Annotated in this window: 56 protein-coding genes (1 of these 56 running past the window's edge); 26 read left to right on the top strand and 30 right to left on the bottom strand. The window is 58.5% G+C overall.

Going from position 1 to position 55679, the window contains the following annotated elements; translation table 11 throughout:
• Positions 1–2410, bottom strand: the 5' portion of a protein-coding gene (adhE, locus tag ACEQFP_RS13565) for a bifunctional acetaldehyde-CoA/alcohol dehydrogenase (RefSeq protein WP_005285165.1). It extends 260 nt beyond the left edge of the window; only the first 2410 of its 2670 coding nucleotides appear in the window; it begins with the start codon at positions 2408–2410; its stop codon lies off the left edge, out of view.
• A 492-nt stretch (positions 2411–2902) separates the two neighbouring features.
• Between adhE and ACEQFP_RS13560 the strand changes: the two genes are divergently transcribed.
• From ACEQFP_RS13560 to oppF, 6 genes are all read left to right on the top strand, one after another.
• Positions 2903–3547 carry a YchE family NAAT transporter gene (locus ACEQFP_RS13560; RefSeq protein WP_005293300.1) on the top strand — a complete coding sequence of 215 codons (645 nt, stop codon included), beginning with the start codon at positions 2903–2905 and terminating at the stop codon, positions 3545–3547.
• Positions 3548–4303: 756 nt separating this feature from the next.
• Positions 4304–5941: an oligopeptide ABC transporter substrate-binding protein OppA gene (oppA, locus tag ACEQFP_RS13555; protein WP_005293303.1), complete on the top strand. Its 1638-nt coding sequence runs from the start codon at positions 4304–4306 to the stop codon at positions 5939–5941.
• Between the two features lie 75 nt (positions 5942–6016).
• On the top strand, positions 6017–6937 hold the full coding sequence (oppB, locus tag ACEQFP_RS13550) for an oligopeptide ABC transporter permease OppB (protein WP_005285183.1): 921 nt from the start codon (positions 6017–6019) through the stop codon (positions 6935–6937).
• 12 nt (positions 6938–6949) lie between these two features.
• Positions 6950–7858, top strand: a complete 909-nt coding sequence (gene oppC / locus ACEQFP_RS13545; RefSeq protein WP_005285186.1) for an oligopeptide ABC transporter permease OppC — start codon at positions 6950–6952, stop codon at positions 7856–7858.
• 13 nt (positions 7859–7871) lie between these two features.
• On the top strand, positions 7872–8843 hold the full coding sequence (locus tag ACEQFP_RS13540; RefSeq protein WP_370546797.1) for an ABC transporter ATP-binding protein: 972 nt from the start codon (positions 7872–7874) through the stop codon (positions 8841–8843).
• Positions 8840–9844: a murein tripeptide/oligopeptide ABC transporter ATP binding protein OppF gene (gene oppF / locus ACEQFP_RS13535; protein ID WP_005285192.1), complete on the top strand. Its 1005-nt coding sequence runs from the start codon at positions 8840–8842 to the stop codon at positions 9842–9844. The genes ACEQFP_RS13540 and oppF overlap by 4 nt, the downstream gene beginning before the upstream one ends.
• Before the next feature lie 83 nt (positions 9845–9927).
• Here oppF and ACEQFP_RS13530 read toward each other — a convergent pair whose 3' ends face one another.
• Together ACEQFP_RS13530 and cls are read right to left on the bottom strand one after the other, a co-directional pair.
• A complete protein-coding gene (locus ACEQFP_RS13530; RefSeq protein ID WP_035594896.1) occupies positions 9928–10257 on the bottom strand; it encodes an HI1450 family dsDNA-mimic protein in 330 nt (109 codons plus the stop codon).
• A gap of 48 nt (positions 10258–10305) precedes the next feature.
• A complete protein-coding gene (gene cls, locus ACEQFP_RS13525; protein WP_005285197.1) occupies positions 10306–11766 on the bottom strand; it encodes a cardiolipin synthase in 1461 nt (486 codons plus the stop codon).
• Positions 11767–11974: 208 nt separating this feature from the next.
• Between cls and ACEQFP_RS13520 the strand changes: the two genes are divergently transcribed.
• The gene (locus ACEQFP_RS13520; protein WP_071523921.1) at positions 11975–12151 is read left to right on the top strand and encodes a YciY family protein; all 177 of its coding nucleotides are present in this window, start codon (positions 11975–11977) and stop codon (positions 12149–12151) included.
• 36 nt (positions 12152–12187) lie between these two features.
• Here ACEQFP_RS13520 and ACEQFP_RS13515 read toward each other — a convergent pair whose 3' ends face one another.
• Positions 12188–12676, bottom strand: a complete 489-nt coding sequence (locus ACEQFP_RS13515) for a Dps family protein (protein WP_035594460.1) — start codon at positions 12674–12676, stop codon at positions 12188–12190.
• A 631-nt stretch (positions 12677–13307) separates the two neighbouring features.
• Complete coding sequence (locus ACEQFP_RS13510; protein ID WP_005293314.1) at positions 13308–13604, bottom strand: YciI family protein; 297 nt, start codon at positions 13602–13604, stop codon at positions 13308–13310.
• 226 nt (positions 13605–13830) lie between these two features.
• On the opposite strand from ACEQFP_RS13510, the gene ACEQFP_RS13505 reads away from it, so the two are divergent.
• Positions 13831–14769 carry a TonB family protein gene (locus ACEQFP_RS13505; protein WP_370558285.1) on the top strand — a complete coding sequence of 313 codons (939 nt, stop codon included), beginning with the start codon at positions 13831–13833 and terminating at the stop codon, positions 14767–14769.
• 47 nt (positions 14770–14816) lie between these two features.
• Here the strand turns inward: ACEQFP_RS13505 and yciA are convergent, their stop codons facing one another.
• Both yciA and ACEQFP_RS13495 read right to left on the bottom strand, forming a co-directional pair.
• Positions 14817–15245 (bottom strand): acyl-CoA thioester hydrolase YciA, encoded by a 429-nt coding sequence (gene yciA, locus ACEQFP_RS13500; protein ID WP_005285216.1) that lies wholly within the window; start codon positions 15243–15245, stop codon positions 14817–14819.
• 74 nt (positions 15246–15319) lie between these two features.
• Positions 15320–15859: a septation protein A gene (locus ACEQFP_RS13495; protein ID WP_005285218.1), complete on the bottom strand. Its 540-nt coding sequence runs from the start codon at positions 15857–15859 to the stop codon at positions 15320–15322.
• Positions 15860–16104: 245 nt separating this feature from the next.
• On the opposite strand from ACEQFP_RS13495, the gene ACEQFP_RS13490 reads away from it, so the two are divergent.
• Both ACEQFP_RS13490 and ACEQFP_RS13485 read left to right on the top strand, forming a co-directional pair.
• Positions 16105–17865, top strand: coding sequence for a SulP family inorganic anion transporter (locus ACEQFP_RS13490; protein ID WP_370546794.1), 1761 nt, complete (start codon positions 16105–16107; stop codon positions 17863–17865).
• Positions 17866–18226: 361 nt separating this feature from the next.
• Entirely contained in the window at positions 18227–19000 is a 774-nt protein-coding gene (locus ACEQFP_RS13485) for a hypothetical protein (protein ID WP_068871369.1), read from the top strand.
• A 66-nt stretch (positions 19001–19066) separates the two neighbouring features.
• Here ACEQFP_RS13485 and ACEQFP_RS13480 read toward each other — a convergent pair whose 3' ends face one another.
• Positions 19067–19816 carry a YciC family protein gene (locus ACEQFP_RS13480; RefSeq protein WP_005285232.1) on the bottom strand — a complete coding sequence of 250 codons (750 nt, stop codon included), beginning with the start codon at positions 19814–19816 and terminating at the stop codon, positions 19067–19069.
• A 106-nt stretch (positions 19817–19922) separates the two neighbouring features.
• Complete coding sequence (locus ACEQFP_RS13475; RefSeq protein WP_005285236.1) at positions 19923–20327, bottom strand: YkgJ family cysteine cluster protein; 405 nt, start codon at positions 20325–20327, stop codon at positions 19923–19925.
• A 282-nt stretch (positions 20328–20609) separates the two neighbouring features.
• Between ACEQFP_RS13475 and ompW the strand changes: the two genes are divergently transcribed.
• Positions 20610–21248, top strand: a complete 639-nt coding sequence (gene ompW, locus ACEQFP_RS13470) for an outer membrane protein OmpW (RefSeq protein WP_005293331.1) — start codon at positions 20610–20612, stop codon at positions 21246–21248.
• Positions 21249–21338: 90 nt separating this feature from the next.
• On the opposite strand, the gene ACEQFP_RS13465 is transcribed toward ompW, so the two are convergent.
• The 7 genes from ACEQFP_RS13465 to ACEQFP_RS13435 form a co-directional block, all read right to left on the bottom strand.
• Entirely contained in the window at positions 21339–21653 is a 315-nt protein-coding gene (locus tag ACEQFP_RS13465) for a BON domain-containing protein (protein ID WP_005293334.1), read from the bottom strand.
• 139 nt (positions 21654–21792) lie between these two features.
• The gene (gene trpA, locus ACEQFP_RS13460; protein ID WP_005285244.1) at positions 21793–22599 is read right to left on the bottom strand and encodes a tryptophan synthase subunit alpha; all 807 of its coding nucleotides are present in this window, start codon (positions 22597–22599) and stop codon (positions 21793–21795) included.
• The gene (gene trpB, locus ACEQFP_RS13455) at positions 22596–23789 is read right to left on the bottom strand and encodes a tryptophan synthase subunit beta (protein WP_005293338.1); all 1194 of its coding nucleotides are present in this window, start codon (positions 23787–23789) and stop codon (positions 22596–22598) included. The genes trpA and trpB overlap by 4 nt, the downstream gene beginning before the upstream one ends.
• A 44-nt stretch (positions 23790–23833) precedes the next feature.
• Complete coding sequence (gene trpCF / locus ACEQFP_RS13450) at positions 23834–25210, bottom strand: bifunctional indole-3-glycerol-phosphate synthase TrpC/phosphoribosylanthranilate isomerase TrpF (RefSeq protein ID WP_370546793.1); 1377 nt, start codon at positions 25208–25210, stop codon at positions 23834–23836.
• A 20-nt stretch (positions 25211–25230) separates the two neighbouring features.
• Positions 25231–26247 (bottom strand): anthranilate phosphoribosyltransferase, encoded by a 1017-nt coding sequence (gene trpD / locus ACEQFP_RS13445; RefSeq protein ID WP_005285255.1) that lies wholly within the window; start codon positions 26245–26247, stop codon positions 25231–25233.
• On the bottom strand, positions 26238–26870 hold the full coding sequence (locus ACEQFP_RS13440) for a gamma-glutamyl-gamma-aminobutyrate hydrolase family protein (RefSeq protein ID WP_005293342.1): 633 nt from the start codon (positions 26868–26870) through the stop codon (positions 26238–26240). The genes trpD and ACEQFP_RS13440 overlap by 10 nt, the downstream gene beginning before the upstream one ends.
• A 2-nt stretch (positions 26871–26872) precedes the next feature.
• Positions 26873–28444 carry an anthranilate synthase component 1 gene (locus ACEQFP_RS13435; protein ID WP_370546792.1) on the bottom strand — a complete coding sequence of 524 codons (1572 nt, stop codon included), beginning with the start codon at positions 28442–28444 and terminating at the stop codon, positions 26873–26875.
• A gap of 346 nt (positions 28445–28790) precedes the next feature.
• On the opposite strand from ACEQFP_RS13435, the gene ACEQFP_RS13430 reads away from it, so the two are divergent.
• Genes ACEQFP_RS13430 through ACEQFP_RS13420 form a run of 3 tightly spaced genes read left to right on the top strand, consistent with a single transcriptional unit; the run spans position 28791 to position 30624 of the window.
• Entirely contained in the window at positions 28791–29702 is a 912-nt protein-coding gene (locus tag ACEQFP_RS13430; protein ID WP_005293345.1) for a PHP domain-containing protein, read from the top strand.
• Positions 29699–30319: an L-threonylcarbamoyladenylate synthase gene (locus ACEQFP_RS13425; protein WP_005285265.1), complete on the top strand. Its 621-nt coding sequence runs from the start codon at positions 29699–29701 to the stop codon at positions 30317–30319. Before ACEQFP_RS13430 ends, ACEQFP_RS13425 begins: the two co-directional genes overlap by 4 nt.
• A 53-nt stretch (positions 30320–30372) precedes the next feature.
• Positions 30373–30624 carry a DUF2766 family protein gene (locus ACEQFP_RS13420; protein WP_005285267.1) on the top strand — a complete coding sequence of 84 codons (252 nt, stop codon included), beginning with the start codon at positions 30373–30375 and terminating at the stop codon, positions 30622–30624.
• A gap of 183 nt (positions 30625–30807) precedes the next feature.
• Here the strand turns inward: ACEQFP_RS13420 and ACEQFP_RS13415 are convergent, their stop codons facing one another.
• The 6 genes from ACEQFP_RS13415 to ACEQFP_RS13390 form a co-directional block, all read right to left on the bottom strand.
• The gene (locus ACEQFP_RS13415; RefSeq protein WP_370546791.1) at positions 30808–31506 is read right to left on the bottom strand and encodes an amino acid ABC transporter permease; all 699 of its coding nucleotides are present in this window, start codon (positions 31504–31506) and stop codon (positions 30808–30810) included.
• Positions 31507–31568: 62 nt separating this feature from the next.
• Entirely contained in the window at positions 31569–32342 is a 774-nt protein-coding gene (locus ACEQFP_RS13410; RefSeq protein ID WP_097363931.1) for an amino acid ABC transporter substrate-binding protein, read from the bottom strand.
• A 180-nt stretch (positions 32343–32522) separates the two neighbouring features.
• The gene (locus ACEQFP_RS13405) at positions 32523–33638 is read right to left on the bottom strand and encodes an SLC13 family permease (protein ID WP_370546790.1); all 1116 of its coding nucleotides are present in this window, start codon (positions 33636–33638) and stop codon (positions 32523–32525) included.
• Positions 33639–33650: 12 nt separating this feature from the next.
• The gene (locus tag ACEQFP_RS13400; protein ID WP_005285277.1) at positions 33651–34046 is read right to left on the bottom strand and encodes a helix-turn-helix domain-containing protein; all 396 of its coding nucleotides are present in this window, start codon (positions 34044–34046) and stop codon (positions 33651–33653) included.
• Positions 34047–34094: 48 nt separating this feature from the next.
• Positions 34095–34322: a DNA polymerase III subunit theta gene (locus ACEQFP_RS13395; protein WP_005285279.1), complete on the bottom strand. Its 228-nt coding sequence runs from the start codon at positions 34320–34322 to the stop codon at positions 34095–34097.
• 111 nt (positions 34323–34433) lie between these two features.
• Positions 34434–34730: a hypothetical protein gene (locus ACEQFP_RS13390; RefSeq protein WP_005285281.1), complete on the bottom strand. Its 297-nt coding sequence runs from the start codon at positions 34728–34730 to the stop codon at positions 34434–34436.
• Positions 34731–35079: 349 nt separating this feature from the next.
• On the opposite strand from ACEQFP_RS13390, the gene rluB reads away from it, so the two are divergent.
• The 3 genes from rluB to ACEQFP_RS13375 all read left to right on the top strand — a co-directional run bounded on the left by rluB (position 35080) and on the right by ACEQFP_RS13375 (position 37530).
• Positions 35080–35955, top strand: a complete 876-nt coding sequence (gene rluB / locus ACEQFP_RS13385; protein ID WP_005285286.1) for a 23S rRNA pseudouridine(2605) synthase RluB — start codon at positions 35080–35082, stop codon at positions 35953–35955.
• 231 nt (positions 35956–36186) lie between these two features.
• Positions 36187–36924, top strand: a complete 738-nt coding sequence (cobS, locus tag ACEQFP_RS13380; RefSeq protein WP_005285293.1) for an adenosylcobinamide-GDP ribazoletransferase — start codon at positions 36187–36189, stop codon at positions 36922–36924.
• A 9-nt stretch (positions 36925–36933) separates the two neighbouring features.
• Positions 36934–37530, top strand: a complete 597-nt coding sequence (locus ACEQFP_RS13375) for an adenosylcobalamin/alpha-ribazole phosphatase (RefSeq protein ID WP_005293354.1) — start codon at positions 36934–36936, stop codon at positions 37528–37530.
• A gap of 5 nt (positions 37531–37535) precedes the next feature.
• On the opposite strand, the gene cobO is transcribed toward ACEQFP_RS13375, so the two are convergent.
• Both cobO and ACEQFP_RS13365 read right to left on the bottom strand, forming a co-directional pair.
• The gene (cobO, locus tag ACEQFP_RS13370) at positions 37536–38126 is read right to left on the bottom strand and encodes a cob(I)yrinic acid a,c-diamide adenosyltransferase (RefSeq protein ID WP_005285302.1); all 591 of its coding nucleotides are present in this window, start codon (positions 38124–38126) and stop codon (positions 37536–37538) included.
• A gap of 65 nt (positions 38127–38191) precedes the next feature.
• Entirely contained in the window at positions 38192–38974 is a 783-nt protein-coding gene (locus ACEQFP_RS13365) for a YciK family oxidoreductase (protein WP_370555166.1), read from the bottom strand.
• Positions 38975–39200: 226 nt separating this feature from the next.
• Here ACEQFP_RS13365 and sohB point away from each other — a divergent pair, with 226 nt between their 5' ends.
• Entirely contained in the window at positions 39201–40247 is a 1047-nt protein-coding gene (gene sohB / locus ACEQFP_RS13360) for a protease SohB (RefSeq protein WP_035599136.1), read from the top strand.
• 43 nt (positions 40248–40290) lie between these two features.
• Here sohB and ACEQFP_RS13355 read toward each other — a convergent pair whose 3' ends face one another.
• Positions 40291–40542 (bottom strand): YciN family protein, encoded by a 252-nt coding sequence (locus tag ACEQFP_RS13355; protein WP_005285317.1) that lies wholly within the window; start codon positions 40540–40542, stop codon positions 40291–40293.
• Positions 40543–40941: 399 nt separating this feature from the next.
• Here ACEQFP_RS13355 and topA point away from each other — a divergent pair, with 399 nt between their 5' ends.
• From topA to rlmA, 5 genes are all read left to right on the top strand, one after another.
• Positions 40942–43542 (top strand): type I DNA topoisomerase, encoded by a 2601-nt coding sequence (gene topA, locus ACEQFP_RS13350; protein ID WP_005285326.1) that lies wholly within the window; start codon positions 40942–40944, stop codon positions 43540–43542.
• A gap of 209 nt (positions 43543–43751) precedes the next feature.
• The gene (gene cysB / locus ACEQFP_RS13345; RefSeq protein ID WP_005293360.1) at positions 43752–44726 is read left to right on the top strand and encodes an HTH-type transcriptional regulator CysB; all 975 of its coding nucleotides are present in this window, start codon (positions 43752–43754) and stop codon (positions 44724–44726) included.
• A gap of 755 nt (positions 44727–45481) precedes the next feature.
• Complete coding sequence (locus tag ACEQFP_RS13340) at positions 45482–45598, top strand: DUF2627 domain-containing protein (RefSeq protein WP_071523920.1); 117 nt, start codon at positions 45482–45484, stop codon at positions 45596–45598.
• A gap of 41 nt (positions 45599–45639) precedes the next feature.
• Positions 45640–45849, top strand: coding sequence for a transcription antiterminator/RNA stability regulator CspE (gene cspE / locus ACEQFP_RS13335; RefSeq protein ID WP_004094893.1), 210 nt, complete (start codon positions 45640–45642; stop codon positions 45847–45849).
• A 208-nt stretch (positions 45850–46057) separates the two neighbouring features.
• Positions 46058–46900, top strand: a complete 843-nt coding sequence (rlmA, locus tag ACEQFP_RS13330) for a 23S rRNA (guanine(745)-N(1))-methyltransferase (protein ID WP_370546788.1) — start codon at positions 46058–46060, stop codon at positions 46898–46900.
• Positions 46901–47256: 356 nt separating this feature from the next.
• On the opposite strand, the gene ACEQFP_RS13325 is transcribed toward rlmA, so the two are convergent.
• From ACEQFP_RS13325 to manX, 4 genes are all read right to left on the bottom strand, one after another.
• Positions 47257–47718, bottom strand: a complete 462-nt coding sequence (locus ACEQFP_RS13325; RefSeq protein WP_005285356.1) for a DUF986 family protein — start codon at positions 47716–47718, stop codon at positions 47257–47259.
• 63 nt (positions 47719–47781) lie between these two features.
• Complete coding sequence (locus tag ACEQFP_RS13320; RefSeq protein ID WP_005285361.1) at positions 47782–48645, bottom strand: PTS mannose transporter subunit IID; 864 nt, start codon at positions 48643–48645, stop codon at positions 47782–47784.
• Positions 48646–48662: 17 nt separating this feature from the next.
• On the bottom strand, positions 48663–49463 hold the full coding sequence (locus ACEQFP_RS13315) for a PTS mannose/fructose/sorbose transporter subunit IIC (RefSeq protein ID WP_005285364.1): 801 nt from the start codon (positions 49461–49463) through the stop codon (positions 48663–48665).
• A gap of 56 nt (positions 49464–49519) precedes the next feature.
• Complete coding sequence (gene manX / locus ACEQFP_RS13310) at positions 49520–50485, bottom strand: PTS mannose transporter subunit IIAB (RefSeq protein WP_068871397.1); 966 nt, start codon at positions 50483–50485, stop codon at positions 49520–49522.
• A gap of 441 nt (positions 50486–50926) precedes the next feature.
• Between manX and ACEQFP_RS13305 the strand changes: the two genes are divergently transcribed.
• Together ACEQFP_RS13305 and ACEQFP_RS13300 are read left to right on the top strand one after the other, a co-directional pair.
• Positions 50927–51118, top strand: a complete 192-nt coding sequence (locus ACEQFP_RS13305; protein WP_035600454.1) for a hypothetical protein — start codon at positions 50927–50929, stop codon at positions 51116–51118.
• A 5-nt stretch (positions 51119–51123) separates the two neighbouring features.
• On the top strand, positions 51124–52686 hold the full coding sequence (locus ACEQFP_RS13300; RefSeq protein WP_005285376.1) for a TerC family protein: 1563 nt from the start codon (positions 51124–51126) through the stop codon (positions 52684–52686).
• Here ACEQFP_RS13300 and ACEQFP_RS13295 read toward each other — a convergent pair.
• Positions 52683–54272: an EAL domain-containing protein gene (locus ACEQFP_RS13295; RefSeq protein ID WP_005285379.1), complete on the bottom strand. Its 1590-nt coding sequence runs from the start codon at positions 54270–54272 to the stop codon at positions 52683–52685. The two genes, ACEQFP_RS13300 and ACEQFP_RS13295, sit on opposite strands and share 4 nt — an antisense overlap.
• Before the next feature lie 752 nt (positions 54273–55024).
• On the opposite strand from ACEQFP_RS13295, the gene ACEQFP_RS13290 reads away from it, so the two are divergent.
• Positions 55025–55402, top strand: a complete 378-nt coding sequence (locus tag ACEQFP_RS13290; protein ID WP_005285383.1) for a YgiW/YdeI family stress tolerance OB fold protein — start codon at positions 55025–55027, stop codon at positions 55400–55402.
• The last annotated feature ends 277 nt before the right edge of the window (positions 55403–55679 follow it).

Genomic DNA, 55679 nt, shown 5'->3' with positions numbered 1-55679 from the left:
TGTCCAGCCAGGCCAGCAGCTTCTCAATCTTCTGCGCGGTGCGGTCGCCCGGTGCGCTCAGACCCAGATGGTCGGCGACTTCAGCGTAGCGACGACGCGCCTGCGGACGGTCGTACTGGCTGAATGCGGTCTGCTTGGTCGGGTTGTCGTTCGCGTTATAGCGGATGACGTTGGAGATCAGCAGGGCGTTGGCCAGGCCGTGCGGGAGATGGAACTCGGAGCCCAGTTTGTGAGCCATAGAGTGACATACCCCGAGGAAGGCGTTGGCGAACGCGATACCGGCGATGGTGGCGGCGTTGTGTACACGCTCACGAGCTACCGGGTTTTTCGCCCCTTCTGCGTAGCTGGCCGGCAGGAACTCTTTCAGCAGTTTCAGGGCTTGCAGCGCCTGGCCGTCAGAGTATTCGTTCGCCAGTACGGAGACGTAGGCTTCCAGGGCGTGAGTGACCGCATCCAGGCCGCCGAAGGCGCACAGGGATTTCGGCATGTTCATCACCAGGTTGGCATCGACGATAGCCATGTCCGGCGTCAGCGCATAGTCAGCCAGCGGGTACTTCTGACCGGTCGCATCATCGGTAACGACGGCGAACGGCGTGACTTCAGAACCGGTACCGGAGGTGGTGGTGATGGCAACCATCTTCGCCTTCACACCCATTTTCGGGAACTTGTAGATACGCTTACGGATGTCCATAAAGCGCAGCGCCAGCTCTTCGAAGTGGGTTTCCGGGTGCTCATACATCACCCACATGATCTTGGCCGCATCCATCGGAGAACCACCGCCCAGCGCGATGATGACATCCGGCTTGAAGGAGTGCATCTGCTCGGCGCCTTTACGCACGATGCTCAGGGTCGGGTCGGCCTCGACTTCGAAGAAGACTTCGGTTTCGATACCGTGTGCCTTCAGCACATTGGTTACCTGGTCGGCATAGCCGTTGTTGAACAGGAAACGGTCGGTAACGATGAAGGCGCGTTTGGCACCGTCGGTTGCCACTTCTTCCAGTGCGATCGGCAGAGCGCCGCGACGGAAGTAGATAGACTTCGGAAGTTTATGCCACAACATGTTTTCTGCTCGCTTCGCTACCGTTTTCTTGTTGATCAGGTGCTTCGGACCCACGTTTTCAGAGATGGAGTTACCGCCCCAGGAGCCGCAGCCCAGCGTCAGGGAAGGCGCCAGCTTGAAGTTGTACAGGTCACCGATACCACCCTGAGAGGCCGGGGTGTTGATCAGGATACGTGCGGTCTTCATCTTCTCGCCGAAGTAGTTGACGCGAGAACCCTGGTTGTCTTGGTCGGTGTACAGGCAAGAGGTATGACCGATACCGCCCATGGCGACCAGTTTTTCAGCCTTGCTGACGGCATCTTCGAAGTCTTTGGCACGGTACATCGCCAGCGTCGGAGAGAGCTTCTCGTGAGCGAACGGCTCGGAGTCATCGACCACGCTAACTTCACCGATCAGGATCTTCGTCCCAGCCGGTACGGTGATACCGGCCATTTCGGCAATCTTCGCCGCCGGTTGACCCACAATAGCGGCGTTCAGCCCGCCATTCTTCAGGATGATGTCCTGAACGGCTTTCAGTTCTTTACCCTGCAGCATGTAGCCGCCGTGGGTAGCAAAACGCTCACGCACTTTGTCGTAGACGGAGTCGACCACGATGACAGACTGCTCAGAGGCACAGATGACGCCGTTGTCGAAGGTCTTGGACATCAGGATGGAGGCGACGGCACGCTTGATGTCAGCGGTTTCGTCGATCACTACCGGAGTGTTGCCCGCGCCGACACCGATCGCCGGTTTGCCGGAGCTGTAGGCCGCTTTAACCATGCCCGGGCCACCGGTGGCCAGGATCAGGTTGATGTCCGGGTGGTGCATCAGGGCGTTGGACAGCTCGACGGACGGCTCATCGATCCAGCCGATGATGTCTTTCGGCGCACCGGCGGCGATGGCAGCCTGCAGTACGATGTCAGCCGCCTTGTTGGTGGCCTGCTTGGCACGCGGATGCGGAGAGAAGATGATACCGTTACGCGTCTTCAGGCTGATCAACGCCTTGAAGATTGCGGTAGAGGTCGGGTTAGTGGTCGGAACGATACCGCAGATCAGGCCAGTCGGCTCGGCGATGGTGATGGTGCCGAAGGTGTCGTCTTCAGACAGAATGCCGCAGGTCTTCTCGTCTTTGTAGGCGTTGTAGATATATTCGGAGGCGAAGTGGTTCTTGATCACTTTATCTTCCACGATACCCATGCCGGATTCGGCGACGGCCATCTTAGCCAGCGGGATGCGGGCATCGGCAGCGGCCAGGGCGGCGGCGCGGAAGATCTTGTCGACTTGTTCCTGAGAGAAGTTAGCAAACTCGCGTTGGGCGTTTTTTACACGGGCGACCAGCGCATCGAGTTCAGCAGTATTGGTTACAGCCATGAATGCTCTCCTGATAATGTTAAACTTTTTTAGTCAATCAGCCGCACAAGGCACACAAGTATAGCTGGCGGTGTCACCTTTGCCGGGTTATTGCCGACGCCCGGGCTGCTAATTTGCTAAAACAGCTTAATCTCCGAGGTAAGGCGCTCAGGCATACAGCCATTTCACCTTACCAAGATGGTCATCCCTAATTCATCTTTTTTGATGTAACGAAGCTTACTCATTCTTGGGTATTTGTTTTGTGATTAGGGTCACGAAAACGGCAAGCTGACTCCATTCAGCATGGTTGTTTTGATAATGATTATTAGTTACAGGAAAAAAGACAGGATTAATGGTTAAAATCACGTCGCTGGGTAGCGCACACAGTGGAGAGTAGGATAGGCGGTATCTCTGGTTAAATGACAAAATTCTATGGCGGGATGATAGATCGGCGCAGGTATTTCTATTACATTAGCGCGCGATGACCATCATCTTTAACTTGTGGAGCACATAGTGAGTCAGTCTCTGCTGGACTTGTCCGGGTATATCAAATTTTTTATTGGCCTGTTCGCCTTGGTAAACCCGGTAGGGATCTTGCCCGTCTTCATCAGTATGACCAGCTATCAGGCCGTTGCGGCGCGCAATCGGACTAACCTGACCGCGAATCTCTCGGTGGCGATCATTCTTATTATCGCCTTGCTACTGGGCGACTCCATCCTCTATTTCTTCGGTATCTCTATCGACTCCTTCCGTATTGCCGGCGGCATCCTGGTGGTGACCATCGCCATGTCGATGATCAGCGGTAAGCTGGGGGAGGACAAACAGAATAAACAGGAGAAATCGGAGACGGCGATCCGTGAGAACGTGGGGGTCGTGCCGCTGGCATTGCCTCTGATGGCCGGTCCTGGCGCCATCAGCTCGACCATCGTCTGGAGCTCACGCTACCACGGCTGGCAGAATCTGCTGGGCTTCTCGTTGGCGATCATCTTGTTTGCCTTCTGCTGCTGGCTGCTCTTCCGCGCCGCGCCGCTGTTGGTGCGTTTGTTGGGGCAGACGGGGATTAACGTGGTGACGCGTATCATGGGTCTGTTGCTGATGGCCTTGGGGATCGAGTTTATCGTGACCGGGGTGAAGGCGATCTTCCCAGGATTGCTGTAACTTTGCCAAGTGGTTCGGCGTGTCTGCGATGGCGCGCCGAATACAGAATCTCGTGCCTTTAATTAGCTGTTTATTTTTTTAATATATTTAATCATTTTCTATTTTGTTTTCCTCTCTAACTATTACTCAGGGTTAATTCACCTATTCCCGTTCTATTTGCGCAAATTTGTCCTACACAATCGTTGCTATTGTGTACATTCTTCCGCGCCGAGCCGAAAAATACACGCTAACAATTAGTCTTTATCTCTAGAAAAAACACATCAATTGTAATTTTATTTTGCTTTTTTTCTGTTCGGCGAAACATTAGACAATGGAAAGGGGGTTTCGCGTATATTTTATTTTATATCAGTAAGTTAAGATTGATTTTTGTCTTGGCTGAGGGCAGTCTGTGAGAAAGCACGAATTAAAACAGTGCGTCGGGCAGTGAGTCGACTCAGGGTAGGCGTTAGGCGGCCAAGCGTGGCTGCCAGCATTACAGGTGGTTCCCTCGGTATGGCATGTTACAGCGTCAACTCGCGCTGATTATGCGTCCTCTCCCGTGGTGTCATAGCGCATCCTGCGCCGCTCCTGTCCATCATTAACCTCGCGACGTATGACGTCGTGATTTCGTTACCCGGCAACAATAATGCTTGCGGCCCCCTGTGGGCACGTCAGGCCAGCCGCCGCCGCGGACTCGTTCCTCCGCGACGGTAGCCATAACACACCATGTTGACCAGCCTGCTAACAGGCTTCCTTTTGAATACGGGAGTGGTAGTAATGAGCAAACACATCATCAAAAAGCGTATGTTAACCCTCGCCATCTGTAGCGCCTTGGGCGGTGTCGCCTTCCAGGCGGCGGCAGCCGAGGTGCCCGCCGGCGTGAAACTGGCGGCAAAGCAGGAACTGGTCAGAAACAACGGCTCCGAAGTCTCCTCCCTTGATCCACATAAAATCGAAGGGGTGCCGGAGAATAATGTCACCAACGATCTGTTGGAGGGGCTGACGCAGCATGACACCAAGGGGCATACCATCCCTGGGGTGGCCGAGCGTTGGGAGAGCAAAGACAACAAGGTGTGGGTCTTCTATCTGCGTCCGGACGCCAAGTGGTCGAATGGTGAGCCGGTCACCGCCGAAGACTTCGTCTATAGCTGGCAGCGCATGGCGGATCCGAAGACGGCATCACCTTATGCCAGTTATCTGCAGTATGCGCATGTCGCTAATATCGATGACATCATCGCCGGTAAGCAGGACAAGTCGGCGCTGGGAGTGAAGGCGCTGGATGATCACACCTTCCAGGTGACCCTGAGCGAGCCGGTGCCTTACCTGCCGGAGATGACCGCCCATTACGCGATGAAGCCGGTCAACAAGGCAGCGGTCGAGAAGTATGGTGAGAAATGGACCCTGCCGCAGAACTACGTCAGCAATGGCGCCTATAAGTTGAAAGACTGGGTGGTCAACGAGCGTATCGTGCTGGAGCGTAACCCGCAGTATTGGGATAACGCCAAGACGGTGATCGACAAGGTGACCTTCCTGCCCATCGCCTCGGAAGTGACCGATGTGAACCGCTACCGGACCGGCGAGATCGACATGACCTACAACAACATGCCGATCGAGATGTTCCAGAAGCTGAAGCGTGAGATCCCCGAGCAGGTTAAGGTCGACCCGTATCTGTGTACCTACTACTACGAGATCAACAACCAGAAGCCGCCGTTTAACGATCCGCGTGTGCGCGAGGCGCTTAAGCTGGGGTTGGATCGCGACATCATCGTCAACAAGGTGAAGAATCAGGGCGATCTGCCGGCCTATAGCTTTACCCCTCCCTATACCGATGGTGCCAACCTGACGCCGCCAGCCTGGTTTGGCTGGTCGCAGGAGAAGCGCAACCAGGAGGCCAAGAAGCTGCTGGCCGAGGCGGGCTATGGCCCGGACAAGCCGCTCAGCTTCAACCTGTTGTACAACACCTCGGATCTGCATAAGAAGCTGGCGATCGCCGCCGCCGCCATCTGGAAGAAGAACCTGGGCATCGACGTGAAACTGGAGAACCAGGAGTGGAAGACCTTCCTCGACTCGCGTCACCAGGGGAACTACGACGTGGCGCGCGCGGCCTGGTGTGCCGACTATAACGAGCCGAGCTCCTTCCTCAACATGATGCTGTCCAACAGCAGCAACAACACGCCGCACTATAAGAGCGCGGCCTTCGATCGCATCATGTCTGGTGCCTTGCAGGCGAAGGATAAGGCTGGACGCGCCCAGGTGTATCAGCAGGCCGAGCAGCAGTTGGATAAAGACTCCGCCATCGTGCCGGTCTATTACTATGTTAACGCCCGTCTGGTGAAACCCTATGTCGGTGGCTACACCGGCCAGGATCCGCTGGATTATGTCTACGATAAGAACCTCTACATCATTCAACACTAATAACCGCGCGGCCGGGCGACCGGCCGTCGGGTAGACGACCGCCGGCCGTTGCGGCCGGCGTACAGGGTTTGGGCTATGCTAAAATTCATATTTCGTCGCTTCCTAGAGGCGATACCGACGCTGTTCATCCTGGTGACTATCTCCTTCTTTATGATGCGCCTAGCGCCAGGCAGTCCGTTCACCGGCGAGCGTACGCTGCCGCCGGAGGTGATGGCCAACATCGAGGCCAAGTACCATCTCAACGATCCCATCTGGAAGCAGTACGGCCACTACCTGCTGCAACTCTCCAAGGGGGACTTCGGGCCATCGTTCAAATACAAGGATTATTCGGTTAACGATCTGCTCGCCGCTTCCTTTCCGGTCTCCGCTAAGTTGGGGCTGGCCGCCTTCGTGATGGCGCTGGTGCTCGGCGTCACGGCGGGGGCCGTCGCCGCCTTGAAGCAGAATTCGCGCTGGGACTACTTGGTGATGACCTTCGCCATGACCGGTGTGGTGATACCCAGCTTCGTGGTGGCGCCGTTGCTGGTACTGATCTTCGCCATTTCGCTACATTGGCTGCCTGGCGGCGGCTGGAACGGTGGGGCGTTGAAATACATGCTGTTGCCGATGGTGGCCTTGTCGCTCTCCTATATCGCCGGCATCGCGCGTATCACCCGCGGATCGATGATCGAGGTGTTACATTCGAACTTCATTCGTACCGCGCGTGCCAAGGGCTTGCCGATGCGGCGTATCGTGTGGCGCCACGCGCTGCGTCCGGCGCTGCTGCCGGTGCTCTCCTATATGGGGCCTGCCTTTGTCGGCATTATCACCGGTTCGATGGTGATCGAGACCATCTACGGCCTGCCGGGGATCGGCCAGCTGTTCGTCAACGGGGCGTTGAACCGTGACTATTCGCTGGTACTCAGCCTGACCATCCTGGTCGGTACGCTGACGATTCTGTTCAATGCCATCGTTGACGTGCTATACGCCGTGATCGATCCCAAGATCCGCTACTAACAGGAGGCGTTTATGCGAGTCAATAAGAGTAACGCCGCCGCCGTCGAGCGTTTCAGCGAACAGTTGGATGTCGAGGGGCGCAGTCTATGGCAGGATGCCCGCCGCCGCTTTATGCATAACCGGGCGGCGCTGATCAGCCTGGTTGTCTTGGCCTTGATCGCGTTGTTCGTCGTGTTGGCGCCGATGTTGTCGTCTTTTGCCTATGATGATACCGATTGGAACATGATGTCCTCGGCCCCGGCGCTCGAGGGCGGGCACTATTTCGGCACCGACTCCTCGGGGCGCGATCTGCTGGTGCGTGTCGCCATTGGGGGGCGCATCTCGCTGATGGTCGGTATCGCCGCCGCGTTGGTGGCGGTGGTGGTCGGCACGTTGTACGGCGCGCTCTCCGGCTACCTGGGGGGGAAGGTCGACTCGGTGATGATGCGTCTGCTGGAGATCCTGAACTCCTTTCCCTTCATGTTCTTCGTCATTCTGTTGGTCACCTTCTTTGGTCAGAATATCCTGTTGATCTTCATCGCCATCGGCATGGTTTCCTGGTTGGATATGGCGCGTATCGTGCGTGGCCAGACGCTGAGTTTGAAACGTAAGGAGTTCATCGAGGCGGCGCAGGTCGGCGGGGTGAGTACCGGGCGCATCATCCTGCGCCACGTGGTGCCGAACGTACTGGGGGTGGTGGTGGTCTACGCCTCGCTGTTGGTGCCCGGCATGATCCTGTTCGAATCGTTCTTAAGCTTCCTCGGTCTGGGGACGCAGGAGCCGCTCAGCAGTTGGGGGGCGTTGCTAAGCGACGGCGCCAATTCGATGGAAGTTTCCCCTTGGTTATTGATCTTTCCGGCCGCCTTCCTAGTGATCACCCTGTTTTGTTTTAACTTTATCGGCGATGGCTTGCGTGATGCCCTCGATCCGAAAGACCGCTAAGGAGCGTGTATCGATGAAGTCCTGTTTGCTAGATGTCCGCGATCTTCGCGTGACCTTCGCTACGCCGGACGGTGATGTCACGGCGGTCAACGATCTCAACTTCACCCTGGCGGCCGGCGAAACCCTGGGGATCGTCGGCGAGTCGGGCTCCGGGAAGTCACAGACCGCCTTCGCCCTGATGGGGTTACTGGCGGCCAACGGGCGCATTGGCGGCTCGGCTCGCTTCGACGGGCGTGAGATCCTCAACCTGCCGGAGGCGCAACTCAATCGGCTGCGTGCCGAGCAGATCGCCATGATCTTCCAAGATCCGATGACCTCACTCAATCCCTATATGCGGGTGGGCGAGCAGCTGATGGAAGTGCTGATGCTGCATAAGAGGATGAGCAAGGCGCAGGCGTTCGATGAGTCGGTGCGCATGTTGGATGCGGTGAAGATGCCGGAGGCGCGTAAGCGCATGCGTATGTTCCCCCATGAGTTTTCCGGCGGGATGCGTCAGCGGGTGATGATCGCCATGGCGTTGCTGTGTCGCCCACGCCTGCTGATCGCCGATGAGCCGACCACCGCGCTGGATGTGACGGTTCAGGCGCAGATCATGACGCTGCTCAACGAGCTGAAGCGCGAGTTTAACACCGCCATCATCATGATCACCCACGATCTGGGGGTGGTGGCCGGTATCTGTGACAAGGTACTGGTGATGTATGCCGGGCGTACCATGGAGTATGGCCAGGCGCGCGACGTGTTCTACCATCCCTCCCATCCGTACTCCATCGGCCTGTTGAACGCGGTACCACGCCTGGATGGCGAGGAGGCGGCACTGCTGACCATCCCGGGGAATCCGCCCAACTTGTTGCATCTGCCGGCGGGGTGTCCATTCCAGCCGCGCTGTCCTTATGCCGATGCCGGCTGTGAGGCCACGCCGCCGTTGGCGGCCTTTGGCGATGGGCGCTTGCGCGCCTGCTTTAGAACGGTGGAGGAATTGGCATGAGTGGGCAGCTAAACGATAAGAAGGTCTTGCTGGAGGTGGCCGATCTGCGCGTGCATTTCGATGTTCGTGACAGTCGGGCTTGGTTCTGGCAGCCCCCCAAACGCCTCAAGGCGGTGGATGGGGTGACGTTGCGCCTGTATCAGGGCGAGACCCTCGGCGTGGTGGGGGAGTCGGGCTGCGGTAAGTCGACCTTCGCCCGCGCCTTGATCGGCTTGGTGAAGGCGACCTCCGGTAGCGTCAGTTGGCTGGGGCGCGATCTGTTGGGGATGAATGAGGCGCAATGGCGCGCGGTACGCAGCGATATTCAGATGATCTTCCAGGACCCGCTGGCCTCATTGAACCCGCGTATGACCATCGGGGAGATCATCGCCGAACCGCTGCGCACCTACCATCCCGAGATGGGGCGAAGCGAGGTGCGTGATCGCGTCAAGACGATGATGATGCGCGTCGGTCTGTTGCCTAACCTGATCAACCGTTATCCGCACGAGTTCTCCGGGGGGCAATGTCAACGCATCGGCATCGCGCGTGCGCTGATCCTCGAGCCGAAGCTGATCATCTGTGATGAGCCGGTATCGGCGTTGGATGTGTCGATCCAGGCGCAGGTGGTCAACTTGTTGCAGGAGTTGCAACGTGAGATGGGGTTATCGCTGATCTTCATCGCCCATGATCTGGCGGTGGTGAAGCATATCTCCGATCGCGTGTTGGTGATGTATCTGGGGCATGCGGTGGAGTTGGGCACCTACGATGAGGTGTACCACAATCCGCAGCATCCCTACACCAAGGCGTTGATGTCGGCGGTGCCGGTACCGGATCCCGACAAGGAGCGCAACAAGCGGATTCAGTTATTGGAGGGGGAGTTGCCGTCACCGATCGATCCCCCTTCCGGTTGCGTGTTCCGCACCCGTTGTCCCTTAGCCGGTCCCGAATGCGCCGAGACACGGCCATTGCTGGAGGGCAGCTTCCGCCATGCGGTCTCCTGCCTGAAGGTCGATCCGCTGTAAGTGTTCGGCGCTGGCGCCTCGTCGCGTTCGAATAAGAAAAAACCGCCCAAGTTGGCGGTTTTTTTATGCGGCAAGCCGGGAGGTTACTCCTTCCACAGGATGTGGCACAGCTTGTGGTCCTTCTCGCGGCAGATCAGGACGCGGGCGAAGACATCTTCGATGGCATCGCTCTCGGCATCGCCGTTGGTCAGACCGATCACCACCTCGGCGAAGAAGTCAGGATTGAGGTCGAAGTCGACATGCTCCTGCCAATCTTCCGCCGGATCGAACAGTTCGGCGGCACCGCGCTGCTCAAACTGGAGGTTGAACAGCAGCACATCCGCCGGATCCAGATTGTCCGCCGCCAGTTCCAGGAAAATGTCATAGGCCTGATCCAGGGTCTCTTCTTCGCTCAGGCGGTTGTTTAAGTCCATCATTTTACTATCTCACGAGGGCCGTGGCCCGGTTAAATACCCTGCATCTTACAGCAGAGGACTGAAAAAGTAGAACAGGCGCTCGACCATGCGTTGCCACAGGGGACGCTTCAACCACGTCAGCGGATCCAACAGGGTCGAGCGAGCGATATAGTCGTCCTGCACGCAGGCCAGATCGCTGCCGAAGCCATCATCGTCGATCACCAGGGTGATCTCGAAGTTGAGCCAGAGGCTGCGCATGTCCAGGTTGACGGTACCGACCAGGCTCAGTTGGCCATCGACCAGCACGCTCTTGGTGTGCAGGAGGCCGCCTTCGAATTGATAGATCTTGACGCCGGCGGCTAACATTTCGGTAAAGAAGGCGCGACTGGCCCAGCCGACCATCATCGAATCATTCTTCTTCGGCACGATGATGGAGACATCCACACCCCGTTGCGCGGCGGTACAGATGGCGTGCAACAGATCGTCGCTGGGGACGAAGTAGGGCGTCGTCATGACCAACTGTTGGCGCGCGGAATAGACGGCGGTCAGCAGCGATTGATGGATTAACTCCTCGGGGAAGCCGGGGCCGGAGGCGATCACCTGAATGGTATGGCCGGACTCCTTCTCGAAGGGGAGGATGTTACAGGTTGGCTCCGGCGGCAGGATACGTTTGCCGGTTTCCATCTCCCAGTCGAAGGCATAGTAGATGCCCATGGTCGTCGCCACCGGGCCTTCCATGCGTGCCATCACGTCGACCCATTGTCCGACGCCCGCATCCTGCTTGAAATAGCGCGGGTCGACCAGGTTCATGCTGCCGGTATAGGCGATGAAGTTATCGACTAATACCACCTTACGGTGTTGACGGAGATCCATGCGGCGTAGGAAGACACGCAGCAGATTGACTTGCAGCGCCTCGACCACCTCGATGCCCGCTTCACGCATCATCGCCGGGTAGGGGCTACGGAAGAAGGCCACGCTACCGGCCGAATCGAGCATCAGGCGGCAATGGACGCCGCGCCGCGCCGCGGCCATCAGCGCCTCCGCCACCTGATCGGCCAGACCGCCCGGTTGCCAGATGTAGAACACCATCTCGATGCTGTTATGCGCCAGCTCGATGTCGCGGATCAGCGCCTTCAGCGTCTCGTCACTGGAGGTGAGCAGCTGTAGTTGATTGCCTTTGACCCCGGCGATCCCTTGGCGGCGTTCACACAGTTGGAACAACGGTGCCGCCACCTCGCTATTGTGGGTCGCGAAGATACTACGGCAGTTGCGTAGATCGGCCAGCCAACGCGCCGTAGAGGGCCACATGGCGCGCGCCCGTTCGGCGCGACGTTTGCCGAGATGCAGCTCACCGAAGGAGAGGTAGGCGATGATCCCCACCAGTGGCAGAATATAGATGATCAGCAGCCAGGCCATCGCGGAGGGGACCGCGCGGCGCTTCATTAATATCCGTAATGTAACGCTGGCGATGAGCAACCAGTAGCCGAAGATCGCCAGCCAACTGATTACTGTATAAAAAGTGCTCATAATCGCAGGATGTCCTTACACAAATCGATCAATTGAGAGTTTACGCACAGATATACAAAGAAGAAACCTTTAGCGGCTAAATATATACAGCAGGGAGGGAAAGCGGGTGAGATCGTGCGCTAGCCGGCTTTTTTATTTCGCCGCGCTGTCGGGACTTGGTTTGTCGTACTAGGGGGGTATAATCGCAGCGCAGCTATCTGGAGGGAGTATGCGACACAGTCGAAATGAAGTAGGGCGTTGGCGGATGCTGCGTCAGATCCATCGGCGCCGCAGCCACTGGTTGGAAGGCCAGTCACGCCGCAATCGCCATATCTATTGCATTCGCCGTTTACACAGAATTCAGCATCATCGTTCCTTGCTCTATTCCGTTGCCTACGAGTGGTAAGCGTTTAGCCCCGCCTGCGCGGGGCTGACCTCATGATTAACCGAGGTAGGCGTTCAACATCCACACCTGTTTTTCCTGTTGCTTAATATAGTCGCTCATCAGTGCGACCGTGCCCTCGTCGCCCGCCTCGGTAGCCAGTTGCAGGATGGCGCGCTGTTGTTCGAGTAATAAGGCGTAACCGGCGAGTAGCCCGTTGAGCGTTCCGCGATCGTCGCAGACATCGACGTCTTCTTTAATGGTGGCGATCTTCAGGTAGTCGCTAAAGGCGTGACGCGGGCGGTCGCCCAGCGTCAGCACGCGTTCGGCCAGTTCGTCGACCTTCAGCAGCAGATCGTTATAGATCTCCTCAAACTTAACGTGCAGCGCGAAGAATTGCGGACCGCTGATGTTCCAGTGATAGCCGCGCACGTTCATATACAGGATCTGATAGTTGGCCAGCAGAGTGTTGAGTGCCTCGGCCAATTGGGTGGATTGCTGGGAATCGAGGCCGATAGAGGTTTTACCGTTTTGCTTACTGTTTGCCATATTCATACTCTCCTTGAGGAACGCGGGTATCGATACGATTCGATACGGATTAAAGCCCTATAAAGCGTGTCGGATTAGGATAGCTTCTCCCATCCTGCCAGAGTCGCTGGCGGAGATCTAGCGCCTGTGCGTGGGGATGAGAGACGCGGCAAGCTAGCGCACGATGGCGGGTGACTCGGCGGGAGAGTGTGTGATATCAGCATGAAATGGTTGGAGATAATAGTCAGCCGCCGCATCGGCGATGCGGTAAGCGCTGCGTAGGCATCGTCCGGGGGGATGTCAGGGTTGCCGTGACGCTAACGCGGGCCATCCTCGCGGCGAACGCGCGTCGTCGGGCGAGGCGGCGGATAGGGCTGTCGTCGCCACGCGGGTAGTGAGGCCGGCGTGAAGGCGTGGCGAGTGGGTTGAGTGAGAATAAAAGCAGCGAATGTATTTATCCTAATTATCATGATATTGCGGTTACTGAGGAATCAGGGTAGACTGCCCGGCATCACAGCAATGTGACAGAAAAACGCATTTAGCATTTTAATGAAATCTTCATGTAGCCACGGCTAAGTGCGTTTCTCTGAGGTAAGGAAAAGCCCGCCTTGTGCGGGCTTTTTTCTATTCTACGACCCGCCCTAGGGCTTGGTTAGAAGACCTGCTTATACGGGGTGACACTGACTTGGTGGTAGACACCGGCAGCCACATAGGGATCGTTTCCTGCCCATGCCTGCGCCTCGGTCAGAGAGGCGAACTCGGCGATCACCGCCGATCCGGTGAACCCTGCCGCGCCGGGATCGTTGCTGTCGATGGCTGGTAGTGGGCCAGCCGTTAATAGGCGACCTTGATCGCGCAGGAGTTGGAGTCTGGCCAGATGGGCGGGGCGGGCAGCCAGACGCTGCGCTAGCGTGTCGGGTGCATCCTGGGCGTAAATCAGGTACAACATACTCATCTCCTTGTTATGAGGTCCGGCTAATGGCGGGGCCTGTAAGGCATACGTTAAGATATCGTTGCGGATGGTGCAATATTCCCGCCTCGTTCGGCGCGGATAATCCGTACCGTCGCACAGTTTTTCATTCGTCGCGCGCTCGCAGTTGAATATGATTGTCATTTGCATTTAAACTGGCGCCAATACACCCTGTTCATTTACCCATTGAGTTATCCACATTTTGTTGGCTGATAAATCTATCTTGCAGCATTTTTTCCTGGCACGTCGCCTTTCATGGCCGATGGCGTTGTCGTTGTCGCTGCACGCCTCGTTGATCGCCGCGCTGCTCTATGCCTCTTATCATGAGGTTCGCCCGCAGCCGGTGAGCCAGCCTGGACCGATCAATGCGATCATGGTCAATCCCGCCATGTTTGCGATGGCGGGGGCCGCCGCATCGGCGCGCCCTGGCGCGTCCTCCTCGACATCTGGTGAGCCGACAGCGGCGACGCTCCCCGCACCACAGGCGCAACAGAAGACGATGCCGCCAGAGCAGGACGCTCGTCCGGAGAAGACGCCAGTGAACGCGTCACCTGCGCCGACACGCACGGTGTCCCCTGCGCCGACGCGGCCGGAGAGCGTGCCGCGTGCCGCGCCAGCGCTGGAAAAACCCAAACCGCAGCGGCAAGAGCGAGCGCACCGCAGCGCGCCGCCGTCGGCCGTCGCGCCCGCCAAGGCATCCCCTCATGAGACGCCGCCGAACACGCCGCGTCCGGCGGTGAGTGCGCCCCAGTCGGCGGCCTTGACTTCCGCGCCACCATCGTCGCGGGCGGGGGCAATGACGTCGGCCGATCAGGTGCCTCAATCCGGCGCCAGCGGGGGAGGCACGCCGGGCGCCACGGCGAATAATCATGCCGCCGCGCCGCAGGCGATCAGCCGCCGGGAGCCGGAGTACCCGGCGCGCGCATTGGCGCTACACGTCGAGGGGCGGGTTAATGTCAGCTTCGATGTCGACGGCGAGGGGCGAGTCGATAATGTGCGCATCGTGAGCGCCGATCCGGCAGGGGTGTTTGAGCGCGAGGTGAAACGCGCCGTACGCCGCTGGCGCTACCAGGCGGGGCGTCCAGGGCACGATGTGAGGGTAACGGTCTATTTCCGTATCGATGGGCGCAGCACGATAGAGTAATGGCAAAGGGCCGGCGGAGAGGCCGGCCCGGGGGAGAGCGGTTGGGGTTATTCCGTCATCCCTTGACGGAAGTTAGCCTTACCGGCCGGCAAGGCCCGTGACTTGTTGGCATCGTTGACCGCAACATAGGTAAATACCGCTTCGGTGACACATTCACGCTGGCCGATGGGCTCAGAGGCAACCTTCTTCACCCAGACCTCAATATTGACGGTAATCGAGCTACGCCCGGTACGGATGCAGCGTGCGTAACAGCAGACCACATCGCCCACCGCTACCGGTTTTAGGAAGGTGATGGCGTTGACCGCCACCGTAACGACACGCCCTTCGGCGATCTCTTTGGCCAGGATTGCGCCGCCAATATCCATTTGTGACATGATCCAACCGCCGAAGATGTCCCCGTTAGCGTTGGTGTCGGCTGGCATGGCCAAGGTACGCAGAACAAGCTCACCTGCCGGTAAACGAAGTTTTTCGCTCATAGTTGTTGTCAGTCTTTAATCAATGCCCAAACTCACGCCGACCCACTTGGCCGGCGCCCACTCATTTTATCTGTTTAATTCTTTTGCTCTTCCGCCATATTTCGGTAGATGTAAATACCACTTAACAGGGTAAACAGCAGGGTCAGGATCGTCAGGCCAAAGACTTTAAAGTCGACCCAGACGCTCTGAGGTAACCAGAAGGCGACATAGATATTCGCCAGGCCACAGGCCAGGAAGAATAGCGCCCAGGCCGTATTCAATCGCGACCAGACACCATCAGGCAGTTGCAACTCTTTCCCCAGCATGCGCTGGATCAACGGCTTCTTCAGCACCAGCTGGCTGACCAGCAGCGCCAGAGCAAAGAGGGTATAAATCACGGTAACCTTCCATTTGATAAACAGATCGTTATGGAAGACCAGTGTCAAGGTACCGAAGATGGCGACCATGATAAAGGTGATCAGGGTCATCTTCTCTACCCGGCGATATTTCAGCCAGGTCAATACCAATGCCGCGGCGGTCGCCGCGATCAACGCGCCAGAGGCGACATAAATGTCATACAGCTTGTAACAGACGAAAAATACCACCAAGGGTAAAAAATCTAACAGTTGCTTCATTCGGCAATCCATCCTTTCATCGACCGGGCGACTATACCTGATTCGGCGCGGAGACGGTATCTTTGTCGACGCCGGAACGCTCGCCCATATGTGTTGATTATCTCCGATCCTGCATTATGCCGTCGTATTGGCCATCGCTTTATTTTTTTGCAAAAGATTACATCCCGTGTCGCAAGGGGAGTGACTTGACCAATGTCGCCCGACTTACCATGATGAGAGGGAGCACCTCGTAGGATAAATGGCTTATGCAATGGAATTTTTTGCGCCGCTGGATGCCAGGGCTGTATCTGTTAATGCACTATCGCCGCGAATGGTTGGGCGACGATCTGCGCGCCGGGCTGTCGGTGGCAGCAGTGGCGTTACCGGTTGCGTTGGCCTATGCCGATCTGGTGGGCGTGAGCGCGGTGGTGGGGATCTATGCCTGCATTTTGCCGATGATCGCCTATGCGCTGTTTGGCTCGTCGCGTCAGGTGATCGTCGGGCCGGACACCGCCACCTGCGCGGTGATCGCCGCGGTGGTGACCCCGTTAGCGGCCGGCGATCCGCAGCGTCAGTGGCAACTGTGTGTCATGATGAGCCTGATGACCGGCATATGGTGCCTGGTGGCCAGTCGCTTTCGGCTGGGGGCCTTGGCCGACTTGCTCTCGCGCCCCATTTTAACCGGCTTGCTCAATGGCTTGGCGGTGACCATCATCGTCGATCAGCTGGCCAAGATGATGGGCTATCAACCCGCCTCGCGCGAGGTGATCGAACGTATCCTATCGTTGCCTCATGACGTACTCGGTAGTCATTGGCCGACCCTGTTGCTGTCGTTATCCGTGCTGGCGGCGTTGCTGGCTCTGCGTCGCTGGCGTCCTGGTTGGCCGGCGGCGTTGCTGGTGATGATGCTGGCGATGTGTGCGATGTGGCTGTTCGACTTACGGCGCTACGGCATCCAGACTATCGCCGGTTTCGATGGCGCCTTGCCGTTGGTACAGTGGCCCAGTTTCCAGCCTGCGCTGCTGCGTGATCTGGTGATGCCCTCCCTTAACCTGGCGTTGATCAGCTTTGTTAGCTTGATGCTGACGGCGCGTAGCTTCGCCAGCAAGAATGGTTATGACGTCAACGCCGATGATGAGTTTCGCGCCTTGGGGATGGCGAACATCGCCTCGGCTCTGTCTCAGGGATTCGCCATTAGCGGCGCGAGCTCACGCACCGCCGTCAACGATGCTAACGGCGGTAAGAGTCAGCTGGTCTCCATCATCGCGGCGTTGACCATCGCCGCGGTGTTGTTCACGTTGGGCCACCTGTTGCATTACATTCCGGTGGCGGCGTTGGGCGTGGTGTTGATCTACGCCTCATGGCTGTTGTTGGACATTCGCTCGCTGGCCGGGCTGCGTAAGCGTAACCCCTCAGCTTTTCGTCTGGCACTGTTTACCTTCGCTAGCGTGCTGCTGGTGGGGGTCATGCCGGGGATCGGCTTGGCGGTGCTGTTGGGCCTCTTGCAATTTTTCCGTACCGTCTTTCGTCCCAGCGAACAGCTCTTGGGGGTGAACGACGAGGGGATGATCCATTCTCTCGGTAATGGCAATGCGGTACGGGCGGTGGAGGGGGTGCTGATCTACCGTTTCAACTCGCCGTTGACCTACTTCAACATCGCCTATTTCAAGCGTCGTATTCTCAATCTGGTGGATGGTATGCCCTTCCAGGCGCGCTGGGTGGTGATCGACGCGGTATCTTGCTTTACCTATCCCGATGTCAGCGTGTTGGCGGGTATCGATGAGCTAAAGCGCGATCTGCGGCAGCGTAAGGTGCATCTGGTGTTGGCCGGGCGCAAGACCGATCTCAAACGCTGGTTTGGTCGTAATCGCGCCGCGGGGGAGGAGAAGGGGTTGTTGTTTGTCGCCGATCTCTACCTAGCGCTGAAGTTGATCCAGAGTAGTCAGTGTGCGCATGAAGAGTCTGCGGGCTCAGCCGCTAGCGATATGCCGTCTTCTGTTAGGTCCACGCTTAGCGTCTCTGGCTAGCATGATCAGTTGTGCGTTCTCGCACAAAAAATAGTTGCATGTTAGTTGGGATTATCTCGACTGTTCGTGGCACTTCCAACTTTTCATTTTAGGGCTTGTTGGGCCGGATAAAAGAGCGTAGAGAAGTGGTATCGCTTGAGGGAGGGGATCATATGATACAGCGAATCGGCCAGCTACTATTAGCACTTGATAGGCTTATGCTTTGGGATAATCCGAAAGAGATAGAGCACTCTACGCAGAGTAAAATTAGGACGGACGCAAATGGAGGCGCTGTCTTAAATATGAACAACCCACAGGTTTGTAAGGCAATGATTGCACGTATGAAGGAGTTGGCCGCTAAAGATTAATTAAAGGATATGCGATGAGCTCGCTGATTATCATGGTCGTAATGGCCTGTGGTTTTTGGTATACGGATAATCACTATCCTTCTCGCCTACGTTATGCCCGGACTCATGGCTGGAGTTCTTATTTTTATATCGCTATGCAAGGCTGTAAGTTTGTGGCACAAGGTGCCGTCATTACTTTACTCCTGTACCCCTTTGTTATCCTTATTATCCTGCTATTCACCCCATTTCATTATGCCTCATGGCTTCATCAAGTCAGGATACTCAACGTCTGGTTATGGGAACATGACATATTCTCTTATCCTATATTTTGTGTTAGCACATTAATGTTGGCTGTCGTCTTTACTTATGTTGCTGGTGATGTGGCGCGTAATATGCTGAAAAACGAGAGATTTCGTGAAGAGGCATATCGAGAGGTTGCTGCGTTAGATGATGTCGAGTCGTTACTGGTACAGGCGATAGATAGAGAGATGCTGATATTTATTACGTTAAAATCACGTAAATTTTACGTCGGATATGTCACGGCACCACGTATTGAGCATGGTCAAGATCGTCATTTGGCGCTAATTCCCTATATCAGCGGGTATCGCGATAAAGAGACGCTTCGCTATTATGAGCAATATCGATATTATGCGTTATATTTAGCGAAAGGGATTACGGCTAATTCAGCGTGGTTAAATCTACAACACTTTCGCCATGTGATTCCAATGAATCAAATTGAGGCTATTTCACTTTTCGACATATGTAGCTACCGCTGGTTGAATGAGCATGTTACGACCTATTCTATCTAAAATAGGTCACTTCAAGGCAAGAATAAACATTATAATTCCCCCGCTCAGCAAGCGGGGGAAGCATGATCAGGCCGGGGTACGCAGCAGCATATACAAGCGAGAGAGGTAGAGGATCAACCCGACGGAGATCAGGTTGCTCAGCGTCCCCATGATCACCATCCCCAGGCTGGGGTGCAGCGCGGCGAGGGTATCGACCAAGAGCAGCAGGACCAGCTTCATCAGCATCCAGAGCAGGATGGCGGGGCTGATCAGGCGTACATTGGCGAAGGAGAGGCGGAAACTGCTACGGATCGCCTTGATGACACCACACTGCTCCGCGGTCATGATCATCGGCGATAGCGCCAGGCCGACGGCCAGGATGATCCCTGGCAGAATAAACAGCGTAATACCCAGTTGCACCATCAAGGTACACAGCAGCATCAGCAGCAGCAGGCGCGGCAGCATCGGTGCGGAGAGACCGATGGCGCGTAAGGCGCTGAGACGGGCGCCATTCGATGCCTGCGCGATCAACACCAACATCCCCCCCAGTAACAAGACATTCCCGATGAGGACGGAGAAGCTCGCGGCGGCTGACACCTTCAGCAGCGTCATCTGCTGTTCGGGGGTCATCTGGCGGATCATATCCTGTAATCCTCGCGCCGCGCTGACATTGTCATCGCTCGCCAATTGGGTCAGCGCTTGGCTACTCGGGCTAAAGGTTTGGTTTAACGCCACGCTGATAAACGCCGTCAATAAGGCTAACAGGATGATGGGGGCCATCTGGTGGCGGAAAAAGTTAATGCTGTCACGGTAAAGGCTCCGGGCCGTGATGGGCATGCATAGCTCCTTGGCATGTCGCCGGGCGGTACAGGTGCCGCCCGTGGTGAAAAGTAAGATGCGCGATTGTACCCCGTTAATTGCACCTGTGGCACCCTGCAATTTTTCAGGTGGTGATTTCTTCCGCGTTCTGACGGTATGCCGTCATGTGGGGAGATAGGGGCGGCAGGCCGTAAGCCGCGCGCGCCCGATCACAGGCCGGATTCGGCTGGCCGTTCTCTCCGGACGGCATAAAGTCTCGGCAAGGCGTCGGTCGTTGCGCATAGGCGCGGCAACTGACCGCCTGGCCGACCTCGCCACACAGGTAGATGCAGCGCGGCCGTTTGCTGTTGGTGCCGCGCATGCAGCGCATCAATGATGAGATTCGCTCCGTATCGTCGGCGGCGAGTTGGCCACCGCCGTCGTCGGCTTCGGCCCAATAGAAGGAGACGCGAAAATAGGCGCAACAGGCACCGCAACGAACACAGGGATTGGTTTGAATGGTGAGTGGAGTCAGCGTTGAATGAGCCATGATGATGTTTTACCTAGATTAATCACCGCTATCTGCCATTACGCTAATCCCAGCCTTCCTCCGACGTCAAGATGACACGGCGAGAAATTTTTTATCTTTTTTGGGGATGGATGGTGAATTTTGATGTGCATCAAAATGCTTTGATGTAGTTAATTAGACGTATATCCAAAAATATCATTTTGTTTCTTTTCTATATAAAAGATGTGATCCGAGCCAGATCAAAAATCACTCGATGTGGTTATATTGCAGGCGCACACAATAACCATATAAAGGAAAGGGATGATGAAAAAGTTTAGCGTTGCGCTCTGTCTTGCCGCGGTATTGGCGCCGGTGGTGGCTTCGGCTCATCAGGCGGGCGACTTTATTTTCCGCGCCGGCACCGCTACCGTGCGTCCGACCACCAGCTCCGATAATGTATTGGGGTTGGGGGAGTTCAAGGTGGATAACAATACGCAGTTGGGGCTGACCTTCGGCTACATGGCGACGGATAATATCGGCATCGAGCTGCTAGCCGCCACGCCATTCCGCCACAAGGTGTCGTTGGGTGAGCTGGGGAATATCGCCACCGTGCATCAACTGCCGCCGACCCTGATGGCACAGTGGTATTTTGGCCGTGCCGAAGACAAGCTGCGCCCCTACTTGGGGGTCGGGGTCAACTACACCACCTTCTTCGATAACAGCTTCGATCAAAATGCCAAGAACCTGGGATTGCACGATCTCCAGGCGACCAGTTCGTGGGGCGTCGCCGGTCAGGCGGGATTGGACTATATGGTCAGTGAGAACTGGATGATTAACGCCTCGGTGTGGTACATCAATATCGACACCAAGGTGAAGTTCCGCGATAGCGCGGGCGATCAGAGCAGCATCAAGACGGAGATCAATCCGTGGGTGTTCATGTTCGGCGCCGGTTATCGCTTCTAAACAGGTCGACTCGGCAGGTAGGCGGCGGATCCCCCCGTCGCCTGGCGTTCCCCGCCGCGTCGTGGCGGCGGGAGAGACCTTAGAGTCAGCTTAGCGGATACGCATGTCATTCTCGACTGAACGCACCCCTTTGACCCCTTGGGTGATCTGCACGGCCCGCTGAGCATCGGCGCGGGAAGAGACAAAACCACTCAGTTGCACCCGTCCCTTATAGGTTTCGACGCCGATCTCCGTAGACTTAATGTTCTTGGCGTTGAGTAACGCACTCTTCACCTTGGTGGTGATCACGGTGTCATCGATATAGTTGCCAGTACTTTCCTGGGTGGAAGAGCCGGCGCAGCCAGCCAGTGGCCCGGCTAACATGGCGGCCAGCCCGAGCGCATAGAGATGCTTCGACCATTTCATACTGTTCTCCTTAGACGGTAGCAGGAAAGGTGCGCCGTGCGGCACGGCGTCCCGATACATCATTAATAATATCAATGGGTCGTCAGAGGGCAAGGTGAAATCGGTGACCAGGTTACCTGGTCACCGGGGATCGAGCGGGTTAAGGCCGCGCGGCGGCACGCATCGTTTGGACGAAGTCATGCAACTGGCGCAGCATCTGATCGGGATCGTCGAGGTGCTCGGCGATCAGGTTGACGACGGCCGAACCGGAGATGGCGCCTGCCGCCCCCTCATCCAGGGCGGCGCGCACCTGTTCGGGGACACGGATGCCGAAGCCCTGCAACGCCGGGGCCCCGCCCAGCTCGCGTAAACGCTGGGTGAGATGGCGTAGTGGAGGCAGGTCGGCGTTGACGGCGCCGGTGACTCCGGCGCGCGACAGCAGGTAGATATACCCCTGGCTATGGTTCGCCAGGCGTTGCAGTAGTGCCTCGTCGGCATTGGGCGGGCAGATATAGATCGGGGCGACCCCGTGGCGGAGTGCCGCCGCATGGAAGGGGGCGGACTCCTCCAGCGGCACGTCGGCGATCAGAACCGAGTCGACTCCGGCTTCGGCGCAGCGGCGGTAGAAGGTGTCGATACCCGGGTTGACCACCAGGTTGGCATACATCAGTAGCCCGATGGGTAACTGCGGATACTTCGCGCGGAGGGTATGCAGCAGTGCGAAGCAGCGTTCGGGCGTGACACCGGCCTGTAGGGCGCGCAGGGTGGCATTCTGGATCACGGGGCCGTCGGCTAACGGATCGGAGAAGGGGATCCCCAACTCCAAGGCATCGGCACCGGCCTGTACCAGCGTATCGATGATGCGTAGCGAGAGTTCAGGCGTCGGATCGCCTAAGGTGACGAAGGGAACGAAGGCGCCTGCCTGGTGTTGGCGTAAGTGTGAAAACAGAGTCTGATAACGCGTCATTGCATCTCTCCCCGAGCTTGCAGAATGTCGTGAACGGTAAAAATATCCTTGTCGCCGCGCCCAGAGAGGTTCACCACGAGGAGCTGCTCTTTATCCGGCTGTTGGCGGATCAGCTTCAAGGCGTGAGCCAGGGCGTGAGCCGACTCCAGTGCCGGGATGATCCCCTCCTGGCGTGAGAGCTGCATGAAGGCCTGCAACGCCTCCTCGTCGCTGGCCGAGACATAGTCGGCGCGGCCGATGCTGTTCAGGTGGGCGTGTTGTGGCCCGACGGAGGGGAAGTCCAATCCGGCGGAGAGGGAGTAGGACTCCTCGATCTGCCCATCGGCGGTCTGCATCATCGGTGAGCGCATGCCGAAGTAGATGCCCACTCGGCCATGCTTGAGCGGTGCGCCATGTTGGCCGGTCTCGATTCCCAGCCCGGCCGGCTCGACCCCGATCAGGGCGACGTCGCTGTCGTCGATAAAGTCGGCGAACATGCCGATGGCGTTGGAGCCGCCGCCGACGCAGGCCAACACCGCATCGGGCAGACGTCCTTCGGACTGGAGGATCTGGCGGCGCGTCTCGGCACCGATCATGCGTTGAAACTCACGCACGATAGTCGGGTAGGGATGTGGCCCGGCGGCGGTGCCCAGCAGATAGTGGGCCTGGTCATAGTGAGCGGACCAATCGCGCAGCGCCTCGTTACAGGCATCTTTCAGGGTGGCCGAGCCGCTGTGTACCGGGATCACCTCGGCGCCCATCAGTCGCATGCGGAACACGTTGGGAGATTGACGGGCGACATCTTTGGCCCCCATATAGACGCGGCATTTCAGCCCCAATAGGGCGCAGGCGAGCGCCGTCGCCACGCCATGCTGGCCGGCGCCGGTCTCGGCGATGATCTCGCGTTTGCCCATCCGCTTCGCCAAGAGCGCCTGGCCGAGAACCTGGTTGGTCTTGTGGGCGCCGCCATGTAACAAATCCTCTCGCTTCAGATACAGCCGGGTGCGGGTACCGGCGGTCAGATTACGGCACAGGGTCAGGGCGGTGGGACGTCCGGCATAGTTGTGCAGCAGATCGTGAAACTGAGCCTGAAAGTCGGGATCGTCGCGCGCCTCGAGGAAGGCGGCCTCCAACTGATTCAGCGCCGGGATCAGGATCTGGGGCACGAACTGGCCGCCAAATTCGCCGAAGTAGGGGTTCAGTAAGCTCATAACATTCTCATCCTGTCAGTAAGGGCAAAAAGGGGCGATGGCGTTCAGGGACGCAGCGCCAGAAACGTGGCCTGGAGTTTGGCGTGATCCTTAACACCAGGGAGGGATTCGAGCGCCGAGTTAAAGTCGAGGCCACCGGCGCCGAGCGCCGCCGCCTGTCGGCAGTTGTCGGCACCGATCCCGCCGGCCAACATCACGTTCTCCAACGCTTGGCCGGCCAGCAGTCGCCAGTCAAAGGGACGTCCGCCGCCGGGGCGCGCCGCATCGAACAGGTAGCGATCGACGTGGTGTAGGTTGCGTTCCGGCAGGGTGTCGCCCACCGCCAACGCCTTCCAGATCTGGCAATGCGCGGGTAGCAGGGGGCGTAGGCGGTCGATATAGGCCTGATCCTCGGCGCCATGGAGCTGCACGGCGTGCAGACCTAGGCGCTCGGCGGCCAGGGCGACGCTGGTCGGTTGGGCGTCGCGAAAGACGCCGACGTAGCGCAGCGGCGCGCCCTGCATGACGCGTTGTGCCGTGGCGATATCGATGTAGCGTGGCGAGCGGGCGACGAAGATCAGTCCGCCATAGATCGCCCCGGCCTGATAGGCGGCGGCGGCATCCTGTGGCCGGGTCAGGCCGCAGACTTTGTTGTCGCCGAAGCGTAGCCGACAGACGGCGCTACGCAGATCCGCCTGAGCCATCAGCGCGCTGCCGATCAGGAAACCCTGGACGTGGCGCCCCAGATCGCGTAACTGGGCGTGATGGTGGATGCCGGACTCGGCGATCAGGGTGACAGAGGCCGGCGCCAGCGCCGCCAGATGGTGAGTGCGCGCGGTATCGACGCTCAAATCATGCAGGTTGCGGTTGTTGATACCGATGACGCGAGCCCCCAGCGCCAACGCGCGCGCCATCTCCTGCTCGTTGCTGACCTCGGTCAATACGCCCATCGCCAAGCTGTCGGCGAGCGCGGCCAGGCGGCGATAGCTGTCGTCATCCAGCACCGAGAGCATCAACAGGATGGCATCGGCCCGGTAGTGCCGCGCCAGGTAGATCTGATAGGGATCGAGGATAAAGTCCTTGCAGAGTACCGGTTGCGTGACAACGTCACTTACTGCGCGCAGGTAGGTGAAGTCGCCCTGAAAGTCCTCGCTATCGGTCAGCACCGAGATCGCCGCCGCGTGGTCGCGGTATACCCGGGCGATGGCCTGGGGATCGAAGTCGGCGCGGATCACCCCGCGTGAGGGGGAGGCCTTCTTACACTCTAGGATTAAGGCGCATTCTGTGGCGCTGAGCGCGTGGTAAAAATCACGCTCGGCGCGTTGCAGTGTCGCGTGAAACGTCGCCAGCGGCTGCTGGCGTTGGCGCTCGGCGATCCAGCGTCGCTTACCCGCCACGATACGGCGCAGTAGACTGGGGGATGAGGAGAGGGGCGCGGTCATGGTCGGTTCCTTGCGTAGTGTTAGCCGCGTGCGGCCAGGGCGGTGACATAGTGATAGGCGCGTCCACTGCGTAGCGTCTCCAGCGCCAGACGGGCGTTCTCCGCCAGATCGCGTCGACCGAATAGGCGCAGCAGTAGGGCGACGTTGGCGGCGACGGCGCTTTGATGGGCGCGCTCGCCGTTCCCCTGTAGCAGACGGGTCAGTAGGGTACGATTCTCCTCCGGCGCGCCGCCGCGTAACGCGCTCAGCGGGTAGGCGGGTAATGCGAAGTCCTCGGCGCTCAGTTGGTAATGGCGGAGGGTGCCGTCACATAGCTCGGCGACCTGGGTTGGCGCGTGCAGGGCAACCTCGTCCAGCCCGCCGCCGTGCACCACCGCCGCATGCCGGTAGCCTAGCTCGCGCAAACTCTCGGCCAGCGGTAAGACCAGCTCGGGGCTGTAGACGCCGATCAATGCGCGAGTCGGCCGGGCGGGGTTTACCAGCGGGCCGAGCAGATTGAAGATGGTGCGCGTCTTCAATTGTTGGCGTACCGGCATGGCGTGACGAAAGCCGCTGTGATAGTGCGGCGCGAACAGGAAGCAGAGCCCCAGTTCATCCAATGCCTGGCGTGCCGCCTCGGCGCTCATATCCAGGCGGATCCCCAGCGCCTGCAACACGTCGGACGATCCGCTTTGGCTGGAGACGCTCCGATTGCCGTGCTTGGCGATGCGTACGCCGCAGGCCGCGGCGACAAAGGCGCTGGCGGTGGAGATGTTGATGCTATTGCTGCCGTCGCCACCGGTGCCGACGATGTCGGCGAACTCATAGGAGGGACGGGGAAAGGGGTGTGCGTGCTCCAGCAGCGCCGTGGCGGCGCCCGCGATCTCTTCGGGGTGTTCGCCGCGCACTTTGAGGCTGATCAGGACCGCCGCCAGTTGGCTCGGTTCGAGCTGGCCGCGCATGATGGCGGTAAACAACTGTTGGCTCTCGGCGCGGCTGAGCACCTGGGCCTGGTACAGTTTCTCCACGATCTGTTGTTGCTGGGGGGTCAACGGCATGAGGCGGCCTCCATGGCGAGTGGGGTGACGGTTGGCGTAACGTAGGGGGCTTGCGCCCAGGCGAGGCTCTGCTCCAGCAGTTGTGCGCCGTGCGGAGTCAGCAGCGATTCGGGATGGAACTGAAAGCCACATACCCGATGGCGATCGTGGCGTACCGCCATCACCATCTCCCCGGCTCGGGCGTTGACACACAGCGCGGCGGGGATCTGGCTCCCCACCAGCGAGTGATAACGCGCCACGGTTAAGGGGGTAGGCAATCCGGCGAACATCGCCTGGCCATCGTGTTCAATGGCGCAGGTGCGGCCATGTAGGATCTCGCTCGCCGGGCTGACCTGACCGCCGTAGTGTTGGACGATGGCCTGGTGGCCGAGGCAGATGCCGATGATCGGGAGGCGACCGCACTGGGCACGCAATAGAGCGGGCATGCAACCCGCCTCGGCGGGTGCGCCGGGACCGGGAGAGAGCATCAGGATCGGGCGGGTAAGCTCCGCCAGGTGATGTTGCAGGGTCGCCAGGCTGACGCTATTGCGGTAGATCACCACCCGGTGACCGGCGCTCCGCAGTTGATCGACCAGGTTATAGGTGAAAGAGTCGACATTATCGAGCAACAGAATATCGGCCATCATCATGCTCCTTGTGCGTATTGGTCGGCGCCATGCGCCTGGAGGATGGCGTTGAGTACCGCCTTGGCCTTATTGCGCGTCTCCTCGGCCTCGGCCTGGGGCTGCGAGTCGAGTACCACACCGGCGCCAGCCTGTACGCTGGCGATGCCCTCTTCGACGTAGGCCGCGCGAATGACGATGCAGGTATCCAGATCACCGTGCGCCGTCATGTAACCGACGGCACCGCCGTAGCTACCGCGCCGCCGCGCTTCGCAGGCGGCGATCAGTTGCATGGCGCGGACCTTAGGCGCGCCACTCAGGGTGCCCATATTCATGCAGGCCTGATAGGCGTGTAGGGCATCGAGATCGGCGCGCAGGGTGCCGACGACTCGCGAAACCAGGTGCATCACCACGGAGTAACGGTCGACCTGGGTCAGCTCGGCGACATAGCGCGAGCCGGGTTCACAGATGCGTGCCAGATCGTTGCGCGCCAGATCGACCAGCATCAGATGCTCCGCCAGCTCCTTGGGATCGGTGCGCATCTCCAGTTCGAGGCGGCCATCGAGATCGGTATCGAGGCGGCCATCGGCATGGCGCCCGCGCGGTCGGGTCCCGGCGATGGGATAGATTTCGATCTGTCGACTGTCGGCGTCGTACTTCAGCGCGCTCTCCGGCGACGCGCCAAATAGCGTGAAATCGCGATCCTGCATGAAGAACATGTACGGGCTGGGGTTACTCCGCTTCAACTGGCGGTAGGCCGCCAGCGGCGCGGGACAGGGCAGAGAGAAGCGGCGCGAGGGGACGACCTGGAAGATCTCGCCGGCGCGGATGGCTTGTTGGAGTGTGCGCACCATGTCCGCGAAGGCGGCATCATCCCGATCGACACTGACCGTCGGGGCCACGCCGATCGGCGCCGGACGGGGGGGCGGCAGGTGTGTCAGCCTGCTCTGCAGCGTGGCTAGACGCTGGCTTAGCCGCCGCCGCTCGGCGGGGTCGGCGCTGAACAGACTGGCTTGTAAGCGGGCGCTGCCCTGGCGATGGTCGAGGATCAACAGACTCTCCGCCAGGTAGAAGCAGAAATCGGGGCAGCGCGGTCCCGCCGTGAGGGAGGGCAGCGCCTCGAAACCAGCGACCAGATCGTAGGCGAACAGGCCGCCGAGTAGCAGGGCTTCACGTTCGTCGGGCGGGGTCGGCAGCGCCGCGAGCAGTGCACGCAGGGCATCGAACACCGAGGGCGTGCGTAGCCGGCTCTCCTCGTCCACCTCGGTGCTGGGCGTCGGGAAGGTCAAGAGGCAACCTTGGGGTTGCCGCTGGCAAAGGAGGTCAGCGGGAAGCGTACGGTACAGGTGGGTCAACAGGGCGCAGCCGTTAGCGCTGAGGGCCTCTAGCGTCACCTGACGTCCTCGCGCGGTGATGCGTAAGGCGCTGTCGATGATCAACAGGCTTCTCAGATGGCGCTTGCTGGCGATCTCGGCGGATTCCAGTAATAGGGTGGCCGGGCGTTGGCCACACAACTGTTCAAAGGGCAGCGTCGGATCGGCGGTGTAGGCGGCGCGGCGCTGTAATACGGTAACGATGGGGTGACTCGAATGCATAACGGCGAATCCCTGGTGGTGATGGCGCTATGGGCATAAAAAAGCCCGCTTGATGCGGGCGGTGTTGGCATGGCAGAGAGACTCTGCCTATCAACCTACCGCCCAGGGGGGATTCGCGCGCCAGCCGCCGCAGAGGAGAGGAAAGTGTGCATCAAGCGTCATGGTCGACTCCAATCAGGTCATTAGTGAACTTGCGTACTAGTAAACTAGTTTAATGGTCTCGTGTCAACGGGATGGTGTATTTTTTCGTCATCTGTGGCGCCGGGCGTGCCTCCCGCCGGGATTGGGTTAGTGCCATGGGGATTAACCCGCTATGATAGGGAGAGAAGTCAGAGAGTGGAGAGTCATGGTGTTAGCGCATGCCCCGGAGTCGCCTCCGGTTTTGTTTGACCTACATAGCCATACCCAGGCGTCGGATGGGCTACTGAGCCCCGAGGCGCTAGTGGCGCGCGCCGTGATGCGCGGCGTGAGCACGCTGGCTATCACCGATCACGATACGGTGGCGGGGATTGCGCCTGCCCGGCAGGCGATCGCCGCCCAGAAGTTGCCGTTGACGTTGGTTGCTGGCGTGGAGATCTCCACCTTATGGGAACACCATGAGATCCATGTCGTCGGCCTCCAGGTGGACACGCGTAACCCGCAGTTGGTCGAGTTTTTGGCGTTGCAGTCGCAGCGGCGCGATGAGCGGGCCGCCGAGATGGGGCGGCGTCTGGCGCGCGCGCGGATTGAAGGTGCGCTCGAGGGGGCGCGGCGTCTGGCGCAGGGCGCACAGTTAACCCGCGGCCACTTCGCCCGTTATCTGGTGGAGCGCGGCTATGCGACTCGCTGTAGCGACGTGTTTAAACATTTCCTGGCGCGCGGTAAGACCGGCTATGTCCCGCCGTTGTGGGGGGACATGGCGGAGGCGGTAGCGGCGATCCATGCCGCAGGGGGTGTGGCGGTGCTGGCGCATCCCGGGCGTTATCGTCTCAGTGCTAAGTGGCTGAAGCGGCTATTGACCGCCTTCTGCGCCGCCGGCGGGGATGCGTTGGAGGTGGCACAGTGCCAACAGCCGCCGCATGAGCGCCATCAGTTGGCGTTGCTGGCACGCCAGTTCTCCCTGCTGGCCTCGCAAGGCTCGGACTTCCATCAACCTACCCCCTATCTCGATTTGGGGCGTGCACTTTCCTTACCCGACGGGGCGATCCCCGTCTGGACGCATTGGGCTTTGGCGCCACTGGCTCCCCAACCCGGCGCGAGCTTACTGGAGGCGTTATGAGTCAATTATTTTATATCCACCCGGAGAATCCGCAGCCGCGGCTGATCAAACAGGTGGTCGACATCCTGCGTAAGGGCGGCGTGATCGTCTATCCGACGGACTCTGGCTACGCCTTGGGCTGTATGCTGGAAGAGAAAAACGCCATGGAGCGCATCTGCCGTATCCGGCGTATCGACAGTAATCATAACTTCACCTTGGTGTGTCGCGATCTCTCCGAGCTGTCGAGCTATGCCTTCGTCGACAATGCCGCGTTCCGCCTGTTGAAGAATAATACCCCGGGCGGCTACACCTTTATTCTTAAGGCGAGTAAAGAGGTGCCGCGTCGACTGATGAGTGAGAAGCGTAAGACCATCGGCTTGCGGGTGCCGTCGAATCCGATCGCGCAAGATCTGTTGGCTGAACTGGGGGAGCCGTTGATGTCGACGACCCTGATGTTGCCGGACAGTGAGTTCGCCGAGTCGGACCCCGAGGAGATCCAAGAGCGGCTGGGTAAATTGGTCGATCTGGTGATCCACGGCGGCTACCTGGGGCAGCAACCGACGACGGTGATCGATATGACGGACGATAATCCCCAGGTGGTGCGGGTCGGTTCCGGCGATCCCACCCCCTTTGAGTGAGGCCGCGGAGCATACCGTAGGCTTTGTTAACCCATGATGAACAAGGAAAAACCATGTCGCAGATGTTGACCGAAAGCGATGAATTGGCCTCCGATCTGGTGGCTTGCCAACTGGTGATTAAACAGATCCTGGATGTGATCGAGGTGATCGCGCCGGCAGAGGTACGCGCGAAGATGGCGCAGCAACTGAAGAGCATCGACTTTAATCAGCCAGGCATCGATGCGGTGACACAGCGCGGCGTGCAGAAGGCCATCGCCCTGATCGAGCTGAAGTTTAACCGTCAGGATGAGGTGGCTGCGCACTAAGGTGACGGCCTGCACAGTTTAACGCAAATAAATTGTTAAAAAAATGTAGTGTGATAATCTCTGTTTGTTGAATAATATCGACATAGAGTTTCTCATTGTGTATTAGCCCGCAGGCAGCGCCCGCGGGCTTTTTTTATGTCGTCAGTGGCCCTTACCGTTATCGTGTGGCGATCGGGGCTAGGGCTACTCATAGCGGCGGTAGTAACGCTCTAAGCGCAACTGCAACTTGCCGAGTAGGGTACTGAAGGCCAGGTAGATCAGCGCCGTCTCGCTGTAGATGATCAGCGGCTCGTAGTTCACGGCCACGATGCGCTGGGCGGCGAGGAACATCTCCGGCACGGTGATGACGGCGGCTAACGAGGTGTCCTTGAGCAGCGAGATAAAGGAGTTGGAGAGCGGCGGCAGACTGACGAAGACCGACTGCGGCAAAATGACCCGCCGCAGGGTCTGGCTGCTGCTCATCCCGATGGCGCTGGCCGCCTCCCACTGTCCGCGTGGTACCGACAGGATGGCGCCGCGCATGATCTCCGAGCTGTAGGCGCCGACGTTAAGTGTGAAGCCGATCAACGCGGCCGGGAAGGCGTCCAGGGTGATGCCGGCGCTCGGTAGGCCATAGAAGATCAGGAACAGTTGCACGAGCAGCGGAGTACCGCGGATCACCCAGACATAGAAGTCGGCGCAGACGCGTAGCGGCCAGACACCGTATAGACGGATTAAGGCGGTGGCCAGGCCCAGCAGGAATCCCCCGGCAAAGGCGAGGAGTGCCAAGGGCACGGAGAAACGTAGCCCGGCAGAGAGCAGTGGCCAAAATGCCTCCACCACCGGTTGCAGCCAGGTGGGGTGGGGCAGCGTGTCGAGCAGTGGGGATAACCAAGCGGGCATGGGCAGACTCCGTGCATGATCCCGTCACGGGGACGGGATCGAGCGAGAAATGAGTGGTGAGGTTACTGGGAGACGTCGCTGCCGAAGTAACGCTGCGAGATAGTATGGTAGGTGCCATCGGCGCGGATCTCGCTCAGTGCCTGGTTCAGTGCCTGTACCAACTGCGGCTGATCCTTACGCACCAGGATGGCCGAGTCGGCGCCCTGTTCGGCGACGGCGACCACCTTGAGAGGCGCGTTCGGTTTATGCTGCCGGAAGTCGAGGTAGGAGAGGTTATCGTTGAGGGTGGCCGCCGCTCGCCCGCTGATCACCAACTCCAGTGACTGGTTAAAACCGTCGGTCGGTACCAACTCCGCGCCATACTTTTGCGCCAGTTTGGCATAGTTACTGGTCAGACTCTGCGCCGCCTTCTGGTCACGCAGATCGGCAAAGCTTTTGATCTGGGCGTTGTTGTCACGCACGATCAGCACCGCCTTCGAGGTGATGTAGGGATCGGAGAAGGCGAACTTAGCCTGACGTTCCGGGGTGATCCCCACCTGGTTGATTACCGCGTCGTAGCGCTTGGCCGACAGGCCGGCGATCAGCCCGTCCCAGCGTCCCTCGACAAACTCCGGCTTCACCCCCATCTTGGCGGCGACGGCACGGGCGATGTCCACATCGAAGCCGACCAGTTTGCCGCTGGCATCATGATAGGTATAGGGGGGATAGGTGCCTTCGGTGCCGAATTTAATGCTGCCGGCAGCCTGAATGGCGGCCAGTTCATTGCCGCTCTGAGCCAGTGCGCTGCCGCTGAGCAGGGTGAGGGCCAGTAATGCCCGTGCTGTTGTTTTCATCATAGTCCCGCCTCGTGTGTGATGGAGCGGCCGTGACTGGCCGATGACAGCAGACTAACCGATACCGCACCGCCGGCTAAATCACATTGCGGGATTATTCATAACCAAATGGAATAACGCGACGCCGTATCGTGTCGACTCGATTCTCCGCGTCTCGGTTACGTCATGGCCGAAGGCGCGGGCTTAACGTAACCACCAACCGGCCAGCGCCGCCAGCAGCAGAGCGGGCAAACTATACAGATGAAATAGCCCCCAGATCCGGCGCTCTCCGGCCATGCGCAGGGCGATCAGGTTGGCCATCGAGCCAAGCGCCAACCCGAATCCACCGATGTTTACCGCGTAGGCGAGCGTCAGACTGGCGGGCTGGATCCCGAGCAACAGGATGGTGGCCGGCACATTGCTGATCGTCTGACTCAGGGCGATGGCGGAGAGATAGAGTGGGAGGCCTTGCATCGCCGCCGCCCGTTGGCTGAGGTCGGCCAGGGCGGGTAGACTGGTCAACAGGCGGACATCGATAAACATCGTGATGAACACCATCAGTAACGGCCAGTCGATGCGGCGTAGGGTCGTCGGCGCAAGGTAGAGTAAGGCGGCCAGCAGCACCGCTAACCCGGCGAGCGCTTGACCGGCATCGATGGCGATGATGAAGAACGGGTAGAGGGCGAGACAGCTCCCGAGTTGGCGCCGCCGTAGGTTACCTGCCGCGGTGAAGGTCGGCAGGCAGAGCTGGCGTCGCGGGGTGGTGAACAGGGTCAGCGTGAGCAGTAACACGCTGAGTAACGCCGCCAGCGGCAGCATGGCACCGGTGAAGGTCCAGAATCCCCAGCCAGAGTGGCCCCATAGCAGGATGTTTTGGGGATTGCCGATGGGGGTGAGCAGTGAGCCGACGTTGACCGCCAACGCCTCTAAAATGATCAGGCGCGTCACGGCCAGGTTAGCGAGTTTCTTCAGCGTCAGGGTCAGCGGAACCACGATAAACAGCGCCACATCGTTGGTCAGCAGCGCCGCCAGCGGTAGGGAGGCACCGACCAACAGTAGCGCGATGGCGCGTTCGTTGTGCAGGCGGGTGAGTAGGCGTCGTCCCAGCCAGTCGAAGTAGCCGCTACCTTCGATCCCTTTACTCAGCAGCAACAGGCCGGTCAGGGTGATGAGGGTGCGCCAGTCGATCCCCGCCGCCAGCTCGCGCGCGCTGAGTGAGCTGAAAGGTAATAATAGCGCGGCCAAGAGCAGTGGCAGACTCAGCAGGGGATCGCGCAGCAGCGTCAGTAGGCGTCCGATGACGCACCGGTAGCGTATCACGGTGTGTCGACGTCAGGCGCTTTGTACCGTCGCATACTGTTGATGCAACGGCGCGGGGGGGGTAAACGGTAAGTCGGCCAGCAGACGGTAACGGGTTGGTGTCACGCCGAAGTGTTTGCGGAACATATAGGTAAAGTGCGATTGCGAGGCAAAACCGTAACACAGTGCGATGTCGATGATGCCATCGTCACTATGACGTAAACGGCGTGCGGCACCGGTTAACTTACGCAGGCGGATGTAGCGCCCCAGCGATAGGCCGGTGGTTTCGCGGAAGATCTTCTGCATATGCCATAACGAGTAGCCGGAGTAACGCGCCAACTCATCCAGGTAGATATCGCGTCCCAGATGTTGCTCGATCCATTCGCTCAGGGCACAGACCAGAGCGGTGTTACGTTGTTGCTGTGTCATGGGGATTCCGCGCTGGGTGGAAGAGGACGCCCGAGCACCAGACGGGGATTAACGGCCGCCGTCGGGTTCGTAGGGCAGGGTGGCGAGCGACAGGGTGCGGTAATAGTGCAGACGCTCCCGAAAATAGCCGCGTAGCGCCTCGGGCTGCTCGCGCTCGACCTGTTCGGCGATCACCGGCATATGGTAACGCTCTTTGTAGGATACGCTCCCGGCGGCCAGATCGACATTGACGCGATCCATCTGCTCTTGGGATAGCGTGGCCAGATTAAAACTCATAACAGCCTCCTCTCGATATCGGGCTATTATTTCAGAATTTAGCGCTGGGAAAAAGGGTCGCAGGGGAGCGGGCCGTGCCCGCCCGGTCAACCGGGCGGTGGAATCAGGGGATCAGAAGGGATTCGAGTGGCGTGGCCCGCGCATAATCGGGCGACGTGGGCGGAACAGGGCGAGTAGCCCGCCGATCAGGGCAACGCTTAGCGCCACCAGATTGAATAGCAAGAAACCGGCCATCAGCAGGCTCATCATCAACACGGCACTCAGCAGCATTACGGCCTGGCGCAGCTTGCCTTCCAGCCCCATCTTGCGCGATTGACGCGCCAGATACATCCGCCAGTACTGCATCTGCTGCTGGAAGAAGGTACGCAGACGGCTGGTGGTGGAGGTGGTAGAAGAAACGTCGGTCATAGAAACTCCTTTAATTCCTACAGGATTTCCGCAGGATGGATGCAGCCTACGCGATCTGGGCCGCGGAGGCCCAGCGGATTTAGGCAATTTTACGCCCCTGACAAAACCTGACATGGCCGCCGGGATCGCGAGCTATTACAACAGCCGGATCTTAAGGATTGCTTAGGGCGGCGGACTTTTTCCTCGCTGGCAAATTATTCACGGCATATATCCCGATTTCGTGTAAAATAAGCGCCCGCGTCAGGCCAGGGCTGCGGCCCAGCGCGCTGAACGCCTGTTTTAGCATCGGTCGCCACGGCGGCCGGTCGACAATAACGACGCCTGTGAAGGCGACAGCTGAGGTTGCTCAATGAGCGAAAAATTACAGAAGGTTCTTGCCCGCGCCGGTCATGGCTCCCGTCGTGAAATCGAGGCGTTGATCAAAGAGGGGCGCGTGAGTGTGGACGGTAAACTGGCCACGCTGGGTGACCGCGTGGAGGTCACCGCCAACATGAAGATCCGCGTCGATGGCCGCGTCGTCTCCATCCGCGAATCCGAACAAGAGATCTGCCGTGTTCTGGCCTACTACAAACCGGAGGGTGAGCTGTGTACCCGCCGCGATCCGGAAGGTCGTCCGACGGTGTTTGACCGCCTGCCCCGCCTGCGTGGCTCCCGCTGGATCGCCGTCGGGCGTCTGGATATTAACACCTCCGGTCTGCTGCTGTTTACCACCGATGGCGAGTTGGCAAACCGCCTGATGCACCCGAGCCGCGAGGTTGAGCGTGAGTATGCGGTGCGCGTCTTCGGTCAGGTGGACGAGGATAAGCTGCGTCAGCTTAGCCGCGGTGTTCAGTTGGAAGATGGCCCGGCCAGCTTCAAGAGCATCAGCTTCCAGGGCGGCGAAGGGTTGAACCAATGGTACAACGTGACGCTGACGGAAGGGCGTAACCGTGAGGTGCGTCGCCTGTGGGAGGCCGTCGGCGTGCAGGTCAGTCGTCTGATCCGCGTCCGTTATGGCGATCTGACCCTGCCGAAGGGCTTGCCGCGTGGCGGCTGGCAGGAGCTGCCGTTGGAGAACATTAACTACCTGCGTGAGTTGGTGGAACTGAAGGCCGAGAGCACCAGCAAGCTGCCGGTGGAGCGCGAGCGTCGCCGCATGAAGGCGAACCAGATCCGGCGAGCCGTCAAGCGTCACAGCCAGCACGGTAGCTCGAGCCGTCGCGCCCCGGCCGCCAAACGCGGTTAAGCGTCACAGAGACCGTTTCATCGTAGATAACCGCTCCTCGGAGCGGTTTTTTTATCGCGCGTGGATGGCCTTCGCTCGGCCCGTTGCCGATTTTGCTTAGCCTGGGCTGGCATCACGCGCAGAAAGTGGTATTACTATTGGGGTATCAGTACGTTATTAGATCGTGTCCCGGCGCCGTTGGCGTGACGTCAGGTACGATGCTTTCCCTTTTTACGGACGACTCGACGGACAATGAAACTTTTCCTGGCGACCTTGCAGTTTATGACCCGCATCCCGGTCTCTCCACGTTGTAGCGATGACCTGGCGCTGAGCGACTATCCGCGCGGCATTATTTACTTTCCCTTTGTTGGCCTGCTGGTCGGGGTAATCAGTGCGTTGGCCTATGGCGTGTTGGCGACCACCTATGGCAGTTGGCTGGGGGCGGTGGCGGCGGTATTGGCCAGCGCGCTGGTGACCGGCGCCTTTCATCTTGACGGCCTGGCCGATACCTGTGATGGGTTGTTCTCCGCCCGCCCGCGCGATCGCATGTTGGAGATCATGCGGGACAGCCGTATCGGCACCAATGGTACGCTGGCGTTGATCTTCGTGATCCTGATGGAGGTGGTGTTGATCCAGCGTCTGGCGGGGTCGTCGTTGCATATCTACGCCGTGCTGGTGGCTCTGCCGCTGGTGAGTCGCACCCTGCTGGCGGTGATGATGTACCGCCAGCGTTACGCGCGCGAGAGCGGCATGGGGAATCTGTATATCGGCAAGATCAGCGGTAGCCACTACGCCTTGACCTTGGCGATCGGCCTGCTGCTAACCTTTGGCCTGCTGCATTGGCAGGGGTTGCTGGCCTTCTTCATCGCCTACCTGTTCGCCCTGATTTACCGCGCCTTCATTAACATGCGTCTGGGTGGGCAGACGGGGGATACGCTGGGCGCCGCCAATGAGTTGTCTGCGTTGGTATTCCTGTTGGCATTGTACTGAGGCGTGGCGATGGAACTGTATCTGGTGCGTCATGGTCAGACTCAAGCTAACCTGGATGGCGTCTACTGCGGGCGCAGTAATCTGCCGCTGACGGCGCAAGGGCAGCTGCAGGCACAGGCGGTCGCGCGCCAGTTACAGGGGGTGGCGTTCGACGTCGCCTATGCCAGTCGCCTGTTGCGTACCCAACAAACCTTGCGGCCGATCATCGGTGAGCAGGGCGCCTTCCATGTGCACGCGGGGTTGGATGAGATGGATTTCGGTGACTGGGAGCTGCGTCATCACCGCGATCTGGCGCGTGAGCAGAGCGCGGCCTACCAGGCGTGGTGCGATGACTGGCGGCATGCCGCGCCGCCGCAGGGGGAGAGCTTCACGGCTTTCAGCGCACGGGTGACGGCGACGCTCGACGAGTTGGTGGCGCGTCACGCCGGGCAGCGGGTGCTGCTGGTCGCCCATCAGGGGGTGCTGGCGCTGTTGTGCGCCCATCTGTTGGGGATGGCGGCGGATCAGATGTGGCATTTCACCTTTGCTCAAGGTTGCCATAGCCTGATCTCCATCGATCACGACTTCGCGCTACTGCGCCGCCTTAACGACCGCGGCGTCGGCTGAGGCGGTTACCAGTCGATGCCTTTCTGCGCCTTGATACCGGCGTTGAAGGCATGCTTTTCTGGGCGGATTTCACTCACCGTATCCGCCAAGGCGATCAGATCGCGGTGGCAGGCCCGTCCGGTGATGATCACCGACTGATGGGGGGGACGGGCACGTAACGCGGCAACGACCTCCTCCAGCGGCAGATAATGGTAACTGACCATGTAGGTCAGCTCATCCAATACCACCAGATCGAGATGCGGGTCGGCCAGCATGCGTTGCGCGTGGTGCCAGACCTGCTCGGCGGCCTCGATGTCCGCCTGCCGATCTTGAGTCTCCCAGGTGAAGCCGCTGGCCATCACCTGGAATTCGACGCCGTGTGGCTCGAGTAGGTTGCGTTCACCATTCTCCCAGGTGCCCTTGATAAACTGTGCGACGGCGGCCCGTTTACCATGGCCGACGCTACGGGCGACGGTGCCGAAAGCGGCGCTACTTTTTCCCTTGCCGTTGCCGGTGAAGATGATCACGATACCGCGCTCCTCACGGGCGGCGGCGATGCGGGCATCCACCTTCTCTTTCAGGCGTTGCTGGCGCTGCTGGTGGCGCTGTTGATCCATCCTCGACTCCTTAACGTAATGTGATGAGCTGGTCGCCCCACGCTCAATGGCGGGGCGCGGGGCCGTTAGCCGGCTCGACCGGGACGACGGCCGGGTTGGGCGTCCAGGCTACGACCATGTACGTTTTGGTTATCATCTCCCATCAGGTAGAGATACAGCGGCATGATCTGCGCCGGGGTGAGCAGGGTGTGGGGATCCTCATCGGGATAGGCGCTGGCGCGCATGGCGGTCCGCGTCGCCCCCGGGTTGATGGCGTTGACCCGCACCGAACTGGCCGCGAGCTCCTCGGCCCAGACCTGCATCATGCCCTCGGTGGCGAACTTCGAGACGGCGTAGGCCCCCCAACCGGCGCGACCCTGGCGGCCAACGCTGGAGCTGGTGAAGATGAGCGAGGCGCGGGGGGCGCGCTGCAACAGCGGCAGCAGATCGCGCGTCAACAGGAATTGGGCGTTGACGTTGACCTGCATCACCGCCTGCCATTGGTCATAATCTTGTTGCGCCAATGGCGCGATGTCACCCAACAGGCCGGCGCTGTGCAGCAGGCCGTCCAGTCGATCGACACGTTGACCGAGATCCGCGACCAGCGCTCGGCTCTGCGCCTCATTCAGGGTCAGCAGATCGCAACGGATGAGATGGGGACGTGGCGCCCCTTCGGCGACGATCTGCTGCGCCAGCGTCTCTAATCGTGTGCCATCGCGCCCCAGCAGGATCAGTTGCGCGCCGTGGCGGGCATAGCTGAGCGCGGCTTCACGGCCAATGCCGGCGCTGGCACCCGTCACCAGAATGATACGATCCTGTAACAGATCGGCGGGGGCAAGGTAGGCTTGGCCCGGCAGGGAAACGGTCATGGTAAGCTCCGAATACGGGAACAATGGCAGATCTATAGCCCGTCGCTCGGTCTCGGGTCAACGAGAATCGCGTTTGCGGCGTGCGCTTGGCGGATTTACAAGCTGTTTACCTGACAAGACTTGCTATTTTACGGCGTCCCCTTAGTCTGTGTGGCGTACGTGATGCGTATCCCGTGGCACGGGGGCGCTCAGTGGTATTAACAGCATGATGAACAAGGCGGTGAGTGTGGAGTGGTTATCCTTATATAGCCTGTTTTTGGCCAAGGCGGCGACGCTGCTGGTGGCTGTGGCGGCGTTGGTGTTATTGGTGCTCGGGTTACGTCAGCGCCAAGGGCATGGCGGCGGTGAGCTGCAACTGACGGATCTGGGCGAACAGTACCGTGAGATGCAGCGCAACATGCGTAGCGCCCGCCTACAGGGAGCCGCATTGAAACAGTGGCGCCGTTTGCAGAAGAAGGTGGCGAAGGCCGAGGAGAAACAGCGTAAGGCGGAGGCGCGAGGGGGATTGTTGGCCGCCGAGAAGCCCTGCATCTACGTGCTGGACTTTAAGGGCAGCATGGATGCTCACGAAGTGACTTCGCTGCGTGAGGAGATCAGCGCGGTATTGGCGGTCGCCGGCCCCCAGGATAGTGTGTTACTGCGCCTGGAAAGCCCCGGCGGGGTAGTGCATGGCTATGGGCTGGCGGCTTCGCAGCTACAGCGCCTGCGTCAGGCCGGCGTGCGTCTGACGGTGGCGGTGGATAAGGTGGCGGCCAGCGGCGGTTACATGATGGCCTGTGTCGCCGATCGTATCGTGGCGGCGCCCTTCGCCATCATCGGCTCGATCGGTGTCGTGGCGCAGATCCCTAACTTTAACCGTTGGTTAAAGAAGAATGATGTCGATGTCGAGCTGCATACCGCCGGTGAGTTTAAGCGCACCCTGACGCTCTTCGGCGAAAACACCGAGGCGGGGCGCGAGAAGTTTTGCCAGGAGCTGGATGAGACGCATCGTTTATTTAAGCAGTTCGTCCAGCGTCAGCGGCCATCGCTGGATGTCGATGCGGTGGCGACGGGTGAGCATTGGTACGGTGAGCAGGCGTTGGAGAAGGGGTTGGTGGATGAGTTGAGCACCAGCGATGATCTGCTCATTGCCGAGATGGAGCAGGCCGAGGTGATCGCGGTGCGTTATATGCGCCGTAAGGGGCTGATGGCTCGCATGGGCATGGCGGCGGCGCAAGGGGCGGATAGCCTGCTGCTGCGTTGGTGGCAGCGTGGTCAGCGCCCCTTACCCTAAGGCATGGCATTCGGCGCGCCCAAAGGGCGCGCCAGAGTGGGCATCAATCGGCCAGATGGTATTTTTCTGACAGCGTGTGAGCCAGGTGTTTGAACATGTTGAAGGCTGCGGTACTCTTCGGCGTCGGTAGCCCATCCTTATCCAAGAAAAACTCGCCACGAAAGACGAGCACATTCCCTTTCTGTTCGACGTCGGTAGCCACCATTCCCTGCATGTAATCTTCGTGATCGCGGATGATCTGATTGGCCTCGGCCAACAGTTGTTCGCGGGTGATCGGGGCAGTTTCATACAACATCTTTTTCTCTCCAACTGATACTTTTGGCTTATTTTACCCTGTCAGACGGGAGCGGCAAGAGGGGGATAGGATGGGGGAAAATTGGTAAAAATGTGCGGAGCGTGCTAATTAGGTTGCGTGGCGCTGACGATCGGGTAGAGTGAGGCACTTCTTGATTCTGACGGAATCTCTTGTTTACACTCTGCGCGCATCGCTTGCTGTGCCGCGGAGGGCGTAAGCGAAATATTGCGCTAGATCAGCGAATTGAGCTGTGTCTGCACAACGATGAGGCGTTTAGGACGGTGAGTCTTGATCTCTGCTGTGCCTGTCGCAATATAAAAAAGAATTCTATACAGTGCCGGTTTAATGGCGAATTAAAGGCTTCTGGCAACAGAAGGATGCATTCAGGTAAAGAGAATTATGGGTAAAGCTCTCGTTATAGTTGAGTCCCCGGCAAAGGCCAAAACCATAAATAAGTATCTCGGCAATGACTACGTGGTGAAGTCCAGCGTCGGTCATATCCGCGATTTGCCGACCAGTGGCTCAGCCAGTAAGAAGGGCGCTGCCTCGACCGACGACAAAACCAAGACCAAGGTCAAGAAGAACGAGCGCGATGCGCTGGTCAATCGCATGGGGGTCGACCCTTATCACGACTGGCAGGCGCATTACGAAATTCTGCCGGGCAAAGAGAAGGTGGTCGCGGAGCTAAAGTCTCTGGCCGAAAAAGCTGACCACATCTATCTGGCAACCGACTTGGACCGCGAAGGGGAGGCCATCGCCTGGCATCTGCGTGAGGTGATCGGCGGCGATGACGGGCGCTATAGCCGCGTGGTGTTTAACGAAATTACCAAGAACGCTATCCAGCAAGCCTTTAGCCATCCTGGCGAACTGAATATCGATCGCGTCAACGCCCAGCAGGCGCGCCGTTTTATGGACCGCGTGGTCGGTTATATGGTGTCGCCGCTGCTGTGGAAGAAGGTCGCGCGCGGCCTCTCTGCGGGGCGTGTACAGTCGGTGGCGGTGCGGTTGATCGTTGAGCGGGAGCGGGAGATTAAGGCGTTTGTGCCGGAAGAGTATTGGGAGTTACGCGCCGATCTCGCCGTCGGTGCCGAGACGAACTTCCAGGCTCAAGTGACCCACTGCAACGATAAACCGTTTAAACCGGTCAATGCGCAACAGAGCCAGGCGGCCGTTAGCGCGTTGGAACACGCCCGTTTCGTGGTGCGTGAACGGGAAGATAAACCGACCAGCAGCAAGCCATCGGCCCCCTTTATCACCTCGACGCTACAACAAGCCGCCAGTACGCGTTTGGGGTTCGGGGTGAAGAAGACCATGATGATGGCACAGCGTCTGTATGAAGCGGGCTACATCACCTATATGCGTACCGACTCGACCAACCTGAGCCAGGACGCCCTGAATATGGTGCGCGCCTATATCGGCGACAACTTCGGTGCCGAGTATCTGCCCGCGCAGGCTAACGTCTATGCCAGCAAGGATAACTCGCAGGAGGCGCACGAGGCGATCCGTCCATCCGATGTGAAGGTCTCCGCCGACGACCTTAAGGGGATGGAAGACGACGCGCTGAAACTGTACCAACTGATCTGGCGTCAGTTCGTGGCCTGCCAGATGACGCCGGCCAAATATGATGCCAGCACCATTACCGTACAGGCGGCGGATTACACCCTGAAGGCGCGTGGGCGTACCCTGCGCTTCGACGGTTGGACACGGGTGTTGCCGCAGCTGCGTAAGGGCGACGAGGATCGGACGCTGCCAGCGGTGGAGAGCGGGCGGGCACTCGACCTGTTGCAGCTGCAACCCAGCCAACACTTTACCAAGCCGCCGGCTCGATTCAGCGAAGCCTCGTTGGTGCGCGAGTTGGAGAAGCGTGGCATCGGTCGCCCGTCGACCTATGCCGCCATCATCTCCACCATTCAGGATCGCGGCTATGTGCGCACCGATAATCGTCGTTTTTACGCCGAGAAGATGGGGGAGATCGTCACCGATCGCCTGGAAGAGAACTTCCGCGAATTGATGAGTTACGACTTCACCGCCCACATGGAAGATGGCTTGGATCGGGTTGCCAATGCCCAGGCCGACTGGCGTGGGGTGCTCGATGGTTTCTTTAGTGACTTCAGCCAGCAGCTTGAGGTCGCGGAGAAGACGCCGGAAGAGGGGGGAATGCGCCCCAATCCGATGGTATTAACCAGCATCGCCTGCCCGACCTGCGAGCGTGCGATGGGGATCCGTACCGCCAGCACCGGGGTATTCCTTGGCTGCTCCGGTTATGCGCTGCCGCCGAAGGAGCGTTGCAAGACCACCATCAATCTGATCCCCGAGGCCGAAGTCCTCAACGTGCTAGAGGGCGAGGACGCCGAGACCAATGCGCTACGCGCTAAGCGGCGTTGTCCGAAGTGTGGCACGGCGATGGACAGCTATCTGATCGATAACCATCGTAAGTTGCATGTCTGCGGTAATAACCCGGCGTGTGACGGTTATGAGGTGGAAGAGGGCGAGTTCCGCATCAAAGGGTATGATGGTCCGGTGGTGGAGTGCGATAAGTGCGGGGCCGAGATGCACCTGAAGATGGGGCGTTTCGGTAAGTATATGGGTTGCACCAACGAAGCCTGTAAGAATACCCGCAAGATCCTGCGTAACGGTGAGGTGGCGCCGCCGAAGGAGGATCCGGTGCCGTTGCCGGAGCTGGCGTGCGAGAAGTCCGACGCCTACTTCGTATTACGCGATGGTGCCGCCGGGGTATTCCTGGCCGCCAATACCTTCCCTAAATCGCGCGAGACCCGCGCGCCGTTAGTGGCGGAGCTGTTCCGTTTCCGCGATCGCCTGCCGGAGAAACTGCGCTATCTGGCCGATGCGCCGCAGCAGGATGAACACGGCAATCCGACGCTGGTGCGCTTTAGTCGTAAGACTAAGCAACAGTATGTCTCCAGCGAGAAAGAGGGCAAGGCTACCGGTTGGAGCGCCTTCTTCGTCGATGGCAAGTGGGTCGAGAGCGAGAAGAAGTAAATCGTACCGACTGAATGCATTATGATGCCGGCCTTGGGCCGGCATTTTTTGTCTAGGTGTGTGGGTGCGTGCTGGAGGAGAGAACCGGTTATCCGCTTATACGTTTAGTAACATAATGATATAGTAGTGATATAAAACCATTTCGTGGTTTTTTAGCGTTAGTGTCCATGCATCGCACTAACCAACGCACACTTAGGATGGCACCGGCTATGAAATTGCAGCAGCTTCGTTATATTGTTGAAGTTGTTAACCACAACCTTAACGTATCCTCTACCGCCGAGGGGCTATATACCTCGCAGCCCGGCATCAGCAAGCAGGTTCGCATGCTGGAGGATGAACTGGGGGTCCAGATCTTCTCGCGCAGCGGTAAGCACCTGACGCAGGTGACGCCGGCGGGACAAGAGATCATTCGCATCGCCCGCGAGGTGTTGTCCAAGGTTGATGCCATCAAGGCGGTGGCGGGAGAACATACCTATCCCGATCAAGGCTCGCTGTATGTGGCGACCACCCACACTCAGGCGCGTTATGCCTTGCCCGCGGTGATCCAGGACTTTATCCAACGTTACCCGCGGGTGTCGCTGCATATGCATCAGGGCTCACCCAGTCAGATCGCCGAGGCGGTCAGTAAGGGGAATGCGGATTTCGCCATCGCCACCGAGGCGCTGCATCTGTATGCCGATCTGGTGATGTTGCCCTGCTATCACTGGAATCGTGCGTTGGTCGTGCGCCCCGATCATCCATTGGCTGGATGCGGCCAGGTGAGCATCGAGGCATTGGCGGAATACCCGCTGGTGACTTACACCTTTGGTTTTACCGGGCGCTCGACGCTGGATCAGGCCTTTAATCAGGCCGGGTTAACGCCACATATCGTCTTCACCGCGACGGATGCCGATGTGATCAAGACTTATGTCCGCCTGGGGCTTGGGGTGGGCGTGATCGCCAAGATGGCGCTCGACCCACAGGTTGATGCCGATCTGGTGGCGCTCGATGCCAGCCATCTGTTCGGCTTTAGTACCACCAAGCTCGGGTTTCGCCGCAGTACCTTCCTGCGTAGCTACATGTATGACTTTATCGCCCGTTTTGCGCCGCATCTGACGCGCGAGGTGGTCGACGCGGCATTAGCGTTACGTAGCAATGAAGAGATTGAGGCGATGTTTCAAGATATTGTCCTACCGATTAAATAGTTTGAATCAGTCGCGGCTATTTTTATGGATCCGTGAGGCGCCGCGCCATATACCCTGGCGGCGCCGCTTGGCATTCGGCGCGATGGCGGCGACGGCATCGTGATATTACGGCGGTGAGGGCGGTGCGCTGGTATTAAATAGGTCATATAAAGCAGCTGAATGCTGATGTATCATTTTTCCTGCGGGATATAAATAATCGGTGTTCGGTGACGATGATTATTTTTTCAAATCATTATTCTGTTAATAATCGGTAAGTGATTATAAATAGAATTATCAATATATTATCATGATTTACTCACTGTACTGTTCAGTACGGTGCTCCTCTCTATCGCTTTTACGATGCTATTTGGCACTGTTCTTGAATAAAGGTTAAAAAAGCAATTTGTACTATGATTAATCTCACTTCGTTCTGATGAGGCCGGCTGGAAAAATAAGTGAAAAATGTATAACGCATCGCATTTCAAACTTATTATTTGCTGTTTTTCGCCGAGAAGAGGATGACGAATGGGCCAGAATAGCGTAAAAAGGAACGCATGAGAGTCAGAGGAGAATGGCAGGGAGATGCTGGAAAAGTGAACGTCATCGAGACAGCAGAAAACACTGTTCATGGCAACTTATTTCAGCATAAACATGGCCAATTTTCCGCCGACCGTTTTATTTCTGTGCGACATGTCGATCACTGCATAAAAATGGCTTGCCATTGAATAGAGAGTGTGTGATAACGCATTCGAGTAAAGCGAGGTACAGTTCTGTCTATGTGTGGCATTTTCAGTAAAGAAGTTCCCAGTAAAAACGTTTGCGTTGATTACTACTTCTCTGCCGAACCTTATCTTAGTGCCTCAAGCAGTAACGACTCTAGTTTGTCTGTGTAACGCCTACGGGCGGTTTAATCAATAGTAAGGAAATACGTAAGATGGCTAAGATCAAAGGTCAAGTGAAGTGGTTCAACGAAGCGAAGGGTTTCGGTTTCATCACCCCGGCTGACGGCAGCAAGGACGTGTTCGTTCACTTCTCTGCAATCCAAGGCAATGGTTTCAAAACTCTGGCTGAAGGTCAGCACGTAGAGTTCGAAATCCAGGATGGCCAGAAAGGCCCGTCTGCTGTTAACGTAACTGCTATCTAAGCTACGTTAGTGGTTAGAAAACCCGCCGCCGGCGGGTTTTTTTATGGCTAGCGATACGATCTCCCTAATCGACCTCAAGTTTCGCATCGACCTCAAGCTCCTTGGCTCGGCTTGCACCCAGCGTCGCCGACCAGGATAATACCCGCATCCGCGATGTCGCCGCCCAATGGCCGCCGGCGTCCTCTCCCCCGTTAAAAGAGTAAACAGCATGCCGTACCAATGTCCCCTATGTCACTCCACGTTGCGTCTGGACGGGCGCCAGTGGAGTTGTGCCAACAATCATCGTTTCGACTGCGCCAAAGAGGGCTATGTCAATCTGATGCCGGTACAATTCAAGCATTCGCGGCAACCGGGCGACAGCAGTGCAATGATGCAAGCGCGTAGCGCCTTCTTACAGGCGGGGCACTACCAACCGCTGCGTGACGCCGTCCAGGCGGCCCTGGCGCGTTATCTGCCGGCACCAGGCTGTAATGTGCTGGATATCGGCTGTGGTGAGGGCTATTACACCGCCAGTTGGTGTGAGGCGGCACAGGCGCAGGTCTATGGCTTGGATATCGCGAAGGTCGCTATCCGTTATGCGGCCCGTCACTATCCCGCAGTACGCTTCTGCGTCGCCTCTAGCCAGCGTCTGCCGTTCGCCGATGCCAGCATGGGCGGTGTGGTACGCATCTACGCGCCCTGTAATGCAGCCGAATTAGCGCGCGTTGTCGCTGACGGTGGTTGTCTGGTGACGGTGACGCCTGCGGCACGCCACCTCTACCAGTTGAAGGAGTTGGTCTACCCTCAGGTACACCTGCACGAACAGAAAGAGGAGTTGTTAGCGGGATTCACGCCGGTGGCGAGCCAGCGTTTAGCCTATGAGATGAGCCTCAGCGGCGCGCAGGCCGCCGATCTGCTGCAGATGACCCCCTTTGCTTGGCGAGCGGCACCAGGCGTCTCAGAGGCGTTACGCGCGCGTAGCGCATTGATGTGTGAAACGGATTTCTTAATCCGGGTCTACCGACGCGATGCGGCTCCCGTCGACCAGGCGAGGGCGGATACGCGCGCCTAAAGCGCTCACGCTCCTCCCGTGCCGCTCGGTGGGCAATCTGGCTTGGCGCTTGCCGTGTTGCTCAGGCGAACCGTGCCATGCCTCTCCCTCGTGCGCCGTCGCGGGGGCTGGGGCGCTCAACATATTGCGGCCATCCCCCCGGGTGATGTCCACCGCCACCGAGCAGTGTGCGACGCGCCATCCTCGCCTCCACGGCCGCTAGACGGTCGAGTTGTGGTGGATGAGGCTGGCCTACCGGGGGAGGGCGTTGAGCGGCGAGAGCGGCGGTAGGCGTGGGATATGACGGTGTGCAATCCGCGGTGAGGCGTGCATGACGAGGCGAGGGAGCGTGCTACGGCTCCCGCGTCAGGGGTTAATTACTGCTGATGCTCCAGCATAAACTTGTAGATATCATCCAGGGCGTCGAGTTTGGCGACCTGGATCAGCAAGCGGCGTTTTTCCAACTCGATCACCAGAATACCGTCTTCAGACAGATTCATGCCGCGGATGCGCGCATAGTCGATAAACACGTTGCCGTAATAGAATCCCTGCGCTTTAAACAGCAGCTTGGGCCAGCGCAGATAGAAAATATAGATCGAGACGATGATCAGCGTGGCCAACAGCCAGGTGGTAAAGGGGTCGCCCTGATCGCTGATGTTACGGTAGGCCAGGATGGCTAACAGACCGATAAAGATAAAGCTGTCGGCTTTGTTGCGCCGTTTTAGGTTAACGCGCAACAGCGTGGCACCACGTTGGCGCGGCATGATCGCCTCATCGTAGACGGCGTAGAGCAGGAACAGCACGATAAAGACCAACAGGGCGATATCGGTTAAAGACATGAACAACTCCGCAGGTAGGGATAAAACGACACCGGACGGCCGAAGCCGCCCGGTGTGGGGAGATTACTGACCGAGCAAGCCGATCCAGTAACCAAAGATACCGATGAAGAAGAAGCCCACGATGATCCACAAGGCGTTCACCTTGCGGCGCAGCAGCCACATACAGCCAAAGGTCAGCAGCAGCGGCACCAGACCCGGCATCAACTGATCCAGGATATTCTGGACCGTGGTGACGGTGGTGTGGCCCTCTTGGTTGGTCACCTTAGAGACCACCAACGGAATGTTGACGTGGGTCCACTTGTTGACCAAGGCCCCCATGACAAACAGGCCGAGGATGGACGCCCCTTCCGTCAGTTTCTGCAGGAAGCCGCCGCCCATATCGGAAACGATATCGACCCCTTTCTTATAGCCGTAGGCGACGCCGTAGTAACGAACCAGCAGACGTACCAGGTTAAACAGCACGAAGAACAGGATCGGGCCCAGCAGGCTACCGGTCATTGCGATACCGGCACCGAGGGCGGCGAACACCGGACGGACGGTACCCCAGAAGATCGGGTCACCGACACCAGCCAGCGGTCCCATCAGACCGACCTTGATACCGTTGATCGCGGCATCGTCGATCGGGGCGCCGTTAGCACGTTCCTCTTCCATCGCCATGGTCACGCCGAGAACCGGCGCCGCGACGAACGGTTGGGTGTTAAAGAACTCCAGATGGCGGCGGATTGCCTGGCGGCGTTCTTCGCTGTTCTCCGGATACAGGCGACGGATCACCGGCACCATGGAGAAACAGAAACCCAGCGCCTGCATACGTTCGAAGTTCCATGAACCTTGGAAAAGGTTAGAGCGCAGGAATACACCGCGGATATCGCCAGCGGTCAGCCTCTTCTCACCCTGAGACGGGGTTACAGATGAAGTCGTATCAACCATTTTTCTCACCTTCTCTCTTAGTCCAGTTCGTTGTCGAGATCGTTATTGCCGTTGGCAGCGGACTGTACCACCTGCGCCTTGTTGTATTTCGGGCTGAGCTGGATATACAGGATGGCCATGACCAGACCCAACACACCCAGTGCAACCAGGTTGAAGTTGGTGAACGCCGCGGTAACGAAGCCCAGGTAGAAGAACGGCATCAGGTAGCCGGCACGCATCATGTTGATGACCATGGCGTAACCGACAACGACGATCATACCGCCCGCGATACCCAGACCGGTGGTGACCACCTCAGGAATGGCGCTCAACATAGAGTGAACGGCATCGGTGCCCACGGAGACGGCGACGATGACCGCCGGAATGGCGATACGCATCGCTTGCAACAGCAGGGCAGAGCAGTGCAGGAACGAGATAGCGCGCAGATCACCACGTTCCGCCGCCCCGTCAGCCGCGTGCTGGAAGCCCACGGTGATGGTACGCACGATGATGGTCAATACCTGACCGGCCGCAGCCAGTGGAATCGCCAGGGCGATACCGGCACCGATGCTTTGCCCACCGGCGATGACCAGGATGGTGGAGATGATGGAGGCCAGGGCGGCATCCGGGGCCACGGCGGCACCGATGTTCATCCAACCCAGGGCGATCATCTCCAGGGTACCCCCGATGATGATACCGGTTTTCATGTCGCCGAGTACGATACCGATCAGGGTACAGGCGATCAGCGGACGGTGGAACTGAAACTCATCGAGGATAGAGCCCATCCCCGCAATACATGCCACGATAAATATCAGCACAATCTGAAGAGTGGTAATCTCCATTGTACTTCTCCTTTTACCAAAGAGCTGAGTTAGTTAAATCAATGCCTTGCGGCATATCAGTTCATTTTACTAATGAGGTCCATCATCTTCAGACGCGGATCGTTGGACACCTTACGCACCTCTAGCTCGATACCGCGGGCATCCAGCTTCTTGAAGGCTTCGATATCCGTTTCATCGACGGAGACGGCATTGTTGACCTGGGTTTTCCCCTGGCGGAATGCCATACCACCGATGTTCACCGAGGTGATCTTGACGCCACCCTCGACCAGACGCTCGACATCGGTCGGGTTGGTAAACAGCAGCATCACGCGATCGTTCGCGTATTTCGGGTTGTTGTAAACGCGGATCATCTTGGCGACATCCACGACGTGGGCGGTGACGCCCGGAGGAGCCACCTGCTTGAGCAGGGTAGAGCGAACGTGGTCCTGGGCGACTTCATCGCTGACGACGATGATGCGTGAAACCCCGGTTTCCTTGGTCCAGCGGGTGGCGACCTGACCGTGAATCAGGCGATCGTCGATACGCGCCAGACCAATGGTCATATGATCTTCGGGATTCATTGGCTTGGCGGGAGCTACCGCTGCCGGTGCGGCCGGTTTCGCGGCGCTGGCGGCTGGGGCTTCCTCTTTCGCACGTAGGGCACGCACACCTTCGCGCCCGGTCTCCAGGGCGATGGCAACGAGCTCATCAAAAGCGGGGTTATCGTCGCGCGCCATAAAGGTCTCGACCAACATCGGCACGTTGACGCCGGTGATCACTTCATAGTGCTCTTTGTCCAGTACGATCCGGCTAGCGGCGTTAAACGGGCTGCCGCCCCAGGTGTCTACCAGGAAGATGACCCCTGCGCTGGTATCCATCTGTGCCAGTTTCTGACTGTACTTTTCGATCAATGTTTCGGCATTCTCACCGGGCACGAAGTCGATAAAGCCAACATTACTCTGTTCGCCCAACAACATTTCGGCGGTCTTTAACAGCTGCTCCGCCGCGGCCCCGTGAGTACCGATCATAATAGCAATACTCACTCGCTACCTCCTCTGCTTTCCTTGATACTTTCACGCCGCGAAATAAACCCGACGCACCGTATGCAATTAAAGATACGAACTGTTTAACGAAACATCCATGTTGAGTCACTGCCCGCTGAAATTTCTTTGATCTTGCCGACATAGTGATCGTGCCTTACAAATCAATCAATTAAATTTATGAATCGATTCAGGCGTTGTCTGCAATCGGTTTCAGCAGGATTTATTTTAGTCAGTAAAAAAAATTTTTATGTGACGTCCATCGGTTATTAGTACATACCGTGAATAAATGTAGCGCGCATGGCGCTTTTTTGTGCGCCGACTTTTACGATTTTGTGCACGATAACGATAAAATGTTACCGCGCTACCCGTAGAATGACGGCGTGTTTCTTGTTACAGTAGCGCATCTATTTAAAAGAAGGAGTATTGGGTTAAACCCAACCTATGGATCGTCACCGACGCCGTTTCACCGTCCCGTTATCTTTCCCGATCGTTTCTCATTCCTGCCGTTTCTCGCCGTGCGCCAGCCTGCTGGAGGATTCCCTGCGCGTTGTGCTGTCTGCGTTGCCTCACCGTCAGTGCATCGCCATCCTGGCGTCGGATCTGCGCGCTAGCCGCGTCGGCTTAGCGGAGTAAACGCCATGGAACTGTTACTCGACCCATCTATCTGGGCCGGCCTACTGACGCTGGTGGTGCTGGAAATCGTCTTGGGTATCGACAACCTGGTCTTCGTCGCCATCCTGGCGGAGAAGGTGCCACCGCACCAGCGAGACAAGGCGCGCCTCATCGGGCTCGGCTTGGCCTTGATCATGCGCCTGGGCTTGTTGTCGCTGATTTCGTGGATGGTCACGCTGACCCGGCCGCTGTTTAGCATCGCCATGTTCTCTTTTTCCGGGCGCGACCTGATCCTGTTGCTGGGCGGGCTTTTCCTGCTGTTTAAGGCCACGATGGAGCTGCATGAACGCCTCGAGGGACGGGTGCATGCGGTGAGTCAGAAGGGGTATGCCAGCTTCTGGTCGGTGGTGGTACAGATTGTGATTCTGGACGCGGTCTTCTCGCTGGATGCGGTGATTACAGCCGTCGGCATGGTCGACCATCTGGCGGTGATGATGGTGGCGGTGGTGATTGCCATGGCGATCATGTTGTTGGCCTCCAAGGCGCTGACCCGGTTTGTTAACGCCCATCCGACCGTGGTCGTCCTGTGCCTCAGTTTCTTGTTGATGATCGGTTTGAGCCTGATGGCAGAAGGCTTCGGCCTGCATATCCCGAAAGGGTATCTGTATGCCGCGATTGGCTTCTCGATCCTGATCGAGCTATTCAACCAGATCGCCCGGCGCAACTATCTGCGTCATCAACAGCATAAACCGATGCGTCAGCGTACCGCAGAGGCCATCATGCGTCTGATGGGGGGCGAACGCGGCGTGGCGCCGGAGAGCGCGAATGAAGGGATCTTAACGCCCGGAGAGGCGGGCGCCTTCGCCGCCGAGGAGCGCTATATGATCAGTGGCGTGTTGACCCTGGCCTCGCGCTCCTTGCGAACCATCATGACGCCACGCAATGAGATCTCATGGATCGACTGCCGTCAGTCGGCCGATGACATTCGCCGCCAGCTGTTAGAGACCCCGCATAGTCTGTTCCCGGTATGTGAGGGCAGTCTGGATCAATTGTTGGGTGTGGTGCGTGCCAAGGATTTACTGATGGCGCTGAAGCAGGGCGTTCCGCTCGCGGAGTTCGCCGCGCAGCATACCCCCATCGTGGTGTTGGAGAGCCTGGATGTCATCAACGTGCTGGATGTGTTACGCCAGGCGAAGGGGCGGCTGGTGATGGTCAGCGATGAGTTCGGTGAGGTGCAGGGTCTGGTCACCCCTCTGGATGTGTTGGAGGCCATCGCCGGCGAGTTCCCCGATGAAGATGAGACCCCGGATATTGTCACCAACGAGAGCGGTTGGTTGGTCAAGGGCAGTACCGATCTCCACACCTTGGAGCAGACGTTGGGTGTACACGGCCTGGTGTTGGGCAGCGGTACGCAGTATGCCTCATTGGCGGGGCTGCTGCTGGCGCACTTCGATCGGATGCCCGCGGTTGGCGCCGCCTTGACGCGAGATGGGCTGCGCTTCACCGTGGTCGAGGTGGAGGAGTATCGTATCGAGAAGGTACAGGTCGAGCGTATCCCCGAGGATCCGACGCCATTGCCGGAGGCTTAAGCCTGACATGGAGTAGGCGTCTCCTCGACATGACATTGCCCGTGCTGCGCGAGCCAGCGCGGGAATTCACTCAACGGCATCGGGCGGGCGAACAAGAATCCTTGCATGGCGTACACCCCCTTCTTACGCAGGTAGTCAACCTGGTGCTCATCCTCGATCCCCTCGACCACCAGATGTAAATGCAGCTGGTGGGCCAGATCGATCAGCGAATCCAGTACGGTGGCGTTGATGGCGTCACTGCCGATAGTCGTGCAGAAGGAGCGATCGATCTTCAGCATGTCGGGTTGCAGATCTTGCAGATAGCTTAATGATCCGTGTCCGGTGCCGAAGTCATCCAGTGCCAACCAAACTCCCAGTTCTCGTAGCCGTTCTCGCTGTTGATAATCTTGGCACGGCAGCGGGGTGCGTTCGGTCAACTCGACCATGAGGCGTTGCTGAGGGTTAACGCTGAGCCATAGCCGTTGAATATCTTGCGCCAGGAGCCCCTGAGCGACATGCTCTGGCGCGACGTTGATGCTGAGATAGAAGTTTTCATTGGCGGGAAACAGATGGCGCTGTGCCGCGAGCATCGTGAGCAGGTAACGGGTCAGCGGAATGATCAATCCGTTTTGCTCGGCGAGGGGAATGAAGACCTCGGGTGAGGTCCAGCCGTGGCGAGGGTTGTACCAGCGCAGCAAGATTTCGACGCCTTCGCAACAGCCGCTCTGGGCGCGAATGATCGGTTGGCAGTAGAGCTGGAGTTCGCGCCGTTGTATGGCCTGAGTGAGGGGGTAAGCCAGGCTCATCCGGTTGGCCGCGGCCAGATAGACTAATCCCGCCGACAGTAGGAATAACAGCAGCGCCAAGGGGAGATGTTGTGGCAGACGCTGTAACGCCAGGACGCGGGGAGGGGGGGCGAACAGGCTGATGGAGAACGGATAGTTCTTCGAGTGTAACTCCAACTGTGGTGAGTCGCCCTGCGGTACTGGGTAAGGCAGTATCCGTCGATCCTGGAAGCGCAAGGTATGCCCAGCGACATTCAGCGCCATATAGTCGACATCAGGGGTATGCGGCGCCAAGATAAATGAGGAGAGGGTGGCGATATTGAAAATATGTACGATGCCACTGTCCGGCTCTTGCGCTATGGGCAACCAGAACAGCAATACCGGGATGCCGCGGTTAAACAACCGCGCCGGCCGCAAGACCAGGGTTCGCTTAGCCACTTGCAGCTCGGGATAGACGGCATACAGCGAGGTGAAGGGTTGATGCAGCAGATTAGAGCAGGTGATCATGCCGTGCTTGACTAATAGCACCGCCCGGATAGTTTCGAGATGGATCGCCATACTACTCAGTAAGGGGCTGATGATGTCACAGTTTTGATCACGCCAGGCCAGACTGTTTTGGCTGACACGTTCGGCGTGAGCGAGCTGGGCATCGAGTTGAGCGATCGCCATATTGGCCATCTCGTGTCGAGCCTGGCGTATGGTCCCGAGCTCTTGCTGATAGCGTACCGCGAGCGAGCCCATCCCCACCAAGGCGCCAACGAGGATAGCGAATAACAAGTGATATAAGCGATAGTGTTTACCCACCCAGGTGGAGTTATGCATCAGGGTGCCCTTTCTTATTTTTTCTGCTCGCGATGGTGGGAGAGTACACGTGTGTGCCTGTTAGCAGGCTGCGGCACATGTTACGGCCCGATGCGTTGATCTTTAGTCGCTTCTTTTTTCCGCTGCGCTACCTAGGCTACATTCGACGATGTCGATATGCGTGGTAATCATTAGCCTTAGCGCCTATCCCATTAAGCTATTTTATTTGCCATGTTGGCCCTGGGTAGTGCTCACACAAAACTTAACCAAGCTTTGTACGCCCTTCAGGGCGGCCCGAAGGGTGAGCGAAGCGAATAATCCTCACGTATTGCGAGTACGCTCCGGTTGTTGCGCACTGTCCGTGTCCAAACTGGCAGCAACACGATACGCCCGACTAGGATAGGCTCTTAATCCTTAAGAAAGAGAATAACCTAGCGGTAGCGGAAAAGATCTCCGACCACTGTCAGCATACGCGATTTTTCTTATTGCGCCGCACGATTGACCGCGCTGAAGCGGGAATTAGGATAAAGCTTAATGCCGCCTGTTCTCGTGCCGCCTTGCATATACGATCTTCGTTTAGGAATCGCCGTAACGTAACCGGGAGCGACGAGCCACGAGCCGCGAGCGAGTCTTTTCCGCGTGCAGAGGTTGCCTAAGGTGAGGCGATCGCTTACTGTGACTATAATGATCTGGATAAACAAGTAGATATCAAAATGGTCTGCGGCCATCGCCTGGCCGACAGGCCCCATACCGCATGGATAAGGAGTGGTAAGATGAACAACTCGCTCAAGGGTGTGATCCTGGCGCTATCGGTAATCGGGTTGGCGGCGTGCAGCACGCCACCGCAGACCTCATTGGGGGGCGGTTTCGATGGCCCGCATCAGCAGACGGTGATGACGGTCAGCCAGGTCGAGAAAGCCAGCGTGATCGATGAGGGGCAGATGGTCTTGCTGCGCGGGCATATCGTACAGGCATTGGGCGGTGAAGATTATCGTTTCCGTGATGAGAGTGGTGAGATGACGCTGATCGTTCCAAATAGCGCCTGGGCAGGGCGAGTGATCACGCCGCAGCAACGCGTCAGCGTACAAGGGCGTATCATCAAGGAGTTCGATGGCGTGAAGTTATATACCGTCGCTATTCGCCTCGATTAAAGGCGTCAGGTGGCCGGGCATCTCCGGCCGCCGCTTGCGCGCAGGATGACGCATGGCGCGCGAACGCGGAGGAGCCATCAAGGCTATCGCTGTGGTCTAGGGCAGGGAGGCGTGCGTCGGTTCTCAAGGGAAACGGATGGTTTTTATCGCGATAGGAAATGCGTGGGCGCAAGTCGTGAAATAGCTTTCGGGGAAAGAGAGATGGTGCGTCCGAGTAGACTCGAACTACCGACCCCCACCATGTCAAGGTGGTGCTCTAACCAACTGAGCTACGGAC

It is taken from the genome of Edwardsiella sp. A.80236 (genome assembly GCF_044540725.1).
Lineage (GTDB): Bacteria > Pseudomonadota > Gammaproteobacteria > Enterobacterales > Enterobacteriaceae > Edwardsiella > Edwardsiella tarda.
Note: the sequence above shows the minus strand (reverse complement) of the source record. Positions and strands in the feature narration are given on the sequence as shown.

Excerpts from the sequence above, each read along its gene's own strand:
- ACEQFP_RS13530 (WP_035594896.1), bottom strand. The coding sequence starts at position 10,257 with ATGGACTTAAACAACCGCCTGAGCGAAGAAGAGACCCTGGATCAGGCC.
- ACEQFP_RS13425 (WP_005285265.1), top strand. The coding sequence starts at position 29,699 with ATGAGTCAATTATTTTATATCCACCCGGAGAATCCGCAGCCGCGGCTG.
- ACEQFP_RS13430 (WP_005293345.1), top strand. The coding sequence starts at position 28,791 with ATGGTGTTAGCGCATGCCCCGGAGTCGCCTCCGGTTTTGTTTGACCTA.
- cobO (WP_005285302.1), bottom strand. The coding sequence starts at position 38,126 with ATGGATCAACAGCGCCACCAGCAGCGCCAGCAACGCCTGAAAGAGAAG.
- cysB (WP_005293360.1), top strand. The coding sequence starts at position 43,752 with ATGAAATTGCAGCAGCTTCGTTATATTGTTGAAGTTGTTAACCACAAC.
- ACEQFP_RS13495 (WP_005285218.1), bottom strand. The coding sequence starts at position 15,859 with ATGAAGCAACTGTTAGATTTTTTACCCTTGGTGGTATTTTTCGTCTGT.
- trpCF (WP_370546793.1), bottom strand. The coding sequence starts at position 25,210 with ATGACCGCGCCCCTCTCCTCATCCCCCAGTCTACTGCGCCGTATCGTG.
- yciA (WP_005285216.1), bottom strand. The coding sequence starts at position 15,245 with ATGAGCGAAAAACTTCGTTTACCGGCAGGTGAGCTTGTTCTGCGTACC.
- ACEQFP_RS13490 (WP_370546794.1), top strand. The coding sequence starts at position 16,105 with ATGCAATGGAATTTTTTGCGCCGCTGGATGCCAGGGCTGTATCTGTTA.
- ACEQFP_RS13320 (WP_005285361.1), bottom strand. The coding sequence starts at position 48,645 with ATGGTTGATACGACTTCATCTGTAACCCCGTCTCAGGGTGAGAAGAGG.
- ACEQFP_RS13520 (WP_071523921.1), top strand. The coding sequence starts at position 11,975 with ATGCGACACAGTCGAAATGAAGTAGGGCGTTGGCGGATGCTGCGTCAG.
- ACEQFP_RS13325 (WP_005285356.1), bottom strand. The coding sequence starts at position 47,718 with ATGTCTTTAACCGATATCGCCCTGTTGGTCTTTATCGTGCTGTTCCTG.
- cspE (WP_004094893.1), top strand. The coding sequence starts at position 45,640 with ATGGCTAAGATCAAAGGTCAAGTGAAGTGGTTCAACGAAGCGAAGGGT.
- oppA (WP_005293303.1), top strand. The coding sequence starts at position 4,304 with ATGAGCAAACACATCATCAAAAAGCGTATGTTAACCCTCGCCATCTGT.
- trpB (WP_005293338.1), bottom strand. The coding sequence starts at position 23,789 with ATGAGCTTACTGAACCCCTACTTCGGCGAATTTGGCGGCCAGTTCGTG.
- ACEQFP_RS13485 (WP_068871369.1), top strand. The coding sequence starts at position 18,227 with ATGAGCTCGCTGATTATCATGGTCGTAATGGCCTGTGGTTTTTGGTAT.
- ACEQFP_RS13435 (WP_370546792.1), bottom strand. The coding sequence starts at position 28,444 with ATGCATTCGAGTCACCCCATCGTTACCGTATTACAGCGCCGCGCCGCC.
- ACEQFP_RS13465 (WP_005293334.1), bottom strand. The coding sequence starts at position 21,653 with ATGAAATGGTCGAAGCATCTCTATGCGCTCGGGCTGGCCGCCATGTTA.
- trpA (WP_005285244.1), bottom strand. The coding sequence starts at position 22,599 with ATGACGCGTTATCAGACTCTGTTTTCACACTTACGCCAACACCAGGCA.
- ACEQFP_RS13365 (WP_370555166.1), bottom strand. The coding sequence starts at position 38,974 with ATGACCGTTTCCCTGCCGGGCCAAGCCTACCTTGCCCCCGCCGATCTG.
- ACEQFP_RS13340 (WP_071523920.1), top strand. The coding sequence starts at position 45,482 with ATGTGTGGCATTTTCAGTAAAGAAGTTCCCAGTAAAAACGTTTGCGTT.
- ACEQFP_RS13355 (WP_005285317.1), bottom strand. The coding sequence starts at position 40,542 with ATGTTGTATGAAACTGCCCCGATCACCCGCGAACAACTGTTGGCCGAG.
- ACEQFP_RS13475 (WP_005285236.1), bottom strand. The coding sequence starts at position 20,327 with ATGGCTCATTCAACGCTGACTCCACTCACCATTCAAACCAATCCCTGT.
- oppF (WP_005285192.1), top strand. The coding sequence starts at position 8,840 with ATGAGTGGGCAGCTAAACGATAAGAAGGTCTTGCTGGAGGTGGCCGAT.
- ACEQFP_RS13440 (WP_005293342.1), bottom strand. The coding sequence starts at position 26,870 with ATGGCCGATATTCTGTTGCTCGATAATGTCGACTCTTTCACCTATAAC.
- ACEQFP_RS13400 (WP_005285277.1), bottom strand. The coding sequence starts at position 34,046 with ATGACACAGCAACAACGTAACACCGCTCTGGTCTGTGCCCTGAGCGAA.
- ACEQFP_RS13510 (WP_005293314.1), bottom strand. The coding sequence starts at position 13,604 with ATGTTGTACCTGATTTACGCCCAGGATGCACCCGACACGCTAGCGCAG.
- oppC (WP_005285186.1), top strand. The coding sequence starts at position 6,950 with ATGCGAGTCAATAAGAGTAACGCCGCCGCCGTCGAGCGTTTCAGCGAA.
- cls (WP_005285197.1), bottom strand. The coding sequence starts at position 11,766 with ATGAGCACTTTTTATACAGTAATCAGTTGGCTGGCGATCTTCGGCTAC.
- ACEQFP_RS13375 (WP_005293354.1), top strand. The coding sequence starts at position 36,934 with ATGGAACTGTATCTGGTGCGTCATGGTCAGACTCAAGCTAACCTGGAT.
- rlmA (WP_370546788.1), top strand. The coding sequence starts at position 46,058 with ATGCCGTACCAATGTCCCCTATGTCACTCCACGTTGCGTCTGGACGGG.
- ACEQFP_RS13410 (WP_097363931.1), bottom strand. The coding sequence starts at position 32,342 with ATGATGAAAACAACAGCACGGGCATTACTGGCCCTCACCCTGCTCAGC.
- ACEQFP_RS13480 (WP_005285232.1), bottom strand. The coding sequence starts at position 19,816 with ATGCCCATCACGGCCCGGAGCCTTTACCGTGACAGCATTAACTTTTTC.
- ACEQFP_RS13300 (WP_005285376.1), top strand. The coding sequence starts at position 51,124 with ATGGAACTGTTACTCGACCCATCTATCTGGGCCGGCCTACTGACGCTG.
- ACEQFP_RS13415 (WP_370546791.1), bottom strand. The coding sequence starts at position 31,506 with ATGCCCGCTTGGTTATCCCCACTGCTCGACACGCTGCCCCACCCCACC.
- oppB (WP_005285183.1), top strand. The coding sequence starts at position 6,017 with ATGCTAAAATTCATATTTCGTCGCTTCCTAGAGGCGATACCGACGCTG.
- ACEQFP_RS13290 (WP_005285383.1), top strand. The coding sequence starts at position 55,025 with ATGAACAACTCGCTCAAGGGTGTGATCCTGGCGCTATCGGTAATCGGG.
- ACEQFP_RS13295 (WP_005285379.1), bottom strand. The coding sequence starts at position 54,272 with ATGCATAACTCCACCTGGGTGGGTAAACACTATCGCTTATATCACTTG.
- topA (WP_005285326.1), top strand. The coding sequence starts at position 40,942 with ATGGGTAAAGCTCTCGTTATAGTTGAGTCCCCGGCAAAGGCCAAAACC.
- ACEQFP_RS13395 (WP_005285279.1), bottom strand. The coding sequence starts at position 34,322 with ATGAGTTTTAATCTGGCCACGCTATCCCAAGAGCAGATGGATCGCGTC.
- ACEQFP_RS13390 (WP_005285281.1), bottom strand. The coding sequence starts at position 34,730 with ATGACCGACGTTTCTTCTACCACCTCCACCACCAGCCGTCTGCGTACC.
- ACEQFP_RS13540 (WP_370546797.1), top strand. The coding sequence starts at position 7,872 with ATGAAGTCCTGTTTGCTAGATGTCCGCGATCTTCGCGTGACCTTCGCT.
- ompW (WP_005293331.1), top strand. The coding sequence starts at position 20,610 with ATGAAAAAGTTTAGCGTTGCGCTCTGTCTTGCCGCGGTATTGGCGCCG.
- ACEQFP_RS13315 (WP_005285364.1), bottom strand. The coding sequence starts at position 49,463 with ATGGAGATTACCACTCTTCAGATTGTGCTGATATTTATCGTGGCATGT.
- ACEQFP_RS13305 (WP_035600454.1), top strand. The coding sequence starts at position 50,927 with ATGGATCGTCACCGACGCCGTTTCACCGTCCCGTTATCTTTCCCGATC.
- ACEQFP_RS13420 (WP_005285267.1), top strand. The coding sequence starts at position 30,373 with ATGTCGCAGATGTTGACCGAAAGCGATGAATTGGCCTCCGATCTGGTG.
- ACEQFP_RS13515 (WP_035594460.1), bottom strand. The coding sequence starts at position 12,676 with ATGGCAAACAGTAAGCAAAACGGTAAAACCTCTATCGGCCTCGATTCC.
- trpD (WP_005285255.1), bottom strand. The coding sequence starts at position 26,247 with ATGCCGTTGACCCCCCAGCAACAACAGATCGTGGAGAAACTGTACCAG.
- cobS (WP_005285293.1), top strand. The coding sequence starts at position 36,187 with ATGAAACTTTTCCTGGCGACCTTGCAGTTTATGACCCGCATCCCGGTC.
- rluB (WP_005285286.1), top strand. The coding sequence starts at position 35,080 with ATGAGCGAAAAATTACAGAAGGTTCTTGCCCGCGCCGGTCATGGCTCC.